Genomic DNA, 56,299 nt, shown 5'->3' with positions numbered 1-56,299 from the left:
GCCGCAGGAATGGCTGGCAAAACTGCCCTTCACGCGTGCAGCTTTTGAGGAGGCGATGCGGCTTTATCCGCCAGCACCGTCAATCAATCGCGAGGCCGCGACGGATGATACCTATGGTGATCTGAAAATTGCCAAGGGAACGGCTGTTCTGGTCATGCCTTGGGTGATTCACCGTCACAGGCTTTATTGGGATCAGCCGGATGCCTTCATGCCTGAGCGCTTCTGGCCCGAAAATCGCGACAAGCTCGACCGCTTTCAATATCTGCCATTTGGTGCCGGTCCGCGTGTCTGCATCGGTGCGAGCTTCGCGCTTCAGGAAGCGGTGATTGCACTTGCAACCTTGCTTGATGGCCGTCGCTTCGACGTGTTGGAAACCACAAAGCCATGGCCTGTGCAGAAGCTCACCACCCAGCCGCAGGGCGGTTTGCCGATGAAGGTGGTGAGGCGCTAATTAGTTGGTGCACCAATGGCGATCCGGGCAAGATGCGGATATTCGGGGTCGGCCAGATTGCTGATGCTTTCAAGGTCTTCGGGGCTGTACCATGCAAGCTCAGAATGTTCATCGCAGACATTGCGCGGCTCGCCGCCGCTCCATGAAGTGACCTGAAAAATATGGCAGATGGAATCGCCATAGAAATCCGGCTTTTTCTCATCGATTGCGCCGATCTCACGAAACTTGATCGGGCGAATGCCGAGTTCTTCACCCATTTCCCGCACCAACGCATCTTCAAGTGTTTCACCACGCTCGACATGCCCACCGGGCGTGTCCCAATGATTGGGCCACGCCTTTTTCCATGGTGAGCGCAGTCCCATCAGAACTTTTTTGTCACCGCTCACCAGCAAAGCGCCGACGGTGACAACTTTCTTTTTCTTGGCCATGGCGTTCCTGTTATAGCGCTATCTATGAACTCAGATTACTGGCTAAATCACAAACGCACATCACCATTTTTTAGTGGGTAAGGCTTCTACTTAGCAAGACGTTCTGAATGCCATTTGAGATGGTCATCCATGAAGGTCGAGATGAAGAAATAGGAATGGTCATAGCCTTCACGCATATTGAGCGTGAGCGGGATTCCAGCTTTGTGGCAGGCCTCATCCAGCAACCAAGGACATAATCCTTCATCAAGGAAAACATCGGCTTCTCCCTGATCGACCAGAAATTCTGGAAAGCGGTAGCCGTCTTCAATCAGCAGCGTCGCATCATAGGCACGCCATGCGCGTTCTTCTGCGCCAAGATATTTTTCCAGTGCAGGCTTCGACCAGTCGGCTGTTGAAGGCTGCACAATCGGTGCGAAAGCCGATGCCGATTTGAAGCGGTCGGGATTTTTGAGCGCAATCGTAAGTGCGCCATGTCCGCCCATCGAATGGCCGGTGATGCCCTGACGTGACATATCAAGCGGAAACTCAGCCGCCACCAGATCAGTCAGTTCCTTTGTGATGTAGCTATACATCTGGTAGTTCTTGGCAAATGGTTCCTGTGTAGCATCGACATAGAAGCCCGCACCCTTGCCGAATTTCCAGTTATCCGGTTCATCCGGCACGTCATCACCGCGCGGGCTTGTATCCGGGCAAATAACGGCAATCCCTAGTTCTGCTGCCATTTGCCGATATTCGCCTTTATCCATCACATTCTGATGAGTGCAGGTGAGGCCGGAAAGATACCAGAGTACCGGCACAGGACCATCTTTTGCCTGTGGTGGCAGGAAAACGGCAAAGGTCATATCGCACTGGTTGGTCTCGCTCTTATGGCGATAGACGCCCTGCGTTCCACCAAAGCATTTTGCAGTTGAGATGGTTTCCATAGTGTGTCTTCAGTCTGTTTTGAGTTGAATCTCGATGGAAATAAGTTGGTATCTCCACCAGTAAATTGCCTGTCTAAAAAGGCCCAAAGCGTTCTCTCCTGTTTTATATACAAGATTGACCTCATCAGATCCTTTAATAAGCTCTGCACCAACATCAAATGTCTTTAATATGTTATTTCTTTCTTCACATATAAATTCAAAGAATATCTTCTTATCGAGCTCATTAGTCTTCCACTTGGAGTAATAATTTTTAATTATATCGTCATGTAAGTTGGATTTTTTTGAATCCACTTTATCTAAAACATGCCCTACCGTTCTCAGTAATGAGAGGCCTGCAATCCATGGATGCCGCCAGTCTCCGTATTCTAGTTCCTCGTCCCCATAGTACTGAAGGCTGAAAAGTATTTGTCGGCAATCATCGAACGGTTCCCATGCCTTAAGGGTTTTGGGCTTTATTTCCTTGGTGAAGATTGTTCCGTCAATTTCAAACATCTGCTGATTTTTATCCGCTTCCGAGTGCGACCACGACATTCACTGTCGCTGCAACAAGGACCGTATTGAAAAAGAATGACACGACGCTGTGCAGAAGCGTCACTTTTCGCATCGCGGTGGTCGTGACATTGGTATCGGACGTCTGCGCCGTCATGCCGATGATGAAGGCGTAATAGGCGAAATCCCAGCCGGAGGGCTGTGGCGTTTCAGGAAAATTGAAGCCGCCTCTATACCTGCTGGCATGGGCTGAATCGTCGCCTGCGGGTTCGCGTGGCTGCCAATACATGTGTGCGTAATGGATCGCCGTCATCATGTGGATCGTAAACCAGCCGAGAGGCACAGCCGCAAGCGTCATGACGAGCGAAAACAGGTCGGCTTTGGGTTGCTGGTTTATCAGGATGAACAGCGACACCACAGCCACAACAACGGTGGCAAATGTCACCAGAAAGATGATCCAGATCGGCTCATCTGCCGTTGCCGCATGTTTTCTGAGATAGGGCGCGGTGAGTTTGGGTAAAGCCGCAAGCGCCAGAACGAGATACAGCACAAAAAAGCAGTTTGCCCCGATGACCGGGGCAAGCGGGCTCTTAAGAAGCCATGCGATAATGAAGGTTGCAGCGCCACCAATGGCTGCAAGATAAAAGGACATATGGCGGCGCAGCAGAAACATCAGGCCGCACTTTCCTGTGGTGCCAGCCGCATGTCGACATGCGGAATACCATCTTCAAGATATTCTTCCGAAATCGCGACGAAGCCGAACGAGCCATAGAATTTCTGCAAATGGCTCTGTCCGCCAAGCTCAATCGCGATGCCCGGAAAACGTGTCTGAGCAAAGGCGACAGCCTCTTTCATGAGACGCTGACCAAGCTTGTAACCACGATAATCGGCTGCCACGACAACGCGGCCGATCTTCACCGGCTTACCATCCTGTTCCGGCGGCAGAACCCGCAGACTTGCTGCAAGTTCTTCACCATCAAGAATGCGTAGGTGAAATGCGTCATAATCCTTGCCGTCGATTTCGGGGTAAGGGCAATTCTGCTCCACCACGAAAACATCCACGCGCAGCTTCAGCATCGCATAAAGCGCGCGCGGGGTCAGGTTATCGATTTCATCCCAATGGGAGGTAAAAAGCTTCTCACTCATCAGTAGACAATCACCGAGCGGATCGACTTGCCTTCATGCATCAGATCGAAAGCCGTGTTGATTTCATCAAGCGGCATGGTGTGGGTGATGAGGCTGTCGATGTCGATCTTGCCTTCCATATACCAGTCTACGATTTTTGGCACATCGGTACGACCGCGCGCGCCGCCAAATGCAGTGCCCTTCCAGACGCGTCCGGTGACGAGCTGGAATGGACGTGTGGCAATTTCCTTGCCGGCTTCCGCCACGCCAATGATGATCGATTCACCCCAGCCGCGATGGCAGCATTCCAGCGCCTGACGCATGACATCGGTGTTGCCGGTTGCATCGAACGAATAATCCGCACCGCCATCAGTCAGATCCTGAATGGCCTGCACAACCTTGTCATTGCCGATTTCGCGCGGATTGATGAAGTCGGTCATGCCGAATTTCTTCGCCATTTCCACCTTGGATGGATTGATATCCACGCCGATGATCTTATCCGCGCCAACCATGCGCGCACCCTGAATGACATTGAGACCAATGCCGCCAAGACCAAACACAACAACATTAGAACCCGGACGAACCTTAGCCGTGTAAATAACTGCGCCAATACCGGTGGTTACGCCGCAGCCGATATAGCAGATCTTGTCGAAAGGCGCGTCTTCGCGCACCTTGGCGACTGCGATTTCTGGCAGAACGGTGAAGTTCGAGAAGGTCGAGCAGCCCATATAATGGAACACTTCACCGCCATCGCACGAAAAGCGCGAGGTTTTGTCAGGCATCAGGCCTTGACCCTGCGTTGAGCGGATCGAGGTGCAGAGGTTTGAACGCTGCGACAGGCAGGTTTTGCACTGGCGGCATTCCGGCGTGTAAAGCGGGATCACATGATCTCCCGGCTTGACCGACGTAACACCTGCGCCCACTTCGCGCACAATGCCTGCACCTTCATGGCCGAGAATGGCGGGGAATTTGCCTTCTGAATCAAGGCCGGAAAGCGTGTAGGCATCGGTGTGGCAAACGCCGGTCGCCATGATTTCGACCAGCACTTCGCCAGCCCGTGGACCGCCGATTTCAACGGTTTCGATGGTGAGCGGCTTTTTTGCCTCCCAGGCAACGGCTGCGCGTGACTTCATGACGATATTCCCTTCAATTTCAGTGTTCGTTTATGCGCCTATTTCAGATAGGTGCGCAAAATCCGCATGATTTCATCGATCTCTGCATCGGGATCTGCCACAGCATCGCGCGCTATCGTCTCACGAGCCTGGCCGAATGTCTCGCGAAAATGGCTTTCCAGCACTTCCGCCATCAATCCATTGGCAGCCCCGCGCAACGCCGCAATCTGCTGCAACAAGGCAGCACATTCCGTGCCTGCTTCCACCGCGCGCTCCAAGCCTTCGGCCTGGCCTTTGATGCGGCGCAGGCGCGTCAAAGCGCGCTTTTTGTCTTCCGGTGAATGCGGCATGGAATCTCCCGATTTTCACGAAGCCTATATACTATAGGGGAGTATGTCAATTACTCTGAAAACACCTCTTGAGAGAATGATTTTCCGCACAATTTGTCTAATGCAGTTTTTAAGCCTCAAGCTTGAGATGCAGCAGCGGGTAAGGGCGTCCCTGATCATCCGTTTCCGAGCGACCTGTCTCGACAAAGCCCACATGGCGATAAAAGCCCACGCCTTGCGTGTTCTGCTCATTCACATCGACGGTCAGAGTGCCCCGCTTTTTCGCGTGCGCAATCATATGCTTGCCAATACCCTTGCCGCGCTGATCGGGCGAAATGAACAGGCTATCGATATTGTTATCGGTCATGCCCATGAAGCCGACCGGCTTGCCGTCATCCTCAATGACATCGACTTCCACATTTGGCAGATATTGCTCACCGAGCAGCTTTTCGATTTCAGCGAAATCTTCTCGGCTTAGAAAGTCATGTGTTGCCAGCACGCTCGCGCGCCAGATAGCGGTAAGGGCGGGGGCATCCGCCGGATTAGATTTTCGGATATGGATCATCGTCGTTCCTTGTGGGATAAGCACCAAAGCAACGCCTTTATAATACGGAATTTCATTTGACGAGTCTGCCCGATCTTCCCGTTACCCGCATTCTGCCGCAGCTTGACGCCGCATTTGTCACCCATGCAAGTGCGGTTCTGGTTGCTCCTCCCGGCGCGGGTAAGACGACGCTGGTGCCGCTGCATTTTTTAAATGCAAGCTGGCGCGGCGACGGCATGATTGTGCTGCTCGAACCGCGTCGTCTCGCCGCCCGCGCTGCCGCCCGCCGCATGGCGCAGTTGCTCGGCGAAGAGCCGGGCGAAACAGTCGGCTATCGTATGCGTCTTGAAAGCAAGGTCTCGGCGAAGACCAAAATCCTTGTCGTCACCGAGGGCGTTTTTGCACGCATGATCCTCGACGATCCCGATCTCAAGGGTATCGCCGCCGTCCTGTTCGATGAGTTTCACGAGCGCAGCCTTGATGCCGATTTCGGTCTGGCACTGGCGCTCGATGTGCAGGCCGCTTTGCGAGACGATCTCAAAATTCTCGTCATGTCGGCAACACTTGATGGTGCGCGTGTGGCCTCACTTCTGGGCGATGCGCCCATCATTGAGAGCGAAGGCCGGGCTTTCCCCGTCGATATTCGCCACCGCGACCGCAAGCCTGACGAACGTATTGAAGATGCGATGGTGAAAGCCATTCGCGAGGCGCTGGCCGATGAAACGGGCAGCATCCTTGCCTTTCTTCCCGGTCAGGGCGAAATCGAACGTACCGCAGGAATTTTGGAAAAGTTTCTGCCTGCCAATATCATTCTGGCCCCGCTATATGGTGCGATGGAAGGCCGTGATCAGGATGCGGCAATCAAGCCAGCGCCCGCAGGCCATCGCAAGGTAGTGCTTGCCACTTCAATTGCCGAAACTTCCATCACCATCGATGGTGTTCGGGTGGTGATCGATTCTGGCCTTGCTCGCCTGCCAAAATATGAACCCGCCACTGGCCTGACCCGTCTTGAAACCGTGCGTACCTCGCGCGCGAGTGCTGATCAGCGCGCTGGTCGTGCTGGTCGTACCGAACCGGGCATCGCCATCCGCCTCTGGCATCAGGGACAAACGGCTTCGCTCCCTGCGTTCTCTCCGCCCGAAGTTCTGGAGGCCGATCTTTCCGGCCTCGTGCTCGATGCGGCTGCATGGGGCGTGACCGATCCAGCAACGCTTTCGCTGCTCGACAAGCCGCCGCTACCGGCTCTTAAAGAAGCCAAGGCATTGCTTAGCCGGCTTGGTGCGCTTGATGAGGCTGGACGCTTGACAATTGACGGCGAGGCGATGCGCTCACTCGCCTTGCCTGCACGCCTTGCACATATGGTGGCGGAAGCGGGAAAACGCGGTGAAGCTTTGCGCGCTGCAGAGCTTGCCGTTCTTCTGACCGAGCGTGGTCTTGGCGGCAATGAAACCGACCTCGACACACGCATGTCGCGGTTCCGCAATGACCGTTCTGATCGCGCCCAGCGCGCCAAAGGACTGGCGAAACATCTGGCTGCAAATGTGCCCAACAAAGGCGAAACTGCCGATTCCAGTGTTGGCCGCATACTAATCGACGCCTATCCGGACCGTATCGCCAAGGCGCGTGGGGCAACAGGGCAATTCCTGCTGGCTAATGGTCGTGGCGGCGAAGTCGATCCCGCTATCAGCCTCAGCCGCGCGCAATGGCTGGTGGTGGCCGATATGTCGGGCAAGGCAGGTCGCGCACGCGTGCTTTCTGCGGCTGAAGTCTCAGAAACCGAAATCCGCACTGCTCTTGGCAACAAGATCGAAAGCGGCCGCCAAGTCGTCTACGACGCAGAAAAGAACGCTTTGCGTGCCCGTGAAGCCGTTCGCATTGGCGCTATTGCCTTGTCGGAAAAGCCGCTTGCCGCACCTTCCGGCGTGAGCGCCGATGAAGGCGTGATCGCTGCCGTGCGTGAGCATGGACTTGATATTCTGCCTTGGAGCAAAGAGGCTGAAATCCTGCGTCGTCGTCTGGGCTGGCTCTATCGCGGTCTCGGCGATCCATGGCCGTCTATGGATGACGACAATCTCATTGAACGTCTCGACGACTGGCTTTTGCCCTTCCTCACTGGCGAAGCGCAACTCGACCGCATCCCGGCGCATGTGTTGAAAAACGGGCTTATGAGCCTTGTGCCGTTTGATCTGCAACGCCTTGTCGATCAACTGGCACCCACACATTTTGAAGTTCCGACCGGCTCAAATATTCCAATTCGCTATGACACGGAGGAGCCGGTTCTCGCCGTGCGCGTGCAGGAGCTGTTCGGCCTTGGCATTCATCCGGCCATTGCCAATGGCAAAGTACCGCTTTTGCTTGAATTGCTTTCCCCCGCCCACCGCCCGATCCAGATCACGCGTGATCTGCCGGGCTTCTGGCAGGGTTCATGGGCCGATGTGCGTTCCGATATGCGTGGCCGCTATCCGCGCCATGTCTGGCCGGAAGACCCAGCCAATGCAGAAGCCACCCGCAGGGCCAAGCCACGCGGCACCTGATGCCGATCAGGAATGCAGAACGACGTGGACCTCATCCTGATCGCGGATGTTGAGATTTTCACGGATGCGCTTGTCCGAGATCAGCTCAATGCAGTCGTGCATATGCGATCCGATACGCCGGAAAATCCATACATTCATGGAACGGGAATGCGCATAAAGCGTCGCCCGCCATGCCTGGCCAATGCCGCGGCGTGGCTTGAAGAATTTGCGGCGCAGACTGTTGTTCAAAATTTCGTGCTGCGGGATAGTGATGCTCGGTGGAACGAGGCCGCGATCCAGCGCCTTTAGCTGCTTGCGACGACTTTTCAGAATGGATGGGTATTCCATGATCTGCACATTCAGCGAGCCGGATGCAAAGTGATCCGGCCAGTCCTTTGGTGAATTATCCAGATGTTGTTTTCCAGGAATGACGAGCTCGGAATGTTTTCCAAGCCCGGACGATATCTTCCCCCTGAAGACAATCACGCGGCGCCCTCCATCGCTTTGCAGACAGTCCTGTTATAATTCCTTCACAAAATTGACACAATTGCTGATTGGCAGGTTTTGCCCATGAGGGGAAACTTGAAAATTCCCCACATAATAGGGCGTTGCGTGTCATGCACGCCAAAGCCTGCGACTGGATGACACAGTTCTGCTTGCGTGAATATGCGCCTTGCCGCATAAGGGGCGGATAGGGGTGATCATGCACGCAGAATTCGACAATCGGGCTTCAAATCTTTCGCGAAAGCCGCGCCTGACCACGTTGGTGCGTCTGCGCTGGCTGGCAATTGCTGGGCAAACCGCGACAGTCATGTTCGTGGCGCTCTATCTGCAATTCAATTTTGCAGTCGGTATCTGCTTCGCGCTGATTGCATGTTCCGCATGGCTCAATCTCTATCTGGCATTTCGCTTTCCCACCAATCACCGTTTAAGCCCGACGGCGGCAAGTATCGTGCTGGCGTTCGATATTCTGCAACTGGCAGGATTGCTTTATCTGACGGGCGGCGTTCAGAATCCCTTCGTTATCCTGATGATTGCTCCAGTCATCATTTCAGCAACGTCGCTTTCCGTGCGTCATACGCTGGCACTCGCATTGCTGGTTGTGCTCAGCACCTCTGTGTTGATGCTCTATTACAGGCCTCTGCCTTGGTATCCGGGCGAACATCTCGATTTGCCGATTTTGTTTGTCTCAGGCATCTGGTGCGCGATCATTGCTGCACTGGGCTTTACCGGTGTCTATGCCTATCGCATTGCGGAAGAAACACGCCAGCTGGGCGATGCTCTTGCTGCCACCGAACTCATCCTGCAACGCGAGCAGCACCTGACGGCACTTGATGGGCTGGCCGCCGCGGCCGCGCACGAACTCGGTACGCCCCTTGCCACCATCACTTTGGTCGTCAAGGAAATGCAGCGTACCTATGCCAAAAAACCGGACAGCGATCCGGGCCTTGCTGAAGACATTGCCCTGCTGCAATCGCAGGCTGCGCGCTGCCGTGAAATCCTCCAGCGGCTCACCAGCCTCTCTTCCGAAAACGAAGAGCATATGTCGAGGCTGCCGTTCTCATCGCTGATTGAGGAAGTGATCGAGCCGCATCGTGATTTCGGCATTTTGCTTGAAGTGGAAAAGCAGGAAGGTCCGAAGCCTGAGCCAGTGGTGCGTCGCAATCCGGGTCTTCTTTATGGTCTCGGCAACCTGGTGGAGAATGCTGTCGACTTTGCGCGCGATAAGGTCAGCGTCACCTGGGGCTGGACTGAAAACACCGTCAGCGTGACCATTCAGGATGATGGTGAAGGATTCAAACCAGAAATTCTGGACCGAATCGGTGAGCCCTATATGACCAGTCGTGACAGTGCACATAACGGTGGCGGTGGTCTTGGATTGGGACTTTTTATCGCAAAAACACTGCTGGAACGCTCTGGAGCGCAGATTAGCTTTAAAAATCGCAAGAATCCGGGGCAGGGTGCAGAAGTAAAAGTCACATGGCCTCGATCCGCTTTCATTGTAAGCTAATGAATATATTGCACAATTAATCTTGGGTTGAAGTGCTGTCGCTTTACGCACGGCGCTTCAATTTCATCAAATTTTCGTGCGCGCGATTAGAAATTGCATTTAATCACAATGCTTTACGCTCTGTTGCAATTTAAATTTTGCTGAGATTGCTTCAATAATTCAATGGCTATTTGACTTTTTGCCGCAGGGATATCAATAAGGAAACAAAAATACAGGCAGGAAGAATCCCGATGGACGACTTGAAGCAGGAAGACACCGAAGCCATAGGCAACGATCCGACCCTCCTTCTGGTTGATGACGATAAGCCGTTCTTGCAGCGCCTTGCACGCGCAATGGAAGGAAGGGGCTTTCAAGTGACCACGGCTGAATCAGTCGAGGAAGGCATCGCTGCCGCAAAAGCTTCCGCACCCGCTTATGCCGTTGTCGATATGCGCCTTGGCGATGGAAATGGCCTCGACGTCATTGAAGCCATCCGCACCCGCCGCACCGATACGCGTGCGATTGTACTGACCGGCTATGGCAACATCGCTACTGCGGTGAATGCTGTGAAGCTTGGCGCGATTGATTATCTTTCCAAGCCAGCTGATGCTGATGAGGTTTTTGCAGCTCTGACCCGTCGTCCGGGCGAAAAGGTTGCACCGCCGGAAAATCCGATGTCCGCTGATCGTGTTCGCTGGGAGCATATTCAGCGCGTTTACGAGATGTGCGAGCGCAATGTTTCCGAAACGGCGCGTCGTCTCAACATGCATCGCCGTACTTTGCAGCGCATTCTGGCCAAGCGCGCACCGCGCTAAAACCAAGCTTCACAAGCATTTCAGGCTTTAATCTATATCGGTCTCGGGTACATCGAGACCTGCAAGCTCTGCAATCGTCAGACGAGCAGCACCTGCTCTTGCAAAACGCAGCATCAGCGCTTTGCGTGTAGCGCCTGAGAGCTTGTGTTCTGGTGCATCGCGCAGAATTTCCGCGCCATAACCATCCGATAAAATGAAGCCGCAATCTTCCGGAAAGATTTCGCGCGGCACGGATGGATGTGTTGCAAAAAACAGCCGATCACAAAACGCGCGATAGTCTGGCCATTTCCGATCAGCCTTCCAGTCTTCGATAGAAGATTTGATCTCCACGATCCAGATTTCGCTCTTGCGGCTGACGGCGATCAGATCGGCGCGCCGGCCGGATGCCAGTGGCAGCTCCGGCAAAGTCGCCAGCCCCATTTCCAGGAATAGACGCTGCACACCACGACGCACGAGCATCGCGTTTTCGGATTGTCGTCCGTCAGAAAGTGGGTGTGTTTTGTTGGGAATCACGATCGGCATTCACGCATTTTGCTCCCTCAAATCGCTTTGAGCAATCAAAGAACGCTGATTTCCGACGGCATTCGAGTGGCGAAAATTTGGAAAAGATGGCAAGAAAATGGCTAAAACAGGATTTTTCAATTTACGGTTAACGGCTGGTTAACAATACTGACGCAACTTTGCACATGAATGAGCGATTCGCTCCTGATGATGGAAAATCTCAATCTGGGGGAAATTCATGAAGTCTCGTGTTTTGAAGCTGACCGCAGCACTTCTTCTTGGTGGTGCACTTGCGGGCTGCTCCACGGTGGGTGGCACTTTTTATACTGCGTCCTATTCGTCGATCAGTGATGCTGGCTATACTATTCCAGCTATCCCGAATGAAAAGATTCCACAGCAATATCGCCGCCAGATCGTGAAGTATCAGACCGATGAAGCGCCGGGCACGATCATTGTCGAGACGCGCGAGAAGTTCCTTTATCTGGTGCAGCCAGACGGCAAGGCCATGCGTTATGGCATTGGTGTGGGCCGTGAAGGCTTCGGTTGGTCAGGAACGGCGCGTGTTGCCATGAAACGCGAATGGCCAACCTGGACCCCTCCATCGGCTATGATCAAGCGCCAGCCTGAACTGGCAAAATACCGCAATGGTATGGAACCGGGCCTTAGAAACCCGCTTGGTGCGCGCGCGCTTTATCTCTTCAACAAGGGCGGAGATACCGGCTACCGCATCCATGGCACGCCAGAATGGTGGTCCATCGGTAAAGCCATGTCTTCAGGCTGCGTTCGCATGATGAATCAGGACATCATCGATCTTTATGAACGCGCAGAGCAGGGCGCAAAGGTTATCGTGAGGCAGTAATACCAAGGCGCGAAGATGCTGACGCATCACGCCTTGAAAAAGTTCAATCGCCACTCGGGCTTAACCAAAACTCCACAAACAAAAAGGCCGCTGAAAAGCGGCCTTTTTGTTAGGAATTATAACAGCTTAGATTTGCTCGACCTGCTGAACTTCCGGCACGAAGTGGCGCAGAAGATTCTGGATGCCGTGCTTGAGTGTCGCTGTCGACGAAGGGCAGCCCGAGCAGGCGCCTTTCATGTGCAGGAACACGGTGCCGTTTTCAAAACCGCGGAAGGTGATGTCGCCGCCGTCCTGAGCAACTGCAGGTCGCACGCGGGTTTCGATCAGTTCCTTGATGGTTTCAACGATCTCGACATCGGCTTCATCGAAGAATTCTTCTTCGCCATGATCGTCACCGGCATTGGCGGCCGCGTTGCCAGTCATTGCTGGCGCACCGGACATGAAATGTTCCATGATCGTGCCGAGGATTGCCGGCTTCAAGTGCTGCCACTCGCCATCTTCCTTGGTCACGGTAATGAAATCATAGCCGAAGAAAACGCCGGTCACGCCAGGAACTGCAAAGAGCTTGGCAGCAAGCTGCGATGTATTGCCAGCACTTGCCGCATCGCGGAAATCCGCTGTGCCTTCAGGCATCACGACCTTGCCGGGCAGAAACTTCAGGGTCGCCGGGTTTGGCGTGGTCTCGGTCTGGATGAACATATCAGTTCTCCGCTTTCAATATCAGAAGCTTTTCGTAAGCATGGATGCGCATTAAGGCAAGCCTCATCTCAAAGGGCGCATGCGCGTTACGATCAATATAGGGTGATTATGTCACCGCATCAATGTCTTCATCCGAAAGACCGGCTGGAATGACGGTGACGGGAATCTGGAATTGTGCGCGATTGGCCAGAGACTGCACGAGAGGGCCGGGGCCTTCATTACCTGATCCCGCTGCCAGCACCAGAATTGCAATGTCCTGATCTTCTTCGATGAGGTTCGGCAGCTCGTCGGAGATGCGACCTTCACGGATGATCAGCTCAGGCTCGATACCCTGTTCTTCGCGCACTTTTGCAGCGAATTTTTCCAGCGTCGAACGCGCGCGCTCTTCAGCTTCGGCGCGCATGATTTCACCCACGCCCAGGATTTGCTGAAAATCTGAATTGTCGATGACGAAAAGCATGACAAGCGCGCCGTTTGAGTTTTTCGCGCGGCGTGCAGCATAGGCAACGGCACGCCCGCATTCGGGCGTCTCGTCAATCACGGCAAGAAACTTGCGGCGGTGGCCGGCTTCCCGGCTAAGTCGTTTTGATACCATGGCGATAATGTGGCATTGCAAAGCGCCGCCCGCAAGCAGGCAGCGCCAGAATATTACAAGCGGTTATTATCAGTTCTGCAGCCAGCCGATGATGTCTCGGACATTGCGCATGTTTGCTTCAGCAATCACGCTTGCACGTTCTCCGCCATCTTTCAGAACGCTGTCGATATAGGCAGGATCAGCCACCAGACGACGCATTTCATGGGTGATTGGCGATAGTTTCGCAACAGCCAGATCGGCAAGTGCTGCCTTGAATTCGGAGAACTGACGCCCACCAAATTCACCCAGAATATCCTGCTTCGATTTCGATGAAAGCGCTGCATAGATGCCGACGAGGTTATCTGCTTCAGGGCGACCGCTCAGACCATCCAGTTCCGAAGGCAGACCGTCGGAATCGGTCTTGGCCTTACGGATCTTCTTGTTGATGGTTTCTTCGTCATCAATCAGGTTGATGCGCGACAGATCCGACGGGTCGGATTTTGACATTTTCTTCGTGCCGTCACGCAGCGACATGATGCGCATGGCCGGACCCGAAATCATCGGTTCGGTCAGCGGGAAGAAGCCTGAAACCTGTTCGTCACCAACTTGCATGTCCACACCGATGCCAAGCGAAGCAATGCGGTCGGAATAGTCGTTGTTGAACTTCTGTGCGATGTCGCGGGTAAGTTCCAGATGCTGCTTCTGGTCTTCGCCAACAGGCACATGGGTTGCGCGATAAAGCAGAATGTCGGCAGCCATCAGGCTTGGATAAGCGAAGAGACCAAGCGACGCATTTTCACGGTCCTTGCCAGCCTTGTCCTTGAACTGCGTCATGCGGCTCATCCAGCCGATGCGCGCCACACAGTTGAACACCCATGCCAGTTCGGCGTGCTGCATCACGCGGCTCTGGTTGAAGACGATGCTTCGCTTGGGGTCGATACCGGAGGCGAGGAAGGCGGCCGTCACTTCGCGGGTTGACTGGATCAACTCGGCTGGATCGGGCGAGACGGTCAAGGCATGCATGTCTACCACACAGTAGATGCATTCCTGCGTCTCCTGAACCTCTACCCACCGCTTGATGGCACCCAGATAATTACCAAGGTGAAGGTTTCCGGTCGGTTGAACGCCGGAGAAGACAAGCGGTTTGAACGTGCTCATGATGTAATCCTGATGTTGGCCTTCGCCGGTGGAGAGCGAAGGTGTTTTTAATGGACGTCTTTTCGCAGAGGCATAGCGGCCTTTCAAGAGTGAATTATACTTCGCTCTCAGGCTCTTTCTTCACAGCGCCACGCTTGATGTTGCGGCGGATCATGCCGGTGTTTGCACCACCAAGCCCAAAGGCCAGCCCGAAATAGACGACCATTGCTGCCACAACCATGGCCGTGACGGTTCCAGCACGCACGCCAAAAGACGATGCCGATGAAAGCTCGTGAGCAAAATAGCCGATAGCAAAATGAATGCCGATGGCCATGACACCGGCTGCAATCAGCAGACGCGGAATACGGGTGAGCAAAGGAATATCGTTGCCCCAATGACCGCGCTTCACCAGCGTGGCAAAAAGCAACGCCGCATTGACCCAGCCAGCGGTGATTTCTGCAATCGCAATACCGCTTGGTCCCATGCGCTGAAACAGTGTTATGGCCAGTGAGACATTCACAACCACGGAAATTGCAGCGAAAATCATCGGTGTGCGTGTGTCTTCGCGCGCGAAGAAACCCGGAATGAAGGCTTTGATCAGCACGAAAGCTGGCAGGCCGATGCCGTAGATCGCCAGAATGTTTGAAACCACAAGTGTTGACTCGGCACTGAACTGACCGCGTTCAAACAGAAGCCGCACAATCGGTTCCGACATCACCAGAAGGGCCGCGGCTGCAGGAAGCGTGAGGAACAGCGTGAACTCGACCGAGCGGTTTTGCAGGTTTGAGGCTTCCTTCATATGCCCACCGCGCAGTGCGCGCGACAATTCCGGCAGAAGCACGGTTGCAACCGCAATACCCACGACGCCAAGTGGCAGCTGATAGATGCGGTCGGCATAAACGAGCGAGGAAACCGCGCCCTCCATACCCGATGCGATGTTGGTGTTGATCAGCAGGTTGATCTGCGTGATGCCGCCGGTGATTGCCGCAGGCAGCGCCAGTATCAGCAAGCGTTTGACATTGGTGGTAAGACGCGGACGGCGAAAGCCGATTTTGATGCCTGCATTGCGCACGGCGATCCAGACGATTGCCAGTTGCACAAGACCCGCCGCCATCACGCCCCAGGATAGCCCATAACCAACAGCCAGCGCGTCATAACCCTTCCACCAAGCAAAGGCCAGAACGCCGATCAGGATGATGTTGAGAAAGATCGGTGCGATGGCTGCCGCAAAATAGCGATGCAGCGAATTCAGCATCCCGCCCATCATGGCCGCAAGCGACATACAGGCCAGATAGGGGAACATGATGATCGCGAGCCGCACCGTATTGTCGAACTTCACCGGATCGTCGGTGAAGCCCGGCGCAATGACCGTGCGCACGATAAACGGCATGGAGAGTTCCATCGCGATGGTGATGAAAAGCAGCACAGTGAAAAGAACGCCAAACACTTCTTCAGAAAAGCGACGGGCGCCTTCCATACCATTCTTTTCAATTTCCTTGGCGAAAAGTGGTACAAAAGCTGCGTTGAACGCGCCTTCGGCAAACAATCTGCGGAACGTGTTCGGGAAACGAAAAGCGGCATTGAACGCATCGGCAACCGGGCCGGTGCCAAGTGCCGCTGCCATGAACATTTCGCGCGTGAAGCCGAAAATGCGGCTCATCAGCGTGCCAGACGCAACGGTTGCGAACTTTTTGACCAAACTCATTTACTGAAAAACCTATGCTGCTGCGCGACCGTTGGTTTTGGCGCCGTTTTCACCGCCCAGCACGGCAAGAAGCTTACGCCTGATATTGCCCTGTCGGGTTGCATTTGAAATCTTGTGTCCTACCAGATCGGTAACATAAAAACTGTCGATCACCTTCTCGCCGAAGGTGGTGATATGCGCCGAAGCAATATCCAGCGAAAGGTCAGAAATAAGGCCGGTCAGTTCAGACAAAAGGCCAGGCCGGTCAAGACCTTCCACTTCGATCACCGTAAACTTGTCGGAAAGAGCGTTGTTGATCTCGACACGCGGCTCGACTTTGAAAGCCTTTGCACCGCGCTTGGGCTTTGTCCGCTTGGCAAGTACATCCGGCAGATGCGCTTTGCCCGACAGCACGTCTTCGATCACCTTGCCCACGCGTTCTGCACGGCGGCGTTCGTCTTCATCTGTGTCGAATTCGCGGCTGATCAGGATCGTATCGAGCGCACGCCCGTCGCCGGTGGTGAAAATCTGCGCATCGACAATATTGCCGCCAGCCGCAGCACAAGCGCCTGTGATGATCGACAAAAGGCGCGGATGATCGGGTGCAAGCACGGTGATTTCCGTCACTGCCTCGAATGTATGCGGCTTTGCAAGCGTCGCCAGCGCACGGCCATTCTGGTCGGCATCGCGGATGAAATGCGCATGACGCACCTGATCGTCAAGGCTGACGGTGAGGAAGTAATTGGTGTAATGCAGGCTGAGATAAGCTTCGCGCTCTGCTTCCGGCCAATCGGCAAGCTTTTCGGCAAGGGCTGCGCGTGCCTGCCGGTCGCGATCGGCGCGTGGCAATTTGGAGAAGCCGCCGGTCAGAACCAGCTCGGTTTCATAGAAAAGCGTGCGCAGCAGCTGGCCTTTCCAGCCGTTCCACACGCCGGGACCGACGCCTTTGATATCACAGACCGTCAGGATCAGCAGAAGCTTCAGCCGCTCCATCGTCTGCACCGTATCGGCGAAATCGACGATTGTTTTGCGGTCGTTGAGATCGCGTGACTGTGCAACCATGCTCATGGTCAGGTGTTCGCGTACCAGCCATTCGACGGTTTCGGTTTCCGACGGCGAAAGGCCGAAACGCGGGCAAAGTTTTTTGGCAATGCGTGCGCCTGCAACCGAATGATCTTCGGGCCGCCCCTTGGCGATATCGTGCAAAAGCATCGCCACATAAAGCAGATTGCGATCACGTTTGATGGTGGTGATCAAATGGTTTGAAAGCGGGTGCTCGTTTTCCAGCTCACCATGCTCAATCTCGGAAAGCACGGCAATGCAACGCAGCAGATGCTCATCCACCGTATAGTGATGATACATGTTGAACTGCATCATCGCGACGATCTTGCCGAAATCCGGAATGAATTTACCGAGCACGCCGGATTCATTCATGCGGCGTAAAATGAGCTCAGGATTGCGGGGCGAGGTCAGCACTTCCAGAAACAGCCTGTTGGCTTCCGGGTTCTCGCGCAGTTCCGAATTGATGAGTTTCAGCGAGCGGGTGAGCTGCTGCATGGCATCGGGATGAAATTCCAGCCCGAGCTTGTCGGCAAGATGGAAGATACGGATGATATTGACCGGATCGCGTTTGAACACATCTGCATCGGCAATGTTGATGCGATGGTTTTCGGAAACGAAATCATTGCTTCCGGCAAGCTTGCGCTTGCGGCGCGAGAAGGTGAGGAAGATGCGGTTGAAGCCCGGCACATGCTTTGCCTGTTCTTCTTCCAGCGCCGCACAGAGAATGCGCGTCAGATCGCCGACGTCCTTGGCGACGAGGAAGTAGTGCTTCATGAAGCGTTCGACATAGTTCTGGCCGGGATGCGCCGTATAACCCAGACGCTGAGCAATTTCCGGCTGAATGTCGAAGGAAAGGCGCTCTTCTGCCTTCAGCGTTGCAAAATGCATATGGCAGCGCACGGCCCAGAGAAAATCTTCGGCCTTGTTGAACAGGCGCAATTCGGCTCGTGACAGCACGCCGAGCTTGATCAGCTCTTCCTTGCTTTTGACACGATAGAAATATTTGGCAATCCAGAACAGCGTATGCAGATCGCGCTGGCCGCCTTTGCCTTCCTTGACGTTTGGCTCAACCAGATAGCGGGTTTCGCCCGCCTTCTTGTGGCGATTGTCACGCTCGGCAAGTTTGGCCTGGATAAATTCAGGCCCCGTATCCTTGACCACTTCTTCGTCAAAACGAGTGACGAGAGAGCTGAACAGATCGCGATTGCCGATGATAAAACGCGCATCCAGAATGGCGGTGCGGATTGTCATATCTTCGCGCGAAAGACGAATGCATTCGTCGATATTGCGGGTGGAGTGGCCGACTTTCAGCCCCATATCCCAGAGCATGTAAAGCATATATTCGGCGACCTGCTCACCCCACGGCGTCTGCTTATAGGGAAGCAGAAACAGCAGATCGATGTCCGAACCGGGCGCAAGCCCACCACGACCATAGCCACCAACAGCCACAACCGCCATGTTCTCGGCTTTCGACGGATTAAGCATCGGATAGGCTTTGGTGCTGGCAAATTCGAACAATACGCTGATCAGCGTATCCATCAGATAAGACAGGCGCCGCGCGCAAAGCGTGCCGCCGCCATCCTTCATCAGCAGATTTTCGGCATTGGCGCGACCGCGCACCAGAGCATCCTTGAGCGCCTGCAGCACAACCTTGCGAACGGGCATACTTGTGTAGTTTTCGTCGGCCGAATCCGCGAGCTCATTGATCTTGCGGCGGAGTGTTTCGGGATTGACGATTTCATCGAGCTTCAGGTCGTGTGCGCTCATGCGGCTTGTATGTCCGGCTTGCCATAGCGCCGTGCGTCCGTTTGGACGCACAAAGGACGCTATGCATTGTTGAACCTACCTCTCGTGCTTTGCAAAGCACGAGAGGTAGAAGAGAACTGACGGAACTATCCTATAGCCGGTTTTAAATATGGTGAACATTGAAAAGAAAAGGCCGGGCATTGCCCGGCCTTTATTACATTGTCATGCGTCTTTTCAGTTGCCAGCGTTATAAGCTGCAATAGCCGCCATATTGACGATATCGGTATCTTTCGCGCCAATGCTGACAATCTGTGCTGGCTTGTCGAGGCCAACCAGCAGCGGACCGATGATCGTTGCGCCGCCCAGCTCCTGAAGCATATTGGCTGCGATCGATGCCGAGTGATTGTCGGGCGTAACGATGACATTGGCCGGGCCCGACAGACGGATGAACGGATAACGCTCCATCAGCTTCGGGTTCAGCGCTACGTCAGCACTCATTTCGCCGTCAAACTCGAAATCGACGTGACGCGTGTTGAGAATGCGCACGGCTTCCTGAATACGCGTTGCGCTTTCGCCGCCCATATGGCCGAAGGTCGAAAATGCGGTGAGTGCAACACGCGGCACATAGCCCATGCGGCGTGCCATGCCAGCGGCTTCAACAGCGATATCGGCAAGTTCTTCGGCGGTTGGCTTTTCATGGACTGCGGTGTCGGCGATGAACACGGTGCGGCCACGGCAGAGCGCAATGGAAACACCGACGAGACGATGGCCCGGCTTCGAATCGATCACGCGGCGCACATCTTCGAGGCCAGTCGCATAGTTGCGGGTGATCCCCGTTACCATGCCGTCAGCATCGCCAAGGGCAACCAAACAGGCCGCAAAATGATTACGATCATTGTTGATCAGGCGATGGCAATCGCGCGTCAGATAGCCTTTGCGCTGAAGCTTCTCATAGAGATAGTCGGCATAGGCCGAGTTGCGGCTCGACAGTCGCGCATTGATAACTTCAATGCCCGGACGGTTAAGATCGAGACCGGCTTCCTTGGCGGTTTCTGCAACACGCTCTTCGCGGCCAACCAGAATAGCGGTGCCAAGACCCTGATTGACGTAAGAGACAGCGGCGCGCATGACCTGTTCTTCTTCGCCTTCGGCAAAGACGATGCGCTTTGGCTGACGACGCACGCGCTCATAGATGCCGCGTAGTGTGGAGGCAATCGGATCGCGACGGGCGAGCAGTTCCTGCTTGTAGCCCTCAATGTCTTCAATCACACGTCCGGCAACACCGGTTTCAATTGCAGCTTTTGCGACAGCTGCCGAAACGGTTGCCAGCAGGCGCGGATCGAACGGCACCGGAATGATATATTGCGGACCAAAACGCGGGCGGCTGCCCTGATAGGCGGCAACCACATCATCCGGCACGTCTTCGCGTGCCAGTTCCGCGATTGCATAGACGGCTGCAATCTTCATCTCGTCATTGATCGTGGTGGCCCGAACATCGAGTGCGCCACGGAAAATATACGGGAAGCCGAGAACGTTGTTGACCTGGTTCGGATAGTCCGAACGGCCGGTTGCAACGATCGCATCGCTGCGCACTTCGGCGACATCTTCCGGCGTGACTTCCGGGTCCGGATTGGCCATTGCAAAGATGATCGGATTTGGCGCCATCGAACGCACCATTTCCTTGGTCAGCGCGCCCTTTGCCGAAACGCCGAAGAAGATGTCGGCATCTTTCATAGCGTCTTCGAGCGTGCGCTTGGAAGTCTTGATGGCATGAGCCGACTTCCACTGGTTCATGCCTTCTTCGCGGCCCTGATAGACAACGCCCTTGGTGTCGCAGAGCGTGACGTTTTCAGATGGGAAGCCGATAGCCTTGATCAGTTCGATACAGGCAATGCCTGCCGAGCCTGCGCCATTACAGACGAGCTTGGTATTCTTGATGTCGCGGCCAGTCAGTTGCAGCGCGTTGATCATGCCGGCTGCGGCGATAATTGCCGTGCCATGCTGATCATCGTGGAAAACCGGAATATCCATCACTTCGCGCAAGCGCTGTTCGATGATGAAGCAATCCGGTGCCTTGATGTCTTCGAGATTGATGCCGCCGAAGGATGGGCCGAGATAGCGCACAGCGTTGATGAATTCATCAATGTTTGTGGTATCGACTTCCAAATCGATGGAATCCACGTCCGCAAAGCGCTTGAAGAGGACGGCCTTGCCTTCCATGACGGGCTTGGAGGCCAGCGCGCCGAGATTGCCGAGACCCAGAATGGCGGTGCCGTTGGAAATGACCGCAACCAGATTGCCCTTGGCCGTATAATCATAGGCGGTGGCAGGGTTTTCTGCGATTGCCTTAACCGGCACGGCGACGCCTGGCGAATAGGCCAGCGACAGGTCGCGCTGTGTGGTCATTGGCTTGGTGGGATTGATTTCCAGCTTGCCTGGGCGGCCCTGAGCGTGAAAGTCGAGCGCTTCCTTCTCACTGGCTGTGGGTGTGCGTTCTGGCGTGTTGCCCTTCGGCGTCGAGACTGGCATGTTCCCTCCGGTTTCTTCTGCGGGACGAATTCGATAGCGTCAGTCTGTGGGAGTGTAAACAGCGCATTTTGGAATAGATATTCATCCAAAAAAGCATGATATCGATATTATTATGTCTTTAAATGGATTTAAATCGCAATAAATGAAGGTTTAGCATGGAAGCGAAGGTCGAAGAGAAACAGTTGGAAGCGGGGGAAAATACCACGCAGGAAACCGCTGTTCGCCTCACGCCCATGATGGAACAGTATATTGAGATCAAAGCCGCGAATGTTGATTCGCTGCTTTTCTATCGTATGGGCGACTTTTACGAGCTGTTCTTCGACGATGCGGTTGAAGCTTCCAGAGCGTTGGGCATCACGCTCACCAAGCGTGGCAAGCACCTGGGCGAAGATATTCCGATGTGCGGTGTGCCGGTTCATGCCTCCGATGATTATCTGCAGAGGCTGATCGCTAAAGGTTATCGCGTTGCGGTTTGCGAGCAGATCGAAGACCCGGCAGAAGCTAAAAAGCGCGGCTCCAAATCGGTAGTCCGCCGTGATGTGATCCGGCTTGTAACCCCCGGCACAATCACCGAAGAAAAGCTGCTCGATCCGTCGGAAGCCAATTATCTGATGGCGCTTGGCCGCACCAAAGGCGACGGCGCGCTGGCGCTTGCATGGATTGATATTTCGACCGGCACGTTCCGCGTGTCAGAAACAACTGAAGACCGGCTCTTTGCCGATGTTGCACGCATTGATCCGCGCGAATTGGTCGTCGCTGACACGGCGTTTCACGATGCCGATCTGCGTCCGACTTTTGATCTGATCGGCAAGTCTGTCATTCCGCAGCCAGCAACCCTGTTTGACAGTGCGGCGGCTGAGAATCGTATCCAGCGCTATTTCAATGTGGCGACACTGGATGGTTTCGGACAGTTCAGCCGTTCCGAGCTTTCCGCCATTTCCGGTGCGATTGCCTATATCGAAAAGACGCAGATTGCCGAGCGCCCTCCGTTGATGCGGCCTGAACGGGAGCAGGAAGGCGGCACGATTTTCATCGATCCGGCCACCCGCGCAAGCCTCGAACTCGCCCGCACTATGTCGGGCAATCGTGAGGGCAGTCTGCTCAAGGCCATCGACCGCACGGTAACCGGTGGCGGTGCACGGCTTCTGGCAGAACGTTTGACGGCACCCTTGACCGATCCCAAAGCGATTGCGCTGCGCCTTGATGCCGTTTCGTGGTTTCTGAGCGAGCAAGCGCTTTGCGAAGGGCTGCGACTGGAGCTTAAAGGCGTGCCGGATATGCCGCGTGCCTTGTCGCGTCTGGCGGTGGGCCGTGGTGGTCCGCGTGATCTTGGCGCCTTGCAGCGGGGCTTTGAAGCCGCCAACGGCATTGGCTCGCTTCTCGAAGGCGCACTTCTGCCTGATGAACTGGCTCAGGCACGCGAAGCGATTGAGACATTGCCCGTTAGCTTTGCTGCCCATATCGACCGTGCACTTGCCGAGGAAATGCCGCTTTTAAAGCGCGACGGCGGCTTCGTGCGTCAGGGCTATAATACCGAGCTTGATGAAATGCGCGCGCTGCGTGATCAGTCGCGCCGTGTCATTGCCGGGCTTCAGGCCGATTACATCGAGGAAACCGGCATTAAAACGCTGAAAATCAAGCATAACAATGTGCTTGGTTACTTCATCGAAGTCACAGCTAATAATTCAGGCACCATGACCGATACGGTTGAAGCCAAGGGCCGCTTCATCCATCGTCAGACCATGGCCAATGCCATGCGTTTCACCACCACGGAACTGGCAGAGCTGGAAAGCAAGATCGCCAATGCAGCCGACCGTGCGCTCTCAATTGAGCTGGCAATCTTTGAAGAATTGACTGCGGAAGCGGTCAGCCATGCCGATAGTATTCGTGCGGCGGCTGTAGCCCTTTCGGTGTTCGACGTTTCAGCTTCGCTGGCAGTTCTTGCGGAAGAGCAGGGCTATTGCCGTCCGCTGGTCGATGACAGCTTGTCTTTCAACATCGTCGCTGGCCGTCATCCGGTGGTTGAGCAGGCATTGCGTCGGCAAGCGGCTAATCCGTTTGTGGCCAATGATTGTGATCTTTCACCGCAAAAGGACGGTGGAAATGGTGCGATCTGGTTGCTGACTGGCCCGAATATGGGCGGTAAATCGACCTTCCTCCGCCAAAATGCGCTGATCGCGATCATGGCGCAGATGGGTTCGTTTGTGCCTGCAGGTTCCGCACAAATCGGTGTTGTGGACAGGCTGTTCAGCCGTGTTGGCGCGTCGGATGATCTGGCACGGGGCCGTTCGACCTTCATGGTGGAAATGGTTGAAACTGCCGCCATTCTCAATCAGGCGGGCGAGCGTTCGCTGGTCATTCTCGATGAAATTGGTCGAGGAACGGCAACCTTTGACGGGCTTTCGATTGCCTGGGCGGCAGTGGAATATCTGCATGAGAAGAACCGCTGTCGCGCACTGTTTGCGACCCACTTCCATGAAATGACGGCACTCTCTGAAAAGCTCGATCGGCTGTTCAACGTCACCATGCGGGTCAAGGAATGGGACAATGATGTTGTCTTCCTGCATGAAGTGGCGAAGGGTGCGGCTGACCGCTCATATGGCGTGCAGGTTGCGCGCCTTGCTGGTCTGCCGGAAGCTGTCGTCAATCGCGCACGCGATGTGCTGCATCAGCTGGAAGCCGGTGAAACCTCTGGTAAGGCCGACAAGCTGATTGATGATCTGCCGTTGTTTTCCGTTGTGTTGCAACAGGAAAAGCCCAAACCGCAGGCTGCCGCAAAGGACAGCGAATTGGCAAAGGCTGTGGCAGCGATCAGCCCCGATGAGCTGACGCCGCGTGAAGCGCTTGAACTGGTTTATAAGCTGAAGGAATTGGCTGGCAGGGCGTGAAATTAGAAAAGGCGAAGCTGAGCTTCGCCTTTTATTTTATACAAACCTGTTAGCGTCCGCGCCATAATACGTAATGTAACGGCTGGAAATGCGCTCAATCGGCAGGATGATGAAAACATCCGTCGTGCCGAAAGCTTCATCGATCACTGCGCCATCACCAATCATGGCACCAAGGCGCAAATAACCCTTCACCAGTGGCGGCATTGAGAACAGTGCAACCTTGGTGTTGATCGCTTCCTTCGGCATCAAATCCATAGGCTGATAGCGATGTGGCAGCGCGCGCACATCCCAGTCAGGCGTTGCACGGCAGTTCTGATGCAGGAACGACAGTCCCAGCGCATGTGCGGCTGGCACGGCACCATGGAACGATGCACAGCCAAACATCACATCAATCGAATGACGACGGCAATAGGCCCATGCACCCTGCCACAGCAGCTCGACCGTGCGCTTGGAGCGATATTCAGCCTTCACACAGGAACGGCCAAGCTCAAGAAGTTTGAGGTTCGGGCGTGAAAGTGCGAGACGCTGCACATCATATTCGTCTGCTGAATAGAAACCGAGTGCCTTTTCGGCCTGATCACTACGCATCAAGCGATAGGTGCCGACGATCTGCTGATGTTCAGGCACGGGCAATGCGGTATCATAAACAAGAAGATGGTCGCAGATGGCGTCGAAACGGTCGGCGTCTCTCAATTCAACTTCTTCGATGGTTTCCTTGCGGGCGCCCATTTCTTCGAAGAAGACGCGAAAGCGCAATTCCTGCGCCGCTTCGATTGCGTCGCGGGAGTTTGCTAGTCTTACTTCCAGCGATCCGATGCGTCCCAGAATGATAGGGTCGCTTCCAGATGCGAAAAGCGATGGTTGTGCTTCTATGCCCGACATGATCGTATCATCAATGATTTGCTGGTCCATTCCAAGCAGTACTGACATGATGATTCGCTCCTGATCCTGTTGTTCACGCAATCCTGAACGGTGTGCTTGCTGGTATTTCAGCAAATGCTAACCGTTTCCGCTTTTTCCACGGCCTGGTTGCGTGGACATGACGTCCATTCTAACCGAAGCAGTACAGATTCAGTGCTACGCGACGATGACAGAACCGTGTCACCAATGTGTCAATTCAGGCTGTCGAACCTTATCCCCTTAAAATCGCTTTTAAATTCTCGGCTACAAATTATGCGAAAGGCCGAAACTGTTCAAGCCGCCTATCGGCGAGCAGGAAATAGGGACGGCTTCGACGCGCATCCCAATAACGATTGGCGATTTAGCGCGCCGCCTTCTTCTCGCGCCGCCAGCCAAGAAACTCTTCCAGAATGATTAGCGCCGCTCCGATGGTGATGAACGTGTCGGCGAGATTGAAGACCGCAAACGACCATGTCGGCAGGTGGAAAAGGATATAATCGACCACATAGCCATGCATCACGCGATCAATCAGATTGCCGATAGCACCACCCACGACAAGTGCAAAACCATAGCGGGCGAAGACGCGATTGGCTGGATTGGTCCACCAGAGGTAAAGCACAAAAAGAATGACGGCAGCGGTGATTGCGACCAGTCCCCAATCGTGCAGCCATGCCAGCATCGAGAAAGCGATGCCTTCATTATGCGTGCGGAAGAGTGCCAGGAAGGGCAACAGATCAATCTGCTGCCCGTAGCCCATGCGGGTTTCGACCAGATATTTAACGCCCTGATCGATCAGGACTGCGATAATGACAACGAGAAACGACGACAAAACCGCATGACGCTTCATCCGCTGGACCTTTCATCGAGAGTGAGTGCCTCGCGGCGGATTTCATAAAGCATGACACCGGTGGCAATCGCCAGATTAAGCGAATCTGCGCGGCCTGCCTGCGGGATGCGTGCGAGCTTGTCGCAGCTTTGAGCAAGCGTTTCCGGCAGACCTTGCTGCTCATTGCCCATCATCAGAATAACCGGCTTTTTGGCGTAAGGGATCGTGCGATAATCGACAGCGCCCTTGAGGTGCGTGCCAACGAGAAGACCCGAAAAGCCTTTGCGCCAGTTCAGAAACTCGGTTTCCGTTGTCTTATAGAGCGGCATCGAGAATACCGAGCCCATGGTGGCGCGCACAGTTTCCAGCGAATAAGGATCGGTAGTGTCGCCGATCAGGATGATGCCCTTGGCGCCAACTGCATCGGCGGTGCGGATAACAGTGCCGAGATTGCCGGGATCACGCACACGATCAAGCGCTATGTAAACATCGTTGCCTTTTGGCTTGAGGTTTGCAAGCTGCTGATACTGCTGCTCGAAAACGCCGACCACCATCTGCGGATTATCGCGGCGGGTGATCGCAGCCATGATCTTTTCGGTCACTTCCAGCACCAGTCCGCCCTTGGCGAAAGTGCGTGCTGCAACCTGCTCGACCATCTTGTTGCCTTTACCGGATTTGGCAAAGACCAGCGTCTTGATGCGCCAATCCTGTTCAAAGGCATCGATGACAAGCTTCAGGCCTTCTGCCAGAAACACGCCCTGCTGATCGCGGAACTTCTTCAGCGCCAGCGAGCGCAGATCTTTAACAATCGGATTGGTGAGGCTGGTGACTTCTTTCACCTGGCCCACGCGTGATCCGGTCTGATGATTGCCGCTTCTGGAGAAATCGTCGTTTCGGCTCATTTTGCTACCCAGCGGCTGAACATGGATGTGGAAAGTGCGCGTTGGCTCGCACGTTCGCGAAGAATAAGTTCGCCCGATTCGACTGTTCCGCCAAGACCGGTGAAACGGTCGCGCACCAGCTCGTGAATGGCGAAGAAGGAAGCGCGGATCGAATAGGCGGTCAGAATGACGGCCAGCGCGTTTGGCGTGAGAATGGAACGACAGGTATCGACCATTGCAGGCAGATGTTCGAACAACTGCCAGACTTCGCCGTTCGGACCACGACCATAGGCTGGCGGATCAAGCAGGATGATGTCGTAGAAGCTGCCGCGGCGTTCTTCGCGCTGCACAAACTTCATAGCATCTTCGCAAATCCAGCGGATCGGCTTGTCGGAAAGATCGGCCATCTCCTGATTTTCGCGTGCCCAGACGATCGCCTTTTTGGAAGCGTCAACATGGGTGACTTCGGCACCTGCGCGTGCTGCAACGAGCGATGCAACGCCGGTATAACCAAACAGATTGAGCACTTTCACCGTGCGGCCCGACTTGGCGGCATCGCGGATCAGATTGTCCATGTAGGACCAGTGCGCGGCCTGTTCCGGGAATACGCCAACATGGCGGAATGACGTGAAGCGGCCATGAAACGATATGCCGTCATGCCGCATAGGCCATGTTTCACCCAGAGTTTCACCAAGCGGCAGTTTCGGGAATGCCCAGCGTCCCATGCCTTCTTCATCGGTGTTGCCGGTAAAGACGGCATCGGCCTTGTCCCATTCGCTTTTCGGCAGGCTTGGGAGCCAGATCGCCTGACCTTCCGGGCGCACAATGCGATAAGGACCATACTGCTCAAGCTTGAGGCCATCACCGCTGTCGAGCAATGCATAATCGTTGGACGGTTCTGTTTCGAGGATGACGGGTGCGCGTTCACCCGGGCGCTCGCCCTGATAAGCTTTGATCTCGCGCTGAGGCGCTGCGATGTGCTTTTCTTCAGCAGGCTTTGGTGTGGCTTTTGCAAATTGCGGACGCGGCTTCTTGAAGAACGAAGCCTTGTTGTCCGGCTTGCTCTCATGTTTGGCAGCCGAGCGCGGTTCGTCGTGCTTTGCGCGACCAAAACCGCGCTGCTCTTTACCGCCTGTTGGCTTTTTGCCTTTTCCTTTTGGCGCCTTCACCCGAAACTCCGTGATTTATTTTGGGTTTAGGTAGGGCAAATGACGCCAGAACGAAAGTGAAAAAGAAAAACGGTCGCTATCAGACGTTGGAAACCGTGTTGGCCACATGGCGCTTTTCGGCAGATTCCGCACGTTCGAGAAGCTGTGAGGCTTCTTTTTTGTAGCGGCGCTCGCGACGGCGATGTTTGCCCTGCGTAAGCCAGGTGACGGCAGCGCCGATCAAAGCACCAAGGATAAGCGCACCAAACAGCCAGATAAACAGCGGAGCCTGATAGGTCAGTGCTGGATTTCCGGGGTTAAACGGATCAATTGTCAGGCCAATCGTTTCGCGATTGGCCACCGAAAGGGCGATCAGAATGACCGCCAACGGCACCAGAATAACAATCGTTATGACGCGCTTTGCCACCATGATGGATCAGATGGCGCCGTTGAGGCGGTCACGCAGTTCCTTGCCAGTCTTGAAGAATGGCACCCACTTTTCTTCAACATCCACCGTATCGCCGGTACGTGGATTGCGGCCGCTGCGGGCCGGGCGATTTTTTACCGAGAAAGCGCCAAAGCCGCGCAATTCGACGCGGTTGCCATCAGCAAGGGCATTGGTGATCTCTTCAAAAACGGCGCCGACGATGTTTTCGACATCGCGCTGGAAAAGATGCGGATTACGGCTGGCGATAACCTGAACGAGTTCCGATTTGATCACGGCTTTAAACCCCTGTGTTTCTCTTGTCCGGTGAAAGGACTCATTTATTTGCCGGAGTGACACCCGGCGTTCCGTCAACGTGCCAAACCGAAAGAAGTCCGTCAAGGAAGATACGGTCTTTGGCAATTTCCTTTAACATACCATTGGCTTCCTGTGGCACGCCTAGTAGGCGCGCACCGGCATGAATTATCAGATCACGCAGCGAAAAACCGGTGTCATTGCTGACTGCTTTCCATTCAAGCTTGGGCAAATCCTTGGATACGCCCTTGCTGATGAGCCACGCAACAGCCTCTTCCTCGCCGCCAAGTCCGTCAATCAGCTTCTTGTCCAGTGCCTGACGGCCGGTAAAGACCGCGCCATTGGCCAGAGCCAGCGCTTCCTCATGCGTGAAAGAGCGGCGTTCCTGAACAATTCCGACAAACCAGTCATAAGAATCCATGATCATATTGCGGATCATGTTTTTGGCTTCATCGCTTGCAGGGCTGAAATAATTCGGTTCTGCCTTGAGTGGCGAAGATTTGATCGTCTCGACCTTCACGCCAATTGTATCGAGAAGCTTGGAAAGGTCGGGATATTGGAACAGCACGCCGATTGACCCGACGATGGAGGTCTGGCGCGCAATAATGTGGTCGGACGCGCTGGCAATCATGTAGCCAGCCGATGCTGCAAGCGTACCAACCTGCGTTACAACAGGCTTCTTCTTGGCGATTTTGCGTACGGCTTCATAGATTGATTCGCCGCCAACGGTGGTGCCGCCCGGTGAATCGAGAATAAGGATCACGCCTTTGACCGCATCGTCATCGGCAATCTTGTTGAGGCGCTTGATAAGCTCTTCATTCTCAAAAATCGTGCCTTCGATGCGGACCTTTGCAACGTGAGGGGTCGCAAAATTCGGGCCGCGCATGGAGTAGGACGCAATGGCTGCAATGAGTACTGCCAGCAGAAGCAGAAAGGCGATACGCCATACGGTCAGCTTTCTACGCAGCTTGCGTCTTTCGATCAGTGCCTCGGCGTCCTGAGCCATACTCATCCATCCATAATTCAAGCGAAGTGCTGTCGATGTTTTTACTATCTATGTCCCGCAATAGGCAAAGCGACAAGGTCTATCAATAAATTAGTCGCAAGGAGTTTGCTCGCCGGAGAGCGCTGCTGTAATATAAGCTTATTATATGTTAACAATGAAGTGATCGGCTTTTTACCATTGTTAAGAGGCCTGTAAACGCCAGTTTTTCTGCAGTTCCGCAATGTTCGTGTCATTTTTGCATGGCAGGTGCGGTGTTTTGTGCCGTGTATTAGTCTTGAGTGACAGGCTAATGCACCCCAAATAAACCGTATTGATCTAAGATAGCGTCGGGTGAAAAATTCATTCTCGATGTTTCTGTAAACAGTTGAGCAATAAAGCGGCACTAAAAGCTACGTTAACAGATTGAGTAATCGAAAAAGACCATGAGCGCCGACACACCACATATTCATGTTTCGCAGGGAGCTGCCACAACAGCACCGAGTGGCGGTGGCATGCATTTTGGAGCGTCTGAAAAGGCAGCTTCGCTGTTTAAGGCTGCCCAGCGTCATTCGATCCGCGTACGCGTGCTCAAAACCGCTCTGCCGGTTGCGGCCATTGCCCTTGCAGCTGTTTTCTCCTGGTACACATTTCTCGCAACGCCCGCTGCACCTGTGAAGGTGGAAGTGAACAATGGCGGGGAGAGCGGCAAGCTCGTCATGAGCAATCCACAGCTCAACGGTTATACCAAGGATAATCGTCCTTATTCCATGATTGCGGCCAAGGCCATTCAGGATGCCAAGAATAGCGGCGCAATCGCGCTGGAAGGCATTTCTGCGGAGTTGCCGGTGGGCGATAATGGCAACGCAAAAGTCGAAGCTGCTTCTGGCGTTTACGATAATGCGAACGGTCGTTTGCAACTTGATAAGGATTTTACTGTTACGACAAATGAAGGCCTGCATGCTGTCATGCGATCCGCTGATGTTAATCTCAAAAGCGGTCAGGTGACGACAGACAAGCCGGTTGAAATTCGTAATGGTAGTACGCAGATCAGTGCCGACACCATGCAGATCAAAGAGAGCGGCAAAGTCGTGATCTTTGAAAACAAGGTGCGTGTTGTCATTGACGGCGGTGCAGTTTCGGGCAACAACACGCCTTAAAGTATGTCGCGGAAAAGTGGGAACCGGTTTTCCGACAACGACATACTGGAGGCAAAGACCGATGGCATGTCGCGGAAAAGTGGGAACTGGTTTTCCGTCAGGGCGTGTTGAAGGCAAAAATTTAGAGAGTCTGCGCTTAGCAGATATCGTTTAACGCAGGTTTCTGCGGGTTCTGGTTTCTTTTCTGCGCAGTCAGATATTTCTATCTGGCTGCGTTAAGTTTAAGATCAGGGCTGATTAATTATAGCTTGAGGTGCTGGCCTGAAAGGTTGATACGCTTTTAGGACAGGTTTATGCGTCGAGCAGGGATTTGATACGCTCGGCCTGATTCCAGGGAATGGGATTTGTAGGGGAGCTCGAGAATGATGGAACGCGAGACCGGCAACATGAACAAGAGCATGAAGACCCGCACATTGCGGATGGGATTTGCAGCTTTGGCGCTGGGCCTCGTTGTTGCGCCGGTTTCTGCTCTGGCTCAGGAAGGCCAGCAGGTGCCGTTTGGCAGCCTCCAGCTTTCCGGCGGCAAGAGCCCGATCAAGATCGATGCTGACAAGCTCGAAATGCTCGACAAGGAAGGCAAAGCCATTTTTACCGGCAATGTTTCGGTGGTTCAGGGCGATGCACTTCTGAAGTCCGGCAAAATGATCGTCTTCTATAACAAAGACTCGCAGGGCCAAGGTGGTCAGCCAGCTGGCGGCACCGCTGGTCTGAGCGGCTCGGGCATTGATCGTCTTGAAATCAGCGGCAAGGTTTACCTCAAGTCGGGCACGCAGGTCGCCACTGGCGACACTGGCACTTATGACGGCAAGAGCCAGGTCATGGTGCTTCAGGGCCAGAAAGTCGTGCTGACCGATGGCGACAATGTTGCGACCGGCTGCAAGCTGACGGCCAATATGGGTACGGGCAAGGCTTTCCTTGAAAGCTGCAAGGGCCAGAGCAAGGGTCGTGTATCGATCATCATGGCTCCTAAGGATCAACAGCAGGGCGGTGGCGCGCCCAAGTCCAACTAACCGGAGCGCGCGTGGGATTGTTCTGGAACAAGAAAGCCGACGAGCAGCAGGCCATTTCTGAAAATGCAGCCGCTACTGAGGGTGCGGATGGTGTGATGCCATCTCAGCCTGGCAAGACGACGCGTCTCAAAGGGACGCTGGTCGCTCGTGGACTTTGCAAGAGCTATCGCGGGCGACAGGTCGTCAACGGTGTGTCTTTTGGCGTACGCGCAGGTGAAGCAGTTGGCATTCTCGGCCCTAACGGTGCCGGTAAGACCACATGCTTCTATATGGTGACAGGTCTTGTGCCGGCTGATGCTGGTGCCATTGAAATCGACGGTTACGATGTGACGTCGATGCCGATGTATCGCCGTTCGCGTCTTGGGATTGGCTATCTGCCGCAGGAAGCCTCGATTTTCCGCGGCCTGTCGGTCGAAAACAATATCAAGGCCGTGCTGGAAGTGGTCGAGAAGGACCGCAAGAAGCGCGCGACGGAGCTCGACGCTCTGCTCGAAGAGTTTCATATTTCGCATCTGCGCAAGGCGCCTGCCATTTCCCTGTCGGGTGGTGAACGTCGTCGTCTGGAAATTGCGCGCGCCCTTGCTTCACGTCCGAATTTCATGCTGCTCGACGAACCTTTCGCTGGTGTTGACCCGATTGCGGTGTCGGACATCCAGCAGCTCGTGCGTCACCTGACCAGCCGTGGCATCGGCGTGCTCATCACGGACCACAATGTCCGTGAAACGCTTGGTCTTATTGATCGCGCCTATATTATCCATGCCGGTCAGGTGCTGACGCATGGCCGTCCTGCTGAAATCGTCGCCAACCCCGACGTGCGCAGGCTCTATCTCGGTGATCAGTTCACGCTGTAAATTACAGTTCCGGTATTGTTTGCCGGAACATATTCTCATTTTCGAGTGAAGCTCGCTGCGCTGCTTTTGCAAAGCGCGGCATTCTTGCGACTATTTTCCCCTTTTGTCCGAAAAACGCACATTCTGAATTGACAAGCAAGGTTCATACCAGTTTTGATAATTGGAACGCCTTGGTCGAAAACAATTCATATAAAGGCGACTTTGCTAGCGGCTACAGCATAATTCCTCAAACTTGAATCAGTTTGAGGTAAATTGTGCTGTAAATATAAAGTGCTAGAACGAGCTTTGCGCGCCCAAAAGGGCGAGCGGCGCTCTAACAGGCTGGCACGGGCAAAAACGGGGAAATAAAACAACGAATGGCACTCTCGCCGAAGCTAGATTTTCGTCAATCGCAATCGCTGGTGATGACTCCGCAGTTGATGCAGTCCATCAAGTTGTTGCAGATGACGCATATCGAGCTGGAGCAGTTCATCGATCTGGAGATCGAGAAAAATCCGCTGCTGGACAGAATTGAGGCAGCGAATGATGATTTTGCAGACGCCGAACCTCCTCGTGACAGCGATGATGGAACTTCAGCGGAAGCCTCATCCGATGAAGACTGGTTCAAGACCGATACGGTTGATGACGCGCAAAATCTCTCGTCGACCTTTGACAGTTCGCTCGAAAACATCTTCCCCGATGACCCCGGTCGCAGTGACGATGCGAGCAGTACACTCGACCCGCAATGGAAAACGACCGGTGGCGAAAGCTTCGGCGCTGGCGGCAGCTACGACATTGATCAGGTCACAGCGAGCCGCCCTTCGTTAAGCACCCATGTAGCCGAACAGATCACCTTGTCTTTCGCCACTGCTGCTGATCGTTTCATCGCAACCGCACTTGCCGATGCTTTGGATGAAAGCGGCTATCTGCGTGCCGACACTTCACTGCTCGCGCAAAATCTCGGCGTTGAAACGGCCCATGTCGAGCGCGTGCTTCACGAGATGCAAAGCTTTGATCCTGCGGGGATTTTCGCGCGTGATCTGCGTGAATGCCTGGCGATCCAGCTGCGCCTCAAGGACCGGTTTGATCCGGCCATGGAGGCGCTCATCAATAATCTTGAACTGCTTGCGCGGCGAGATTTTGCAACGTTGAAAAAACTCTGCGGCGTCGATCAGGCTGATCTCCTGGATATGCTTGGCGAGATCCGGGCGCTTGATCCCAAGCCCGGCACACAGTTTGAAGTGTCGGTCGCAGATGTCATCGTTCCTGATGTACTGGTATCACGATCAAGCGACGATGGCTGGGCGATTGAACTCAACCCCGAAGCAATGCCGCGTCTGATCGTCAACAATGAATATTATGCGGAAGTCAGCACCTCGGTAAAAGCTGAGGAGAAGACCTTCCTGTCCGATTGCATGCAGTCGGCCAGCTGGTTGGTACGCAGCCTCGATCAGCGCGCTCGCACGATCCTGAAAGTGACACAGGAAATAATTCGCCAGCAGGACGGCTTTCTGCGCCACGGCGTGACCCATCTCAAGCCCTTGAACCTGCGTATCGTCGCAGATGCTGTGGGGATGCATGAATCCACCATCAGCCGTGTCACCGCAAACAAATTCATGGCGACACCGCGTGGCGTGTTTGAATTGCGTTATTTCTTTACCGCTTCCATCGCTTCGTCGGAAGGTGGTGACGCGCATTCATCTGAAAGTGTGCGCCATCGCATCCGTCAGATGATTGATGCGGAGAAGCCCGATGACGTGTTGTCTGATGATGCCATCGTTGATGCCTTGAAAAAGGACGGTGTGGATATCGCGCGAAGAACAGTCGCGAAATATCGTGAATCGATGAATATTGCTTCATCGGTTCAGCGCAGACGCGAAAAGAAAGCTAGATCGTCTGCAGGTTGAAAAAGACTATCCGTAAGATTGCCGCCACGCATTACAAGAATGCCAATCTGAATTAACGTGATGAAACTGTTCTGAATTTTAGTGAATTCTAATTCGCGAAGACAGGATAATTCATTTTCGACTGGAGGGGGATGAGCAACGCGCGAGGATCTGGCTGGTAAAAGCTGCGATTGACAATTTACGTTTCAGTCAATAGAAGCCCCGCTCGCATTGCGATATGCACCCGTAAAGACCGTTAACCGGTGTCCGATTGTTTAAACGAAAGGCAAGGTAATATTTCGGGAAACGCTTCGGCGTTTTCAGCGTTACATAAGAGAACGATGTGCAGCGATCCTTCCGGCATGTGGTTGAAAACATATGACGGAAAATTATTCGACTGGCCGCGTGGATGGCAATGATCGGGAATGGGGCTTTGGCGCTTTTTCAGACTGCAGGAAACGGGGCTAAAATAAGCACAGGACGAAAAGCAGATTTGATGCTGGTTCGCTTTGCGCTTCGCTCGCCTTATGGTTAGACTACGTCCTGTTGTGTAACGCAAATGAGGTGTACCAAATGACTCTGCGTGTATCTGGAAAGCATATGGACGTCGGTGAAGCTTTCACGACCCGGATTATTGATCGGGTTAACGAAGCGGTCGGCAAATATTTTGATCATGGCTTTTCCGGGCAGGTAACGGTCACCAAGTCCGGGTCGCGATTCAGCGCGGATTGTACCTTGCATCTTGATAGCGGTGCCACTTTGCAGAGCACCGGAGATGCGCAGGATCCGCAACTGGCTTTCGATGCGGCTGCAGACAAGATTGAAACACGCTTGCGTCGTTACAAGCGCCGTTTGAAATCGCGTCCTGCGACCGCACCAAATGCGATCTATGATGATGTGGCATATCGTGTTATGGCACCGCTGCCGGAAGAAGAGGAGGACCTTCCGGTTGATTACGCACCGACTATCGTTGCGGAATCGTCTGTTGCCCTTCGCACCCTCTCGGTAGCGTCGGCGGTTGTGGAACTTGACCTGATCGAAAACCCGGTCCTGGTATTCCGCAATGCAGGCAATGATGAAGTGAATATCGTGTACCGTCGTGCGGACGGCAATATCGGCTGGGTGGACCCATCGACGGTTACCCGCCAGGCCGCTCCCCGCGCTTGACGGCAAACCTGAAGCGCACGCAGTTTTCCGCTGTCGTGCGCTTCCCTAAACCGGGCCTTCGATGGCCTGATTGAAGAAGGAACGGAGAGAATGGATCTTAGTGATCTGATTCAGCCAGGGGCGATTATCCCTGCGCTGAAAGCCAGCTCCAAAAAGCAGCTTTTGCAGATTTTGTCTGAAAAGGCCGCGGAACTGACCGGTCTCCCTGAGCGTGAAGTTTTCGAAACAATTCTCCAGCGTGAGCGCCTCGGTTCGACCGGGGTTGGCAATGGCGTGGCCATTCCTCACGGCAAGCTGGCAAGCATTGACAAGATTGCAGGAATTTTTGCGCGCCTTGAAACGCCAGTGGATTTTGAAGCACTGGACGATCAGCCCGTCGATCTCGTCTTCTTGCTTCTTGCACCGGAAAATGCTGGCGCCGATCACCTGAAAGCATTGTCGCGTATTGCGCGCATGTTGCGCGATGCAGATACCGTTGCCAAGCTGCGCGGCACCCATGATGCCCAGGCACTTTATTCATTCCTGACAGCACAGCCTGCGACCAACGCTGCCTGATACTGTCCCGTTTAAGCAAGCAAGGCCGCCATTCTTTAGAGAACGGCGGCCTTTGTGTGTTCTGGTATCCAGCGAACTAGAAGTTTATCCCTCAAACTTTCGATTTTCACGCTCAAGCAAAGCGTTTAATCAAAGTCAGCAACCCTGACAGGTTGTCGATATTATTGTCTCAACTGATAAAGGCGCGTGGTACTGGTAAAGCTCTTTGTGGCAAAGTCTGCTGGTTTCCAGTGTTCTTAGATGTCTCAGAAGCTTATTCAATTTGAATGCTGGAACCTGCGTATGAAGTTTCGTATTGGTCACCCTTCTGATGCCCCTATCTTGGCAGCTATCTCAATAGAGGTTTGGTTAGGGACTTATATCAGGCGAGGGGTAAACACTTTTTTTGCTGATTATGTGTTGAACGAATTTACGTCTGACAAGTTTTCAAAGCTGTTCGATGACCCCAATGAACATATCGTCGTGTCAGAGAACGCAGATGGCATTGATGGTTTTATCCGGATGAGCAGTGGGAAAGCAGGCCCTGTTACCTGTTGTTCCGCTATGGAGATTTCCACGCTGTACGTTCAGCCACGTCACCACGGCAAAGGGATAGGAAAATTATTATTAGAGCAAGGACTGAAATACGCGCGAGATGCTGGTAGTCCATCGGTCTGGCTGACGACAAATTCTGAGAATAGCCCCGCGATAGCATTTTATATTAAGCATGGCTTTGAAAAAGTGGGAACAACGAACTTTCGCATTCAGGAGCAAACCTACCTGAACGATGTACTGAGGCGTATGACTGCTAGCTAAAAATGCATCAAAGGCAGGCAGAAATATTGCACCCTGGTGCTGTCGACCCATGTGAATGAGCCGACAACATGAGAGATGCAGTTACTAATGCAGCATCACGGTGCGCAATTCGTGTTCATGCGCGCCCTGCAACGCGGTGGCGCGTACATCGGAAAGAACGATGGGTTCGCCGGTGGCTCCAAACAGCGCCCAAAGTTCAAGACCTGGAGCGATTGGGGGAAGGGCAGGGAAGCTGCGGGTAAGATCGTCGGAACGAATCTTGCGCACGTAAGCCAATTCACCTTCACCCAGATGAGCGAATTCATGTTCAGTGAGAATGTGTCTGTCCATGGTCTTAGCCTCCAATTTCGCAGCACATCATTTGCGATCATACTGCTTAAGAGCTTAACAATTCCATTATAGCGATTTCAGCATGAACCCAGTCTGAACCGGGATCATTCCTTCACTGCTATATTTATACGTTTGATAAGGCGTTCTGGTTCAGGTCTGTCGAGATCAATGGCAAGCAGGCCATTTTTCAGATCACAACCGACGACCCGCATCCCATCTGCCAGAACAAAGACGCGCTGAAACTGACGGGCAGCAATGCCACGGTGCAGAAACTCGCGTTCGGTATCGTCGCTCTGGCGTCCACGGATCACGAGCTGATTGTCTTCAGTCATTACCTCAAGATCGTCACTGGCGAAACCTGCTACCGCAAGCGTAATGCGCAACCGTTCAGATCCCGTCTCGCCACGCAGACGTTCAATGTTATAGGGCGGGTAGCCGTCGCCGGATTTGGCAATCCGTTCCAGCGTCTTTTCCATTGTGTCGAAGCCCAGCAATAGAGGGCTCGAAAACGGAGTCATTCTTGTCATTGCATCAGTCCTTGGTAAGAAGCGACCGTTATGGAAAGCACCCTTTCGGCGTATCTTTCACTTAACTGATATGGCTTGTGAAAAGCCGGACTTCAAGGGCCGAAAGTGGATTCCCCTCAAAGCATCCTAAAACTGATGCCTTGGAAGCAAAAGCCGTCAACATATGTGGAAAACTGTGTGCCGATGTCAGCGTCGCGCTTCGCTTAACGCATTGCCGAAAGCGGTGGCGAAGCTCTCACGATCATCGGGATTGAGAAAACCACCGACGAGAACACTGTTCTGACGACTTTCAACATGCATCGTCGTGATGCCGATATCCGGTTTTCTGGCGACATTAAATCGTGTCCAGAACGGATGAAACAGATGGCTGGTCATTTTGCCGGAGGCTTCGTATTTTCGGATGGAGAGTTCTGACCGTGAAACGGATATTTCCTCGCGTGCCTTGGCCGCGTGGTAGTTCCAGCGAAAAGCCAGATAGATTGCCAGCACATCAAGGCCAAAAAAGCCGATGATCGGCCATGCGCCTATTGACCAGAACAATATGCAGACAAACAGCCAGCAGCAGATCATGGCGCCCATCAACACACGAAAACCCGTTCGCCCCAATGAGCGATAAGGCGTCAGCAGAGCTTCAAAAATTGGGGTATCAAATCTGTCTGGATTTGCGCCGTCTGGATGCTGCATGCACATTTGCTCCGGGCTGCGTCAAGCTGTGAACTGTTTTCCGCGGATGGAGCCAAGTATAGAGACAAAATGGAAAACGCCAAAATCAAATCGCCCGTGAATGACGCAGCGACAACTCAGGTTCGTCGCCCGCGTCGGGTTGCAGGCACGCTCTACACGGCTGATGAAATCCACGAGATTTTCCGCCGCTTTTCCATTTTGCGCCCCGAACCAAAGGGTGAACTCGAGCATGTGAATGCCTTCACGCTGCTCGTCGCCGTCGTCTTGTCGGCACAGGCAACAGACGTGGGAGTGAACAAGGCTACCCGTGCGCTTTTTGCGATTGCCGACACGCCGCAAAAAATGCTGGCGCTGGGCGAAGACACGGTTGGCAAGTATATCCGCACCATCGGTCTTTGGCGCAACAAGGCGAAAAACGTCATTCTATTGTCCGAAGCGCTTATCCGCGATTATGGTGGTGAAGTCCCGGATGATCGCGACGAGTTGGTGAAGTTGCCGGGCGTTGGCCGAAAGACCGCCAACGTCGTATTGAGCATGGCTTTTGGCCACTCAACCATGGCTGTGGACACGCATATCCTGCGCATCGGCAATCGGATTGGTCTTGCACCAGCCAAGACGCCGGATGCGATAGAAGCTATTCTGATGCGGGTTATTCCGACAGAATATCTGTTTCACGCGCATCACTGGCTCATCCTGCACGGGCGTTACACCTGTAAGGCGCGCAAGCCTGAATGCGAGCATTGCGTGATCGCTGATATCTGCAAATATCCCGGAAAGACCTGTGACGTACCCGCAGCGCTCATTCCGTTACCGCCGCAGTTTTAAAATTTCTCGCTGCGAAATTGCCTTGTGCAGATGAATCATCATCGTAGCCGCAAACAGTGGCGTTAGCAGATTGACGATTGGGATCGCGAGAAATCCCGCAATGACCAACCCCGCGAGGAAAACTGTCACCCCATATTGCGAGCGTAGTGCCTTGGCCTCGCTCTCGGACCGATAACGCATCGCTGCAAATTCAAAGAATTCCCGCCCCAGCAAATAGGCGTTGATCACAAAAAAGGCGATCAGATTGATGCCGGGTACGAAGAGCAGAAAAAGTGCTGCGATATTGCCGAGAACGACCACGCCCAGAAACTTAAGTGACACCACAACGGAACGGCCCAGCGGCAGGGGCGTGCCTGCGGGCTCACCGGGATAGTCCTCACGTTCAACGAAGTCCGCGACATCATCAAGGAAGATACCGGCTACAAGTGCGGTGACGGGTGCAATCATTAAAGCGAGCACGAGCGCCAGCCCCAGACCTGCAACAATGGCTGCAGCAATACCGAGCCAGCCAGCCCATTCGGGCATTCCGGGCAGCAATTGCGCCATCCACGGCCAGGCTAAAGTAAAAAATAATTGACGAATTCCGACCCAAAGCCCGATCAGCAACAAGAGCGTCAAACCCAGTGTTTTCCACAAAACCGAACGAAACTCCGGCGTTGGAAGGCGTTTAAGGGCTTTTATTGCCGCTTCAATGATCATTCAGGCCCACTTTCGGTGATCTTATGCGATCAAAATAGGAAGGCCGATGGATCGGTACAATATGCGCTACCCACAGGAGGCAGGCTTAACAGGGTGGTCAAAGCACTTGCAAAAGGCTAAACCGGCCCCACATGACTGCCGCCGTACCGTTGCCTGAATGCCTTGTACAGAGGCGGGCAACAGACAAAAAGGGGAGCCCCAGATCAGCTCATGGCTACATTCGACGTTCTTTGCATTGGCAACGCCATTGTCGATATTATCTCGCGCACGGAAGATGCATTCCTTGAAACAAATGGCATCATCAAAGGCGCCATGAACCTGATTGATGGCGACCGGGCAGAACTGCTCTATGGCCGTATCAAAGGTCAGGTCACGGAAATGTCGGGTGGTAGTGCTGGTAATACCGCTGCAGGCGTCGCGAGCCTCGGTGGGCGTTCCGCCTTTTTTGGTAAGGTTGCAACAGACCATCTTGGCCGGGTTTTTTCCCATGATATTCGCGCACAGGGCGTAGCATTCGATACGCGCGCACTGGAAAAAGGCTCACCGACCGCCCGTTCCATGATTTTCGTAACTGCGGATGGCGAGCGTTCGATGAACACCTATCTGGGTGCCTGCGTTGAGCTTGGGCCGGAAGATGTCGAAACCTCCAAAGTTGCCGATGCCCGCGTCACTTATTTTGAAGGGTATTTGTGGGACCCGCCACGCGCCAAGGAAGCCATTGTTCTGGCTTCCAAGATTGCGCATGAGCACGGCCGTCAGGTTGCTATGACCCTGTCAGATCCATTCTGCGTTGATCGCTATCGTGATGAGTTTCTTGATCTTATGCGCAGCCGCACGGTCGATATCGTTTTCGCCAATGAAGACGAAGCCAAGTCGCTCTATCAGACCAAGTCGCTTGATGAAGCTGTTGAAGCCATCCGCAAGGATTGCCCGCTGGCAGTCGTCACACGCTCGGAAAAGGGCGCGATTGTCATCACTGCCGATCAGACGCTGCATGTGCCAGCAATTGAGATCGAAGAGCTGATCGATACCACAGGTGCGGGTGATCTTTATGCCGCCGGTTTCCTTTATGGCTACACCAAGGACCGTTCGCTTGAGGATTGCGCGCGCTTAGGCTCGCTTGCAGCCGGTATGATTATTCAGCAGATGGGACCACGTCCGCTGGTCGATCTAAAGGCTGTAGCGACGCAGGCCAAGCTTATTTGATTAGAGCATTTCCAGTAAAAGTGCGAAGCTATTTTTCTGGGATAGTGCTATAAAAACAAATAGATAGAGCGGTTTCAATGTTCAGCGTGACCTGGAACCGCTCTACTGATCAATCCGGACAATCCGGTCGCGCTTGAGTTCTTCCTCTGTGCGGCCGGGACGGCTTTTATAGACCGGTAAATTCCAGCCGAAATAAAGCGCACCGCCGCGCACGATAAAGGCTGTGAGTGCGGCAGCAAGCGCTGCAAAAATCGGATCAATCCCCAAGCGTTCCAGCACCACATAAAGACATGCACCGGCAAGAGCTGCGCTGACGTAGATTTCGCGCCGCATAAGCACGGATGGCTCGCCTGCCACCATGTCGCGCAAAATGCCGCCCAGCGTTGCCGTAAAAATGCCGGTGACGATGGCAACGGATGGCCCAAAGCCGAGTGCCAAGCCTTTGGCCGCACCCACAACCGTATAGGCTGACAAGCCGATGGCATCGAACCACAGCAAAAGCCGGTAGCGTGATTCGACCAGATGTGCCGTGAAATAGACGATGATGGCGGCAGACGTTCCTGCCAGCAGATAAAACGGCTCAACTACCCAGAAAACCGGTGAGCCCAGTACCAGATCCCGCATCGTACCTCCGCCGATGCCAGTCACGTTGGCGAGAAAGATAAAGCCGATAATATCGAGCTGACGGCGTGATGCGGCGAGAGCGCCGGTGGCAGCGAAGACGAAAACCCCTGCAAAGTTTGCAAAATCAAAGATCGTCACGCACGGCCTCCCAGCTGATAGTGTGTCGATAGTCCAATGGATAGCGGCAAAAAGAAAGAGCGGCGATGAACACGCCGCTCTTTCTCTTTGTTTTTATCGCATTATCCCACGCAAAACCGCTTCGCGCTTTTGCTGGACATGCTAATCAAGCATTGCCTTCAGGTGCCGTCTCGGGGGCAGCCTTTGGACCGCCCTTGGAAACGCCAACCATCGCCGGGCGCAGCACGCGGTCACCGATGGCGTATCCGGCCTGCATGACCTGCACGACCGTATTGGCTGGCAGATCAGGGTTAGGCACTTCAAAAATAGCCTGATGGAAGTTCGGGTCGAACTTTTCGCCTTCAGGGTTAAGCTTGGTCACGCCGTGACGCTCCAAAGCCTGAAGCATGGCGCGTTCGGTCATTTCCACACCTTCGGCAAGCGACTTGAGGTTGGCGTCGCTTTCCAGCGCGTCGGCAGGAATGGCTTCGTGTGCGCGGCTCAGATTGTCGGAAACCGAGAGCATGTCGCGGGCAAAATTGGTTACAGCATAGGTGCGTGCGTCCTGCACGTCGCGCTGTGTGCGCTTGCGCAGGTTTTCCATCTCTGCAACGAGACGCAGCATCTGATCTTTCAGTTCTGCATTGTCGGCTTCAAGTGCTGCAATGGTGTTTGCAGCCAGGCTCTCGGTGTCAACAGCTTCTTCTTCGACCTCGGCGCGTGCCTCAGCCTTGCGGCTTTTCAGAAAATCGTCGGCAGCACGCTTCAGCGCATCACGATCACGAGGATTGTTGATATCGCGCTGCTCAAGATCGGGGTTTTCGGGTGTATTCTTTTCATCAGCCATAATGCTTCTTCCGTCTTGAATAGTGTTTGGGCCGGATATCGAGTTTCGCGGCGTTAAAATCAAGGTCTAATTTCTTAGCCTTGGCAAGTCTGACACTTCATATCAGAAATTAGCGTAGCAATCGGGAGACAATCTGCGCGGTGTAATCGACCATTGGCACGATGCGGGCATAGTTGAGCCGGGTTGGTCCAATGACGCCAAGCGCACCCACAACACGCTGTTCGCTGTCACGATAAGGGGCGACCACCAGCGATGAACCGGAGAGCGAGAACAGCTTGTTCTCCGAGCCGATGAAAATCCGCACGCCGGAACCCGATTCAGCCAGATCGAGGAGCTGGATCATGCCGTCCTTGGTTTCGAGGTCGTCAAACAGGTGGCGCAGGCGTTCAATATCTTCCTGTGCATGAATGTTCTCAAGCAGGTTGGCACGACCGCGCACGATGAGGCGTGCAGGCTGGTCAGAACCCGCACCGCTCCACACTGCCAGTCCCTGTGCAACAAGTTCCTGCGAGAGCTGATCAAGTTCCTGTCTGGTTTCTTCCGACAGCTTTTCCAGCTCCGATTTCGCTTCCGACAGTGTGTGGCCATGAATATGCGCGTTGAGAAAGTTGGAAGCCTCCACCAGCTGCGAAGCGGAGATTCCAGCAGGCAGGTTCACAACGCGATTCTCGACATCGCCATTCTGCATCACCAGCACGGCAAGCGCGCGGGTCGGTTCAAGACGCACGAATTCGATATGTTTGAGGGCACCTTCGGCCTTGGTTGCAAGCACAAGGCCAGCCCCACGCGAAAGGCCCGAAAGAACCTGACTGGCTTCTGTCAGCACGCTCTCTACCGAATTGTTCATGCCTGCCGAACGCACCTGTGCCTCAATGGAGGAGCGTTCATCAGGCGGCAGGTCGCCCACTTCCATGAAAGCATCGACAAAGAAGCGCAGACCGATCTGGGTTGGCAGACGCCCGGCGGAAATATGCGGTGCATAGATGAGGCCAAGATGCTCAAGGTCGCTCATCACATTGCGAATGGTGGCTGGCGAAAGACTATGCGGCAGCAGGCGCGACAGGTTGCGCGACCCGACCGGATCGCCATCATTGAGGTAACTGTCGACGATCAGCCGGAAAATATCGCGCGACCGCTGGTCGAGTGCATTAAGCAGCTGATGTTCCGGTGACTTGATCATGGTCTCAATGCGAACCCTTTGAATTGCAGACTATAAATATAAGCGAGCAACCCGATGCGTCAAAGGGTTTGGGTTTACAGTTTCACCTCTCTCAACACCTCTGTTGTAAGATACTGCGAAATTCCTTTTCATTCGAGCGCGACAAGCCTAAAAAGCCGCAACGAAAAACGAATTGAGGAAATACGATGCGTCCATCCAAGCGCGCTGCTGATGAAATGCGTGCCGTCTCTTTTGAGCGCGGCGTCTCCAAACATGCGGAAGGCTCGTGCCTCGTCAAGTTCGGCGACACCCACGTTCTGTGCACGGCAAGCCTTGAAGAAAAGGTGCCGGGCTGGATGCGCAATTCAGGCAAGGGCTGGGTCACTGCAGAATATGGCATGTTGCCACGTTCGACCGGCGACCGTATGCGCCGTGAAGCAGCCGCTGGAAAGCAGGGTGGTCGTACGCAGGAAATCCAGCGCCTTATCGGTCGTTCGCTGCGCGCAGTGGTTGATCTTCAGGCACTTGGCGAATTCCAGATCACGGTTGACTGCGATGTCATTCAGGCGGATGGCGGCACCCGTACAGCTGCGATCACCGGCGGTTGGGTTGCCCTTTATGATTGCCTGCGCTGGATGGAAGCGCGGCAGATGATCCGCTTTGAGAAGGTGCTTAAAGATCATATTGCGGCCATTTCCTGCGGCATCCACGAAGGTCAGCCTGTGCTTGATCTCGATTATGTCGAGGATTCGGCGGCAGAAACCGACAGCAATTTCGTGATGACCGGCAAGGGCGGCATTGTCGAAATTCAGGGTACAGCTGAAGGCGCACCATTCTCGGAAGAAGAGTTTGCAGCGCTTATGAAGCTTGCACGCGGCGGCATTAATCAGCTCGTCGAGTTGCAGAAGGCAGCACTTGCCTGATAGTTAAGGCCATCTCCATGAAAGAGGTGGCCGAAAATGCAGGCATCCCGCATTCTTGAAACCGCGCTCTATGTCCGTGATGTTGCTGAGGCGATTTCGTTTTATCGCGACATCATCGGGCTTGAGCCGGTGGGCAAGGTCAGTGAACGCAATGCATTCTTCCGCTGTGGCGACGGTATTTTACTGTTGTTTAAGGCGGAAGAAACTTTGAAGCCCCCCGCGCCCGGATCGCTGCCGGTGCCACCTCATGGGACGATTGGTGCAGGGCATGTCTGTTTTGCAGCCACACGTCATGAGATTGACGACTGGTGCAGCTATCTCGAAAAGCACGGGATTGCTATCGAGTCTGATTTCGAATGGCCCAATGGTGCACGTTCGATTTATTTTCGCGATCCCTCCGGCAATTCGCTGGAATTCGCCGAACCGAAACTTTGGAATTAAGCATGATCCCAAAAAGTGGAATCCGGTTTTTTGGATAAGATCATGCGTAAAAAGGTAGAACTGAAATGCGAGTGCTTGAAAAAGGCAAACTGATCGTTGCATCGCACAATGCAGGCAAATTGCGCGAGTTTGATGGACTGATCGCCCCGTTTGGCTTTGAAGTCAGCTCTGTTGCAGCTCTCGGTCTGCCGGAGCCGGAAGAAACCGGAACGACGTTTGAGCAGAATGCCTATATCAAGGCACTTGCCGCAGCCGAAGCCACCGGCCTGCCGTCATTGTCGGATGATTCCGGCATGATGGTTGACGCGCTTGATGGCAATCCCGGCGTTTACACTGCTGACTGGGCGGAGACCGAAGACGGCACGCGCGATTTCAATATGGCGATGCAGAAGGTCGAAGATCTTCTGCAGGAAAAGGGTGCTCTCAGCCCTGCCGAGCGTAAGGCGCGCTTTGTTTCGGTTATCTGCCTTGCATGGCCGGATGGTGAAGCACAATATTATCGCGGTGAAGTGGAAGGCACATTGATCTGGCCTCCGCGCGGCGATATTGGCTTCGGTTATGATCCGGTATTCAAGCCGGAAGGCTATGAAAAGACCTTCGGCGAAATGACTGCTGACGAGAAGCACGGCTGGACGCCGGGCGACGCGTCCGCGCTTTCGCATCGTGCGCGTGCCTTCAAGCTGTTTGCGGAAAAGGCGCTCGGTGTTGTTTCGGATATGCCCGAATGAACCATCATTTTTCTCCACCTGACGCTTCAGCGAATATTCTACCAATTGCGCGCGCAGATGGAGAAACGGCGTTTGGCGTTTATTTGCACTGGCCGTTCTGTCTGGCAAAATGTCCGTATTGCGACTTTAACAGCCATGTACGCCATCAGCCGGTTGACCAGCCACGCTTCGCGGAAGCTTTCAACCGTGAGATGGACACATTGCGCGCCCGCACAGGCCCGCGCACCGTCACCAGCATCTTTCTGGGCGGCGGTACGCCGTCGCTGATGCAGCCCTCGACGGTTGGCAGCCTGCTTGATGGTATTGCGTCGCGCTGGACTGTCGCGCCCGATATTGAAGTGACACTGGAAGCCAATCCGACAAGCGTGGAAGCTGATCGTTTCCGCGGCTATCGTGCAGCGGGCGTCAATCGCGTTTCGCTTGGCATCCAGGCGCTTAACGATCCTGATCTGCGCCGTCTTGGGCGAATGCATTCGGTTGAAGAAGCCAAGGCCGCAATCCGGCTTGCGCGTGAAATTTTCCCGCGTCTGTCTTTCGATCTCATCTATGCACGTCCCAATCAGACGATTGAAGCCTGGCGCGAAGAGCTGAAAGAAGCCATCGGTCTTGCTGCCGATCATCTCTCGCTCTACCAGCTGACAATCGAAGAAGGCACACAGTTCTATAATCTCTGGAAGGCGGGCAAGCTCACCACGCCGGATCCGGATCATGCTGCCGCTCTTTATGAAGAAACGCAAAAGATCACCGCGGAACATGGTCTTCCAGCCTATGAGATTTCAAACCATGCGGTGCCGGGACGTGAATCCCAGCACAATCTGGTTTACTGGCGTTATGGGCAATATGTCGGCATCGGCCCCGGCGCGCATGGACGTTTTGTTGAAAACGGTTTGCGCACCGTCACAATGACCGAAAAGCATCCGGAAACATGGCTGGAAAAAGTGGCAAGCCACGGTCACGGTATTATCGAGGAAGAACATCTTGATGGTGAACCGCAGGGCGATGAATTTCTGATGATGGGATTGCGGTTGCGCGAAGGCATTGATCTTGCGCGTTATCAGCGTCTAACCGGCCACGATATTGACCGCAAGCGTCTTGAAAGGCTGGTCGCATCGGGCATGATCGAAAAAATGGATGGAAGCTTCATCCGTGCAACGCCGGATGGCGCGCTCGTGCTTGATGCGCTGGTGGCTGATCTGGCGGCTTAGCGCATGTCGCGGGAAAGTGGGAACCGGTTTCCCGATAACGGCATGCGGCAATAAGGATATGGAATGACGGAATTTTTGGACGAACAGAAACGCGAATTTGTTGTCGGTGGCACCGCCCAGCGTGCACGTCCGATCGAACCTGCGCTCTATATCGTCTCGACCCCGATTGGTAATCTCGGCGACATGACGCTGCGCGGGCTGGAAGTGCTTGCGAGTGCCGACATTGTGGCCTGTGAAGATACTCGCGTGACCCGCGTATTGCTCGATCGCTATGGCATTTCGCGCCGCCCGATAAGCTATCACGAACATAATGCTGCTGAGGCAGGCGCAAAGCTGATCGCAGCCCTTGAAAGCGGCAAGAGTGTTGCGCTCGTTTCAGATGCAGGCACGCCGCTTGTGTCCGATCCGGGCTTCCGCCTTGTTGGCGAGGCCCGTGAGGCAGGCATTCGTGTGGTGCCGGTGCCTGGTGCTTCCGCTCTCCTTGCGGCACTTGCTGCTTCCGGACTTCCGACTGATGCATTCATGTTTTGCGGCTTTTTGCCGGTCAAACACGGCCAGAAGACATCCAAGCTCGAAAGCCTCAAGAATATCGAAGCAACGCTTGTGTTCTATGAATCGCCTAACCGCACGGCGACAACGCTCGCCGATATGGCGGAGGTTTTTGGCGATGGTCGTGAAGCAGCCCTTTGCCGTGAGCTGACCAAAGCCTATGAAACCATCGTGACTGCACCTCTGGGTGAGTTGAAGCAGCAATTTGATGGTGAAGATCGTATTCGCGGAGAAGTCGTGTTGCTTGTTGGTCCGCCAACAGGGGAAGCCGGTCTGCAGAGCGAAGAGGATATCGACAAACTGTTGCTGTCATTGTCGCAAGAATTGCCGCCATCAAAAGCTGCAGGCGAGGCAGCAAAGATGACTGGCGGGCAGAAATCAGTGCTGTATCAGCGCCTGATGCAGTTGAAGGCGCAGGACTGATGAGTGAACTCCGCGAGAAAAAGCGTGTTGCTTTCTTTCGCGGACACAGCGCCGAGCGGCTGGCCGCGTTTGCGCTTATGCTCAAAGGTTTTCGCATCGTGGCACGGCGCTACCGCACGCGGCTTGGCGAAATCGATCTGATCGCCCGGCGCGGCAATCTTGTTCTCATTGTCGAAGTCAAAGCACGAACAAGCGTTGAAGCAGCGCAACTTGCCGTCACGCCGCAGTCCATGCGCCGTATCGAGGCGGCGGCGGATATGTGGTTGCAACGGCAAAAGGATTACGCACAGTTATCGCTGCGCTTTGACCTCGTAGCTGTTCTGCCACGTCGCTGGCCAAAACATGTTCCAGCATTTTTTACGTCGGGCAATTATAGCTAGTCACGCATCGGCCCAAAAATCGAAATCGATTTTTGGAAAGCTCGATGCGCATTTTTAGTGTTTGAGCGTCCTTTGTGTGTTCAATAGGACGCACGGCGCTCAAATGCTAATCCTACAAAAATTATGGGATATAATTTGAGGCAAACAGGAATTAAAATCCTCATAATGCCTTTTCAGAGAAAAAGTGATGCTCCGCGCGATTTGCGCACGCAAGCCCGTTTCTTATAAAATTTCGCCAGCCCGGGGATAATGCCAGCAGTCTTAAAAAGGATACTGCTGTGGCTCTCGCGTCCCAACGACTTCTTGCTGATTTTCCTGCCTTCTTCCGTGTTTCGGAAGAGGTGGTGGTTATTGTTGGCGGCGGCGAAGAAGCGCTCAACAAAGCGCGGCTCGTGGCACAGACGTCCGCTCGTTTGCGCATCATTGCACAAGAGCTTGAACCAGTCTTGGCGAGCTTCATCGAAAGCCACAGTTCGGAACATGTTTCTCAAGCTTTTAGCGCCGATCTTCTTGAAGGTGCGAAGCTGGTTTTTGTCGCCACGGGTGATGAAGATCAGGATCGCGCCATTGCAGCATCGGCCAAAGCGCTGAAAATTCCAGTCAACGTTGTCGACCGTCCTGCGCTCTGCGATTTCCTGACCCCTGCCATCGTGAACCGCGCGCCGATTGCAATTGCGATTGGCACCGAAGGCTCGGCCCCTGTGCTGGCACAGATGGTGCGTGCGCGCATTGATGCGGCCTTCTCGCCACGCCTTGGTGAGCTTGCGCATTATGCCGAAAGTTGGCGTCCGCTGGTCGAAAAGCTTTTGCCAAAAGGTCTGGCGCGCCGCAGTTTCTGGCGTGGGTTCTTCTCCGGCTCCGTAGCGCGTGCTGTTGAAAACGGTGATCGCGAAGAAGCATACAAAGCTGCAAATGAATTAATCGAGCAAAGAGAACATGCTGCCGGTTATGTCTGGCTCGTTGGTGCTGGTCCGGGTGCAGAAGATCTGCTGACTCTGCGCGCACATCGCGTTCTGATGGAAGCAGACGTGATTGTGCATGACGCACTGGTGCCGGAAGGCGTGATTGCCATGGGGCGTCGCGATGCGGAGCGTCTTTCGGTCGGCAAGCGCAAGGGATGCCATTCCAAGAGCCAGAACGAGATCAATGATCTGCTCGTTAGCCTTGGTCGAGAAGGCAAGCGCGTGGTGCGTCTGAAAGCGGGCGATCCGCTGGTCTTTGGCCGTGCGGGCGAAGAAATGGCAGCATTGCGTTCAGCTGGTATCGGCTTTGAAATCGTGCCGGGCATCACGTCTGCTTTCGCTGCTGCTGCCGATATGGAACTGCCGCTCACCTTGCGTGGTGTGGCCTCCTCGCTGGTATTCACGACGGGCCACGACATGGCAGGCGATGTGCTGCCGGGCTGGGCCAAGCTTGCCGTCTCCGGTGCAACGATTGCCGTCTATATGGGCTCAAGCGTTGCAGCCTCGGTTGCCAGCCGTTTGATCTCTGCCGGTCTGCATGAAGATACGGCTGTCGCGGTTGTTGAGAATGCCAGCCGCAAGGATAAGCGGCTGTTTCATGGAACATTGAAAGATCTGCCGTCTCTGGAAGAGCGCAAAGAACTCTCCGGTCCGGTCATGGTCATCATCGGCGATGCTGTTGCAGGCGCCGCTATCGACAAAGCGCAGGCGCTGGCGGTTAGACCCGTTGCAGTCGCGGCTTAAATCAGGAGTCGGAAAAATGGTTGTAAAAGTTCTCACTGCAAACCGGCTCATCGATGGACAGGCTGTGTGGCTTGGCGCTGACGGATCATGGCAGGAAACCATCGATGGTGCGTTGGTTGCCCGTCACGCAGAAGCCGTCAGCGCACTTGAAGAAGCTGGCAAGGTGGCAGCAAAAGCCAATCTGGTTGTCGACGTGAATGTCATCGATGTCGAAGAGCGCGACGAAGGGCTTTATCCCATTCGCCTGCGCGAACGTATCCGACTCTCCGGTCCCACCATCATTACGCTTGGTCAACCAGCGTTAAAGCAAGCCTCCTGATCTGAATATCGGAAGTAAATATGTATCGTTATGATGAATTTGACCGCGACTTTGTTGCGGCCCGCGTTGCACAGTTCAAGGATCAGGTTGGGCGTCGCCTTTCTGGCGAATTGACGGAAGACCAGTTCAAGCCTTTGCGGCTGATGAACGGTCTTTATCTGCAATTACATGCCTATATGCTGCGTGTTGCGATCCCCTATGGCACATTGTCGAGCCGCCAGCTGCGCAGGCTTGGCTCCATTGCGCGGGATTATGACCGTGGCTTCGCGCATTTCACGACGCGTCAGAACATCCAGTACAACTGGCCAGCACTGAAAGACGTGCCGCAAATTCTCGAAGAGCTTGCGGGAGTCGAAATGCATGCAATCCAGACTTCAGGCAATTGCATTCGCAATGTGACGGCTGATCATTTTGCTGGCGCTGCGCATGATGAAGTAGCCGATCCGCGCCCGCTGGCAGAAATTCTGCGCCAGTGGTCGTCGCTGCATCCGGAGTTTTCCTATCTCCCACGCAAGTTCAAGATTGCGATTGTCGGTTCTGAGCATGATCGTGCGGCCATTCAGGTGCACGACATTGGCCTGCAGCTGAAGAAGAACGAAGCAGGCGAACTCGGTCTCGCCGTCTACATCGGTGGTGGGCAGGGGCGCACGCCGATGATTGCCAAGAAAATCCGCGATTTTCTGCCGCTTGAGGACATGCTGACCTATGTGACGGCTATCGTCCGCGTCTATAATCTCTATGGACGCCGCGATAACAAATATAAGGCACGCATCAAAATCCTCGTTCATGAAACCGGTGTTGAGCCGCTGGTACAAGAGATTGATGCTGAGTGGGAACAGATCCGTTACGGTGATCTGAAACTGCCGCAGCGCGATATTGATGCGATTGAAAGCTATTTCCGGATGCCGGATCTGCCGCAGCGTCCCGAAGGCTGGGAAATTCTGGCGGTCACGCAGAAATCCGACGCAGATTTTGCGGCATGGACCAAGCGCAATGTTACGCCACACAAGAACCCGGATTATGCCGTTGTCACGATTTCGCTGAAACCCATCGGCGGGATCCCGGGCGATGCCAGTGCGGAGCAGATGGAACTGGTGGCGGATATTGCCGAGACCTATTCTTTCGATGAAATCCGCGTCAGCCATGAGCAGAATCTGGTTCTGCCGCATGTGGCCAAGGCCGACCTCCCGGCGGTCTATGATCTGCTTCAATCAGATGGTCTGGTTACGGCCAATGCCGGTCTGATTACCGACATCATCGCATGTCCCGGCCTTGACTATTGCGCGCTTGCCAATGCGCGTTCGATCCCGGTTGCGCAGCGCATTTCTGAGCGTTTCGGCGATCAGCAGCGCCAGCTTGAAATCGGCGATCTCAAGATCAAGATTTCCGGCTGCATCAATGCCTGCGGTCATCACCATGTCGGCCATATCGGTATTCTTGGCGTCGAGAAAAAGGGCGAGGAGCTTTACCAGATCACGCTTGGTGGTTCGGGTGACGAGCATTCGTCGATTGGCGACATCACCGGACGTGGATTTTCTTCTGAAGAAGTGGTCGATGCGATTGAAACCGTGGTCGATACCTATCTCGGTTTGCGCGCAAACAATGAAGAGACTTTCCTTGCTGCCTATCGTCGGGTTGGCATGGAGCCGTTCAAACGTGCGCTTTATGGAGAAGTGAGCCGTGCGGCCTGACATTGATCCCAATTCAGATCTGAGTGCAGATCAGAGGGCGGAAGCGCAAGCCCGTCTTTTGGAGGGAAGCCATGGGGCTTCCTCTCCGCAAGAGGTGATTGCGCTCAGCACGCGCGAACTCTTTGATGGGGGAATTGCAGTCGTTTCATCATTCGGTGCTGAATCGGCTGTGCTGTTGCACATGATTTCCGAGATCGATCCGGCAACGCCGGTTCTGTTTCTCGACACGGGCAAGCATTTCCGCGCAACGCTCGATTATCGGCATGATCTCGTGGATCGGTTGGGTCTTCTCGATGTGCAGGATATCTTGCCGCTTGAGGAAAACGTGAAAGCCGATGATCCGTTCGGCGCTTTGTCGATGACCGACAAGGACCGCTGTTGCTTCATTCGCAAGGTGGAACCGATGGCGCGCGCTGTCTCCCCCTATCGTGCGTGGATGACCGGCCGGAAGCAGTTTCAGGCTTCGACCCGTAATGCTTTGCCGGTTTTTGAATCGGTCGGCCCGCGTATTCGCATCAATCCGCTAGCGCATATGAGTGCGGAAGATTTGCGTGCCTATGCGCGTGTGCACGATCTCCCCGTCCACCCGCTGACAGAGCAGGGATATCGGTCAATCGGCTGTATGCCCTGCACACGACCTGTAAGCGATGACGAAGATCAGCGTGCCGGACGTTGGGCCGGATCGGAAAAGACCGAATGCGGCATCCATCTGACGGGCCTTGCCGATAGCCTAAAGCGCATCCCGAAAAGTGTGTAGCGGTTTTCGGGTAAGATGCGTGGGAAAAAAAGCAATATAGGGGTTTGGGCCAGAAATGAGTGAGACAACAGCTGAAACGAAGCTCTGGTCTGAGCAAGGCTTTCGTGAAGACGACTATATTTTTGCCGACGATCTGGAAATCGCGGGGGATGCGCCCGCAATTATCATTCCTTTGGCCGTCTGGCTGGGACTTGATGAGGAGAAACGCCGCTCTTCCAATCGCCGTATCGGTGTGTCGGTAACATCGGGTGAGAAGATCGAGCCACTGCTTGATCATCTGGCAGGCTTGCCGGTCATTGCCTTAGAGTTTCCGGCGTTCAACGATGGCCGCTCTTATTCAAAAGCCGAAGTTCTGCGTCGTGCAGGTTTTGAAGGCGAATTGCGTGCAACAGGCGACGTGCTGATCGATCAGGCAGCGCTTATGCTGCGCACTGGTTTTGACAGCCTTCAGGTGACAAACAAGGTCGCCCAAACCCGCCTTGGCGAGCAGCGTCTTGTGGATACACCCGGATATTATCAGCCCGGCCGTGGTTCGGTGCAGCAGGAGGGCGGGTTCGCCTGGCGTCGGGTAAAGGCAGGCTAATTCTTAGCAATCACCTTTTTGTGGTTTTGCTTGTTCGCTTGATGGGGTAGATACGCGTCAAAGCATTTCCAGCAAAAGTGCGAAGCGGTTTTGCGTCGGATAATGCGTCACAAAAAAAGATAGAGCGGTCAAAGGTTTCATAGTGACCCGAACCGCTCTGGATTTGGAGACGAGACGTGATCCGCCACATTGTTTTCTTCAGCGTCAAGCCAGATCAGGACATCGATGTCGTCCGCAAGGGCTTGGAGCAGTTGGGCACCATTCCTTATTCTGACGTGTTTGAAGTTCTGCCGAATTCCAAGGTCGATCCGATGGGCAACGCGATTGATCTTGTTGTCTATGCGGAGTTCAAGGATGAAGAAGCGCTTTTCGCTTACAAAAATCATCCGACCTATGACGCGTCCACGCAATATGTGCGTCCTATGCGTGAGCTGCGCTTCTCCGCTGATGTCGTGACCGACAAGGGCTGATTATTCAGCCTCTGGTCGTGCCTGCAAAGGCAGGCCGCCGAACAAATCCGGCTCTAGCGATGTTCTCGCGCGTTCGATGTTGAGCAGGCGTAGCTTGGTCGCCGTGCCACCCGCAGCCGAAAAACCGCCAACCTTGCCATTGGAGCCCAAAACCCGATGGCAGGGGACAATGATCGGAAACGGATTTTTGCCAAGCGCGTAGCCCACTGCCTGAGAAAGACTGACATCGCCAAGCCTGCGCGCGATTGCGCCGTATGTGATGGTCTCGCCCGCTTTCAACTCGAGAAGGATTTCATAGACCTGTCTGTTGAGGTCTGGCACCGAATCAAGCGCCAGCGGGGTTTGCGAGAAATCCGGATCGCCGCCATCAAGCAGCACGCGAACCTTGTCTATCGCTTCGCTGACATAGGTGGGTGGGTTCAATGCTTCCGTGTCCGAAAAGCGTGACTGAAGCCGATAGCGCGTTTCGTTTTCGTCGGCATCACCGATCTCCACGCCGATAATTTTACCGGCATGCCAGGCGATCCCGCAGGGGCCAATAGCTGTGTCGAAAGTGCTGATGCCAGTCGAATCCATGAGCGGTAATATAGCACCATCTTCGCGGCTTTGCGGCAACGACTCTGTGATCAGTCGCAACAATTGCAGCGAAATGGTTGAAGAACGGCGAAAATAGTGATTGTGTGAGAACAACCCGCCATGGAACATGACAGCTGGTCATGTCTTCAAATGGCCAAATGATTGAGAGATATCTTCCGTCGCGTATTTGATGTGATCGGAACGAGGAAATTTAGATGGACGATTACGAACGCTATGCCACAGGGCTGATGATCGTTTTTGGTGCGCTGATTGTCGGTGCGCTGATGGCGGCCAATCTTTACCACGGCGACAAGCCCGGTTTCCTTTTCGCGCTGGGTGCGGCGGTGGTGGGCTGGTTCTCTGCTTTTGCCGTGCTTTTCGACAAGCCTCGCGTTTATGGCGTGATGATCGCTGTAGCCATCGGCCTGGTCGCAGCTTCGATCGGCGCTTTCGTAACCTGATTTTCGCGACATATCGTTATGAAAAAGCCCCGGATTTCCGGGGCTTTATTATTTTATTGCATGTCTTCATTCCAAAGCCGGTATCACCGTTTGGAAGACGTGCTTTAAATATAAGGCGAATAGCACTGGCGACGTGGGCCGTAATTGGGCTGGAACGTATTGTCGTAAGCCCGATATGACCGATAACGGTTATAGCACCAGCGTACATGCGCATTGCCACCGCCGCGATATATCGGGGCAGGGCGATAACGCGGTGGGTGATGACGATAGCGTGGTGGTGGCCCCCAATTCCGGTAGTGCGGCCTGTAGTGCCTATAGCCATCGCGATATCGTGGATGATGGTGACGCCAGCCACGTCTATCTCCACGATAGTCGTAATATTGAACATTTTCGACCGGTGCCTGTGCACCATGGCTGACGGCGGGGGCTATCAGTGCTGTCGGTTGCGCTGCATTGGCGCTAGCGGTTATGGCAGGTACGCCTATGCCAAGTGACAGACACGCTGCGAAGAAGGAAGATGCAAATCTCTTCATTGGTTTCTCCCTAATAAAGTGGCTTTGTTATCAACGTCCCTAAGGCGATTTTGATCCCGCATTGTGGCGGGTAGGTGGCTGGGAAAACTCACTTTTTCTTCGCGCTGGCAACAGTTGGGTGAAGGCGCGAACAGCGATCGAAATTACTCTATCAGAATTGACATAAAGATATGTTTATGTCATTAAGCGGATCTTGTGCGCTACGCGTTCGCTAAGAGCGATCAAACGTGCGCTCAATAAGGCAATCTGCGCATCGCAT

The 56,299-nt window shown here is 54.2% G+C and carries 60 protein-coding genes (1 of these 60 only partly in view); 28 read left to right on the top strand and 32 right to left on the bottom strand.

All coding sequences use genetic code 11. The features are described from left to right. A protein-coding gene (locus RT142_RS03900; RefSeq protein WP_409558562.1) for a cytochrome P450 crosses the window boundary here: on the top strand, positions 1-451 show its end. The gene continues 926 nt to the left of window position 1, outside the view; the window shows 451 of its 1,377 coding nt (coding positions 927-1,377); its start codon lies off the left edge, out of view; it ends in the stop codon at positions 449-451. Here RT142_RS03900 and RT142_RS03895 read toward each other — a convergent pair. From RT142_RS03895 to RT142_RS03860, 8 genes are all read right to left on the bottom strand, one after another. Beyond that, entirely contained in the window at positions 448-879 is a 432-nt protein-coding gene (locus RT142_RS03895; RefSeq protein WP_313027487.1) for an NUDIX hydrolase, read from the bottom strand. The genes RT142_RS03900 and RT142_RS03895 overlap by 4 nt on opposite strands. Before the next feature lie 86 nt (positions 880-965). Further along, entirely contained in the window at positions 966-1,802 is an 837-nt protein-coding gene (gene fghA, locus RT142_RS03890) for an S-formylglutathione hydrolase (protein ID WP_313027484.1), read from the bottom strand. A 9-nt stretch (positions 1,803-1,811) separates the two neighbouring features. Then, a complete protein-coding gene (locus tag RT142_RS03885) occupies positions 1,812-2,294 on the bottom strand; it encodes a hypothetical protein (RefSeq protein WP_231193689.1) in 483 nt (160 codons plus the stop codon). A gap of 10 nt (positions 2,295-2,304) precedes the next feature. Then, complete coding sequence (locus RT142_RS03880) at positions 2,305-2,964, bottom strand: DUF1345 domain-containing protein (RefSeq protein WP_007873200.1); 660 nt, start codon at positions 2,962-2,964, stop codon at positions 2,305-2,307. Further along, positions 2,964-3,437 carry a GNAT family N-acetyltransferase gene (locus tag RT142_RS03875; protein ID WP_007873202.1) on the bottom strand — a complete coding sequence of 158 codons (474 nt, stop codon included), beginning with the start codon at positions 3,435-3,437 and terminating at the stop codon, positions 2,964-2,966. Before RT142_RS03875 ends, RT142_RS03880 begins: the two co-directional genes overlap by 1 nt. Further along, positions 3,437-4,549, bottom strand: coding sequence for an S-(hydroxymethyl)glutathione dehydrogenase/class III alcohol dehydrogenase (locus tag RT142_RS03870; protein WP_113158841.1), 1,113 nt, complete (start codon positions 4,547-4,549; stop codon positions 3,437-3,439). Before RT142_RS03870 ends, RT142_RS03875 begins: the two co-directional genes overlap by 1 nt. Before the next feature lie 38 nt (positions 4,550-4,587). Continuing rightward, positions 4,588-4,878, bottom strand: a complete 291-nt coding sequence (locus tag RT142_RS03865; protein ID WP_007873209.1) for a metal/formaldehyde-sensitive transcriptional repressor — start codon at positions 4,876-4,878, stop codon at positions 4,588-4,590. Positions 4,879-4,987: 109 nt separating this feature from the next. Next, a complete protein-coding gene (locus tag RT142_RS03860) occupies positions 4,988-5,422 on the bottom strand; it encodes an acetyltransferase (protein ID WP_313027474.1) in 435 nt (144 codons plus the stop codon). Positions 5,423-5,478: 56 nt separating this feature from the next. Here RT142_RS03860 and hrpB point away from each other — a divergent pair, with 56 nt between their 5' ends. Next, complete coding sequence (gene hrpB / locus RT142_RS03855; RefSeq protein ID WP_313027472.1) at positions 5,479-7,935, top strand: ATP-dependent helicase HrpB; 2,457 nt, start codon at positions 5,479-5,481, stop codon at positions 7,933-7,935. Between the two features lie 6 nt (positions 7,936-7,941). Here the strand turns inward: hrpB and RT142_RS03850 are convergent, their stop codons facing one another. After that, positions 7,942-8,400: a DUF120 domain-containing protein gene (locus RT142_RS03850; RefSeq protein ID WP_105518074.1), complete on the bottom strand. Its 459-nt coding sequence runs from the start codon at positions 8,398-8,400 to the stop codon at positions 7,942-7,944. 217 nt (positions 8,401-8,617) lie between these two features. On the opposite strand from RT142_RS03850, the gene RT142_RS03845 reads away from it, so the two are divergent. Continuing rightward, a complete protein-coding gene (locus tag RT142_RS03845) occupies positions 8,618-9,925 on the top strand; it encodes an ActS/PrrB/RegB family redox-sensitive histidine kinase (RefSeq protein ID WP_007873216.1) in 1,308 nt (435 codons plus the stop codon). A 230-nt stretch (positions 9,926-10,155) separates the two neighbouring features. Next, the gene (gene regA / locus RT142_RS03840) at positions 10,156-10,719 is read left to right on the top strand and encodes a global response regulator transcription factor RegA (protein WP_007873219.1); all 564 of its coding nucleotides are present in this window, start codon (positions 10,156-10,158) and stop codon (positions 10,717-10,719) included. 27 nt (positions 10,720-10,746) lie between these two features. On the opposite strand, the gene RT142_RS03835 is transcribed toward regA, so the two are convergent. Beyond that, a complete protein-coding gene (locus RT142_RS03835; RefSeq protein WP_007873222.1) occupies positions 10,747-11,241 on the bottom strand; it encodes an MmcB family DNA repair protein in 495 nt (164 codons plus the stop codon). A 217-nt stretch (positions 11,242-11,458) separates the two neighbouring features. Between RT142_RS03835 and RT142_RS03830 the strand changes: the two genes are divergently transcribed. Next, the gene (locus RT142_RS03830) at positions 11,459-12,079 is read left to right on the top strand and encodes a L,D-transpeptidase (RefSeq protein ID WP_064320064.1); all 621 of its coding nucleotides are present in this window, start codon (positions 11,459-11,461) and stop codon (positions 12,077-12,079) included. Positions 12,080-12,205: 126 nt separating this feature from the next. On the opposite strand, the gene RT142_RS03825 is transcribed toward RT142_RS03830, so the two are convergent. The 6 genes from RT142_RS03825 to RT142_RS03800 form a co-directional block, all read right to left on the bottom strand. Continuing rightward, complete coding sequence (locus RT142_RS03825) at positions 12,206-12,778, bottom strand: NifU family protein (RefSeq protein ID WP_007873227.1); 573 nt, start codon at positions 12,776-12,778, stop codon at positions 12,206-12,208. A gap of 106 nt (positions 12,779-12,884) precedes the next feature. Further along, positions 12,885-13,373: a universal stress protein gene (locus RT142_RS03820; RefSeq protein WP_007873229.1), complete on the bottom strand. Its 489-nt coding sequence runs from the start codon at positions 13,371-13,373 to the stop codon at positions 12,885-12,887. Between the two features lie 69 nt (positions 13,374-13,442). Then, positions 13,443-14,510, bottom strand: coding sequence for a tryptophan--tRNA ligase (gene trpS / locus RT142_RS03815; protein ID WP_200635551.1), 1,068 nt, complete (start codon positions 14,508-14,510; stop codon positions 13,443-13,445). 94 nt (positions 14,511-14,604) lie between these two features. Beyond that, a complete protein-coding gene (gene murJ, locus RT142_RS03810) occupies positions 14,605-16,194 on the bottom strand; it encodes a murein biosynthesis integral membrane protein MurJ (protein WP_007873233.1) in 1,590 nt (529 codons plus the stop codon). Positions 16,195-16,206: 12 nt separating this feature from the next. Next, a complete protein-coding gene (locus tag RT142_RS03805) occupies positions 16,207-19,002 on the bottom strand; it encodes a [protein-PII] uridylyltransferase (protein WP_113496054.1) in 2,796 nt (931 codons plus the stop codon). 213 nt (positions 19,003-19,215) lie between these two features. Then, a complete protein-coding gene (locus RT142_RS03800; RefSeq protein ID WP_313027463.1) occupies positions 19,216-21,510 on the bottom strand; it encodes an NADP-dependent malic enzyme in 2,295 nt (764 codons plus the stop codon). 155 nt (positions 21,511-21,665) lie between these two features. Here RT142_RS03800 and mutS point away from each other — a divergent pair, with 155 nt between their 5' ends. After that, positions 21,666-24,398, top strand: coding sequence for a DNA mismatch repair protein MutS (mutS, locus tag RT142_RS03795; RefSeq protein ID WP_112804615.1), 2,733 nt, complete (start codon positions 21,666-21,668; stop codon positions 24,396-24,398). Positions 24,399-24,434: 36 nt separating this feature from the next. On the opposite strand, the gene RT142_RS03790 is transcribed toward mutS, so the two are convergent. From RT142_RS03790 to sppA, 7 genes are all read right to left on the bottom strand, one after another. After that, a complete protein-coding gene (locus RT142_RS03790; protein ID WP_167377088.1) occupies positions 24,435-25,328 on the bottom strand; it encodes a GNAT family N-acetyltransferase in 894 nt (297 codons plus the stop codon). Positions 25,329-25,659: 331 nt separating this feature from the next. Beyond that, positions 25,660-26,145 (bottom strand): signal peptidase II, encoded by a 486-nt coding sequence (gene lspA, locus RT142_RS03785; RefSeq protein WP_007873245.1) that lies wholly within the window; start codon positions 26,143-26,145, stop codon positions 25,660-25,662. Then, the gene (locus tag RT142_RS03780) at positions 26,142-27,026 is read right to left on the bottom strand and encodes an RNA methyltransferase (protein ID WP_313027458.1); all 885 of its coding nucleotides are present in this window, start codon (positions 27,024-27,026) and stop codon (positions 26,142-26,144) included. Before RT142_RS03780 ends, lspA begins: the two co-directional genes overlap by 4 nt. Continuing rightward, positions 27,023-28,174, bottom strand: a complete 1,152-nt coding sequence (locus tag RT142_RS03775) for a class I SAM-dependent methyltransferase (protein WP_079211413.1) — start codon at positions 28,172-28,174, stop codon at positions 27,023-27,025. Before RT142_RS03775 ends, RT142_RS03780 begins: the two co-directional genes overlap by 4 nt. Positions 28,175-28,253: 79 nt before the next feature. Then, positions 28,254-28,583, bottom strand: coding sequence for a lipopolysaccharide assembly protein LapA domain-containing protein (locus RT142_RS03770; RefSeq protein ID WP_007873251.1), 330 nt, complete (start codon positions 28,581-28,583; stop codon positions 28,254-28,256). A 6-nt stretch (positions 28,584-28,589) separates the two neighbouring features. Then, positions 28,590-28,874, bottom strand: coding sequence for an integration host factor subunit beta (locus RT142_RS03765; RefSeq protein ID WP_007873253.1), 285 nt, complete (start codon positions 28,872-28,874; stop codon positions 28,590-28,592). Between the two features lie 40 nt (positions 28,875-28,914). Then, positions 28,915-29,898 (bottom strand): signal peptide peptidase SppA, encoded by a 984-nt coding sequence (gene sppA / locus RT142_RS03760; RefSeq protein ID WP_313027451.1) that lies wholly within the window; start codon positions 29,896-29,898, stop codon positions 28,915-28,917. 422 nt (positions 29,899-30,320) lie between these two features. On the opposite strand from sppA, the gene lptC reads away from it, so the two are divergent. The 7 genes from lptC (at position 30,321) to RT142_RS03725 (ending at position 37,277) form a co-directional block, all read left to right on the top strand. Continuing rightward, positions 30,321-31,034: an LPS export ABC transporter periplasmic protein LptC gene (gene lptC, locus RT142_RS03755; RefSeq protein WP_039859444.1), complete on the top strand. Its 714-nt coding sequence runs from the start codon at positions 30,321-30,323 to the stop codon at positions 31,032-31,034. 365 nt (positions 31,035-31,399) lie between these two features. Beyond that, entirely contained in the window at positions 31,400-32,044 is a 645-nt protein-coding gene (locus RT142_RS03750) for an LptA/OstA family protein (protein WP_039859483.1), read from the top strand. Between the two features lie 11 nt (positions 32,045-32,055). Then, positions 32,056-32,895 carry an LPS export ABC transporter ATP-binding protein gene (gene lptB, locus RT142_RS03745; RefSeq protein ID WP_007873267.1) on the top strand — a complete coding sequence of 280 codons (840 nt, stop codon included), beginning with the start codon at positions 32,056-32,058 and terminating at the stop codon, positions 32,893-32,895. Positions 32,896-33,251: 356 nt separating this feature from the next. After that, positions 33,252-34,781, top strand: a complete 1,530-nt coding sequence (rpoN, locus tag RT142_RS03740) for an RNA polymerase factor sigma-54 (protein ID WP_007873277.1) — start codon at positions 33,252-33,254, stop codon at positions 34,779-34,781. A 552-nt stretch (positions 34,782-35,333) separates the two neighbouring features. Continuing rightward, positions 35,334-35,927, top strand: a complete 594-nt coding sequence (gene hpf / locus RT142_RS03735) for a ribosome hibernation-promoting factor, HPF/YfiA family (RefSeq protein ID WP_007873278.1) — start codon at positions 35,334-35,336, stop codon at positions 35,925-35,927. 90 nt (positions 35,928-36,017) lie between these two features. Continuing rightward, on the top strand, positions 36,018-36,482 hold the full coding sequence (ptsN, locus tag RT142_RS03730) for a PTS IIA-like nitrogen regulatory protein PtsN (protein WP_007873280.1): 465 nt from the start codon (positions 36,018-36,020) through the stop codon (positions 36,480-36,482). Between the two features lie 282 nt (positions 36,483-36,764). After that, positions 36,765-37,277 (top strand): GNAT family N-acetyltransferase, encoded by a 513-nt coding sequence (locus RT142_RS03725; RefSeq protein WP_313027440.1) that lies wholly within the window; start codon positions 36,765-36,767, stop codon positions 37,275-37,277. An 84-nt stretch (positions 37,278-37,361) separates the two neighbouring features. Here RT142_RS03725 and RT142_RS03720 read toward each other — a convergent pair whose 3' ends face one another. The 3 genes from RT142_RS03720 to RT142_RS03710 all read right to left on the bottom strand — a co-directional run bounded on the left by RT142_RS03720 (position 37,362) and on the right by RT142_RS03710 (position 38,818). Next, positions 37,362-37,607, bottom strand: a complete 246-nt coding sequence (locus tag RT142_RS03720; protein ID WP_007873282.1) for a DUF1150 family protein — start codon at positions 37,605-37,607, stop codon at positions 37,362-37,364. A 104-nt stretch (positions 37,608-37,711) separates the two neighbouring features. After that, positions 37,712-38,134, bottom strand: coding sequence for an Hsp20 family protein (locus RT142_RS03715; RefSeq protein ID WP_007873293.1), 423 nt, complete (start codon positions 38,132-38,134; stop codon positions 37,712-37,714). A gap of 186 nt (positions 38,135-38,320) precedes the next feature. Continuing rightward, positions 38,321-38,818, bottom strand: coding sequence for a DUF2244 domain-containing protein (locus tag RT142_RS03710; RefSeq protein ID WP_064320071.1), 498 nt, complete (start codon positions 38,816-38,818; stop codon positions 38,321-38,323). A gap of 69 nt (positions 38,819-38,887) precedes the next feature. Between RT142_RS03710 and nth the strand changes: the two genes are divergently transcribed. Beyond that, positions 38,888-39,643 carry an endonuclease III gene (gene nth / locus RT142_RS03705; RefSeq protein ID WP_313027435.1) on the top strand — a complete coding sequence of 252 codons (756 nt, stop codon included), beginning with the start codon at positions 38,888-38,890 and terminating at the stop codon, positions 39,641-39,643. Here nth and RT142_RS03700 read toward each other — a convergent pair. Continuing rightward, positions 39,626-40,342 (bottom strand): sulfate transporter family protein, encoded by a 717-nt coding sequence (locus RT142_RS03700; RefSeq protein ID WP_313027432.1) that lies wholly within the window; start codon positions 40,340-40,342, stop codon positions 39,626-39,628. The two genes, nth and RT142_RS03700, sit on opposite strands and share 18 nt — an antisense overlap. Positions 40,343-40,552: 210 nt before the next feature. Here RT142_RS03700 and RT142_RS03695 point away from each other — a divergent pair, with 210 nt between their 5' ends. Next, complete coding sequence (locus RT142_RS03695) at positions 40,553-41,548, top strand: adenosine kinase (protein ID WP_007873304.1); 996 nt, start codon at positions 40,553-40,555, stop codon at positions 41,546-41,548. A gap of 102 nt (positions 41,549-41,650) precedes the next feature. Here the strand turns inward: RT142_RS03695 and RT142_RS03690 are convergent, their stop codons facing one another. The 3 genes from RT142_RS03690 to hrcA form a co-directional block, all read right to left on the bottom strand. Further along, positions 41,651-42,310 (bottom strand): trimeric intracellular cation channel family protein, encoded by a 660-nt coding sequence (locus RT142_RS03690; RefSeq protein WP_105518082.1) that lies wholly within the window; start codon positions 42,308-42,310, stop codon positions 41,651-41,653. Between the two features lie 145 nt (positions 42,311-42,455). Beyond that, a complete protein-coding gene (gene grpE, locus RT142_RS03685; protein ID WP_313027428.1) occupies positions 42,456-43,136 on the bottom strand; it encodes a nucleotide exchange factor GrpE in 681 nt (226 codons plus the stop codon). A 109-nt stretch (positions 43,137-43,245) separates the two neighbouring features. Beyond that, positions 43,246-44,316 carry a heat-inducible transcriptional repressor HrcA gene (gene hrcA, locus RT142_RS03680; RefSeq protein WP_007873309.1) on the bottom strand — a complete coding sequence of 357 codons (1,071 nt, stop codon included), beginning with the start codon at positions 44,314-44,316 and terminating at the stop codon, positions 43,246-43,248. Between the two features lie 185 nt (positions 44,317-44,501). Here hrcA and rph point away from each other — a divergent pair, with 185 nt between their 5' ends. The 12 genes from rph (at position 44,502) to RT142_RS03620 (ending at position 54,470) form a co-directional block, all read left to right on the top strand. Then, complete coding sequence (rph, locus tag RT142_RS03675; RefSeq protein ID WP_007873310.1) at positions 44,502-45,218, top strand: ribonuclease PH; 717 nt, start codon at positions 44,502-44,504, stop codon at positions 45,216-45,218. 36 nt (positions 45,219-45,254) lie between these two features. After that, the gene (locus tag RT142_RS03670) at positions 45,255-45,659 is read left to right on the top strand and encodes a VOC family protein (protein ID WP_112804620.1); all 405 of its coding nucleotides are present in this window, start codon (positions 45,255-45,257) and stop codon (positions 45,657-45,659) included. Between the two features lie 65 nt (positions 45,660-45,724). Then, positions 45,725-46,387, top strand: a complete 663-nt coding sequence (rdgB, locus tag RT142_RS03665) for an RdgB/HAM1 family non-canonical purine NTP pyrophosphatase (RefSeq protein ID WP_112804621.1) — start codon at positions 45,725-45,727, stop codon at positions 46,385-46,387. Next, positions 46,384-47,592 (top strand): radical SAM family heme chaperone HemW, encoded by a 1,209-nt coding sequence (hemW, locus tag RT142_RS03660; RefSeq protein ID WP_079211420.1) that lies wholly within the window; start codon positions 46,384-46,386, stop codon positions 47,590-47,592. The genes rdgB and hemW overlap by 4 nt, the downstream gene beginning before the upstream one ends. 63 nt (positions 47,593-47,655) lie before the next feature. Then, positions 47,656-48,564 carry a 16S rRNA (cytidine(1402)-2'-O)-methyltransferase gene (gene rsmI, locus RT142_RS03655; protein WP_112804622.1) on the top strand — a complete coding sequence of 303 codons (909 nt, stop codon included), beginning with the start codon at positions 47,656-47,658 and terminating at the stop codon, positions 48,562-48,564. Beyond that, positions 48,564-48,944: a YraN family protein gene (locus RT142_RS03650; RefSeq protein WP_007873319.1), complete on the top strand. Its 381-nt coding sequence runs from the start codon at positions 48,564-48,566 to the stop codon at positions 48,942-48,944. The genes rsmI and RT142_RS03650 overlap by 1 nt, the downstream gene beginning before the upstream one ends. 278 nt (positions 48,945-49,222) lie before the next feature. Further along, positions 49,223-50,650: a siroheme synthase CysG gene (cysG, locus tag RT142_RS03645; protein ID WP_079211423.1), complete on the top strand. Its 1,428-nt coding sequence runs from the start codon at positions 49,223-49,225 to the stop codon at positions 50,648-50,650. Positions 50,651-50,666: 16 nt separating this feature from the next. Beyond that, positions 50,667-50,969: a DUF2849 domain-containing protein gene (locus RT142_RS03640; RefSeq protein ID WP_095445930.1), complete on the top strand. Its 303-nt coding sequence runs from the start codon at positions 50,667-50,669 to the stop codon at positions 50,967-50,969. 20 nt (positions 50,970-50,989) lie between these two features. Further along, the gene (locus RT142_RS03635) at positions 50,990-52,660 is read left to right on the top strand and encodes a nitrite/sulfite reductase (protein ID WP_007873324.1); all 1,671 of its coding nucleotides are present in this window, start codon (positions 50,990-50,992) and stop codon (positions 52,658-52,660) included. A 1-nt stretch (position 52,661) separates the two neighbouring features. Then, positions 52,662-53,417: a phosphoadenylyl-sulfate reductase gene (locus RT142_RS03630; protein ID WP_113158950.1), complete on the top strand. Its 756-nt coding sequence runs from the start codon at positions 52,662-52,664 to the stop codon at positions 53,415-53,417. A 55-nt stretch (positions 53,418-53,472) separates the two neighbouring features. After that, on the top strand, positions 53,473-54,000 hold the full coding sequence (locus tag RT142_RS03625; protein WP_113158850.1) for a DUF934 domain-containing protein: 528 nt from the start codon (positions 53,473-53,475) through the stop codon (positions 53,998-54,000). A 176-nt stretch (positions 54,001-54,176) separates the two neighbouring features. Then, complete coding sequence (locus tag RT142_RS03620) at positions 54,177-54,470, top strand: Dabb family protein (protein ID WP_007873331.1); 294 nt, start codon at positions 54,177-54,179, stop codon at positions 54,468-54,470. On the opposite strand, the gene RT142_RS03615 is transcribed toward RT142_RS03620, so the two are convergent. Then, a complete protein-coding gene (locus RT142_RS03615) occupies positions 54,471-55,046 on the bottom strand; it encodes a methylated-DNA--[protein]-cysteine S-methyltransferase (protein WP_007873332.1) in 576 nt (191 codons plus the stop codon). A gap of 215 nt (positions 55,047-55,261) precedes the next feature. Here RT142_RS03615 and RT142_RS03610 point away from each other — a divergent pair, with 215 nt between their 5' ends. Then, on the top strand, positions 55,262-55,507 hold the full coding sequence (locus tag RT142_RS03610; protein ID WP_007873334.1) for a hypothetical protein: 246 nt from the start codon (positions 55,262-55,264) through the stop codon (positions 55,505-55,507). A 104-nt stretch (positions 55,508-55,611) separates the two neighbouring features. On the opposite strand, the gene RT142_RS03605 is transcribed toward RT142_RS03610, so the two are convergent. Continuing rightward, on the bottom strand, positions 55,612-56,040 hold the full coding sequence (locus RT142_RS03605) for a BA14K family protein (RefSeq protein ID WP_007873336.1): 429 nt from the start codon (positions 56,038-56,040) through the stop codon (positions 55,612-55,614). Between the last annotated feature and the right edge of the window lie 259 nt (positions 56,041-56,299).

The organism is Brucella sp., from assembly GCF_032066345.1.
GTDB lineage: Bacteria > Pseudomonadota > Alphaproteobacteria > Rhizobiales > Rhizobiaceae > Brucella > Brucella pseudogrignonensis.
This window is presented reverse-complemented; position numbering and strand designations above follow the sequence as displayed.

What these genes read in the sequence shown, in the direction of transcription:
- murJ (WP_007873233.1), bottom strand. Translation starts at nt 16,194, where the DNA reads ATGAGTTTGGTCAAAAAGTTCGCAACCGTTGCGTCTGGCACGCTGATG.
- nth (WP_313027435.1), top strand. Translation starts at nt 38,888, where the DNA reads ATGGAAAACGCCAAAATCAAATCGCCCGTGAATGACGCAGCGACAACT.
- RT142_RS03720 (WP_007873282.1), bottom strand. Translation starts at nt 37,607, where the DNA reads ATGGACAGACACATTCTCACTGAACATGAATTCGCTCATCTGGGTGAA.
- rdgB (WP_112804621.1), top strand. Translation starts at nt 45,725, where the DNA reads ATGCGAGTGCTTGAAAAAGGCAAACTGATCGTTGCATCGCACAATGCA.
- RT142_RS03805 (WP_113496054.1), bottom strand. Translation starts at nt 19,002, where the DNA reads ATGAGCGCACACGACCTGAAGCTCGATGAAATCGTCAATCCCGAAACA.
- RT142_RS03865 (WP_007873209.1), bottom strand. Translation starts at nt 4,878, where the DNA reads ATGCCGCATTCACCGGAAGACAAAAAGCGCGCTTTGACGCGCCTGCGC.
- RT142_RS03860 (WP_313027474.1), bottom strand. Translation starts at nt 5,422, where the DNA reads ATGATCCATATCCGAAAATCTAATCCGGCGGATGCCCCCGCCCTTACC.
- RT142_RS03615 (WP_007873332.1), bottom strand. Translation starts at nt 55,046, where the DNA reads ATGGATTCGACTGGCATCAGCACTTTCGACACAGCTATTGGCCCCTGC.
- RT142_RS03830 (WP_064320064.1), top strand. Translation starts at nt 11,459, where the DNA reads ATGAAGTCTCGTGTTTTGAAGCTGACCGCAGCACTTCTTCTTGGTGGT.
- RT142_RS03895 (WP_313027487.1), bottom strand. Translation starts at nt 879, where the DNA reads ATGGCCAAGAAAAAGAAAGTTGTCACCGTCGGCGCTTTGCTGGTGAGC.
- RT142_RS03790 (WP_167377088.1), bottom strand. Translation starts at nt 25,328, where the DNA reads ATGTCAGTACTGCTTGGAATGGACCAGCAAATCATTGATGATACGATC.
- RT142_RS03610 (WP_007873334.1), top strand. Translation starts at nt 55,262, where the DNA reads ATGGACGATTACGAACGCTATGCCACAGGGCTGATGATCGTTTTTGGT.
- RT142_RS03880 (WP_007873200.1), bottom strand. Translation starts at nt 2,964, where the DNA reads ATGTTTCTGCTGCGCCGCCATATGTCCTTTTATCTTGCAGCCATTGGT.
- mutS (WP_112804615.1), top strand. Translation starts at nt 21,666, where the DNA reads ATGGAAGCGAAGGTCGAAGAGAAACAGTTGGAAGCGGGGGAAAATACC.
- hrcA (WP_007873309.1), bottom strand. Translation starts at nt 44,316, where the DNA reads ATGATCAAGTCACCGGAACATCAGCTGCTTAATGCACTCGACCAGCGG.
- RT142_RS03625 (WP_113158850.1), top strand. Translation starts at nt 53,473, where the DNA reads ATGAGTGAGACAACAGCTGAAACGAAGCTCTGGTCTGAGCAAGGCTTT.
- grpE (WP_313027428.1), bottom strand. Translation starts at nt 43,136, where the DNA reads ATGGCTGATGAAAAGAATACACCCGAAAACCCCGATCTTGAGCAGCGC.
- RT142_RS03710 (WP_064320071.1), bottom strand. Translation starts at nt 38,818, where the DNA reads ATGCAGCATCCAGACGGCGCAAATCCAGACAGATTTGATACCCCAATT.
- hpf (WP_007873278.1), top strand. Translation starts at nt 35,334, where the DNA reads ATGACTCTGCGTGTATCTGGAAAGCATATGGACGTCGGTGAAGCTTTC.
- rpoN (WP_007873277.1), top strand. Translation starts at nt 33,252, where the DNA reads ATGGCACTCTCGCCGAAGCTAGATTTTCGTCAATCGCAATCGCTGGTG.
- hemW (WP_079211420.1), top strand. Translation starts at nt 46,384, where the DNA reads ATGAACCATCATTTTTCTCCACCTGACGCTTCAGCGAATATTCTACCA.
- RT142_RS03695 (WP_007873304.1), top strand. Translation starts at nt 40,553, where the DNA reads ATGGCTACATTCGACGTTCTTTGCATTGGCAACGCCATTGTCGATATT.
- rsmI (WP_112804622.1), top strand. Translation starts at nt 47,656, where the DNA reads ATGACGGAATTTTTGGACGAACAGAAACGCGAATTTGTTGTCGGTGGC.
- RT142_RS03640 (WP_095445930.1), top strand. Translation starts at nt 50,667, where the DNA reads ATGGTTGTAAAAGTTCTCACTGCAAACCGGCTCATCGATGGACAGGCT.
- RT142_RS03825 (WP_007873227.1), bottom strand. Translation starts at nt 12,778, where the DNA reads ATGTTCATCCAGACCGAGACCACGCCAAACCCGGCGACCCTGAAGTTT.
- RT142_RS03725 (WP_313027440.1), top strand. Translation starts at nt 36,765, where the DNA reads ATGAAGTTTCGTATTGGTCACCCTTCTGATGCCCCTATCTTGGCAGCT.
- RT142_RS03750 (WP_039859483.1), top strand. Translation starts at nt 31,400, where the DNA reads ATGGAACGCGAGACCGGCAACATGAACAAGAGCATGAAGACCCGCACA.
- RT142_RS03870 (WP_113158841.1), bottom strand. Translation starts at nt 4,549, where the DNA reads ATGAAGTCACGCGCAGCCGTTGCCTGGGAGGCAAAAAAGCCGCTCACC.
- RT142_RS03875 (WP_007873202.1), bottom strand. Translation starts at nt 3,437, where the DNA reads ATGAGTGAGAAGCTTTTTACCTCCCATTGGGATGAAATCGATAACCTG.
- ptsN (WP_007873280.1), top strand. Translation starts at nt 36,018, where the DNA reads ATGGATCTTAGTGATCTGATTCAGCCAGGGGCGATTATCCCTGCGCTG.
- RT142_RS03780 (WP_313027458.1), bottom strand. Translation starts at nt 27,026, where the DNA reads ATGAGCCGAAACGACGATTTCTCCAGAAGCGGCAATCATCAGACCGGA.
- RT142_RS03770 (WP_007873251.1), bottom strand. Translation starts at nt 28,583, where the DNA reads ATGGTGGCAAAGCGCGTCATAACGATTGTTATTCTGGTGCCGTTGGCG.
- trpS (WP_200635551.1), bottom strand. Translation starts at nt 14,510, where the DNA reads ATGAGCACGTTCAAACCGCTTGTCTTCTCCGGCGTTCAACCGACCGGA.
- lspA (WP_007873245.1), bottom strand. Translation starts at nt 26,145, where the DNA reads ATGAAGCGTCATGCGGTTTTGTCGTCGTTTCTCGTTGTCATTATCGCA.
- rph (WP_007873310.1), top strand. Translation starts at nt 44,502, where the DNA reads ATGCGTCCATCCAAGCGCGCTGCTGATGAAATGCGTGCCGTCTCTTTT.
- RT142_RS03670 (WP_112804620.1), top strand. Translation starts at nt 45,255, where the DNA reads ATGCAGGCATCCCGCATTCTTGAAACCGCGCTCTATGTCCGTGATGTT.
- RT142_RS03885 (WP_231193689.1), bottom strand. Translation starts at nt 2,294, where the DNA reads ATGTTTGAAATTGACGGAACAATCTTCACCAAGGAAATAAAGCCCAAA.
- RT142_RS03605 (WP_007873336.1), bottom strand. Translation starts at nt 56,040, where the DNA reads ATGAAGAGATTTGCATCTTCCTTCTTCGCAGCGTGTCTGTCACTTGGC.
- RT142_RS03835 (WP_007873222.1), bottom strand. Translation starts at nt 11,241, where the DNA reads ATGCCGATCGTGATTCCCAACAAAACACACCCACTTTCTGACGGACGA.
- lptC (WP_039859444.1), top strand. Translation starts at nt 30,321, where the DNA reads ATGAGCGCCGACACACCACATATTCATGTTTCGCAGGGAGCTGCCACA.
- fghA (WP_313027484.1), bottom strand. Translation starts at nt 1,802, where the DNA reads ATGGAAACCATCTCAACTGCAAAATGCTTTGGTGGAACGCAGGGCGTC.
- RT142_RS03700 (WP_313027432.1), bottom strand. Translation starts at nt 40,342, where the DNA reads ATGATCATTGAAGCGGCAATAAAAGCCCTTAAACGCCTTCCAACGCCG.
- regA (WP_007873219.1), top strand. Translation starts at nt 10,156, where the DNA reads ATGGACGACTTGAAGCAGGAAGACACCGAAGCCATAGGCAACGATCCG.
- RT142_RS03820 (WP_007873229.1), bottom strand. Translation starts at nt 13,373, where the DNA reads ATGGTATCAAAACGACTTAGCCGGGAAGCCGGCCACCGCCGCAAGTTT.
- RT142_RS03845 (WP_007873216.1), top strand. Translation starts at nt 8,618, where the DNA reads ATGCACGCAGAATTCGACAATCGGGCTTCAAATCTTTCGCGAAAGCCG.
- RT142_RS03635 (WP_007873324.1), top strand. Translation starts at nt 50,990, where the DNA reads ATGTATCGTTATGATGAATTTGACCGCGACTTTGTTGCGGCCCGCGTT.
- sppA (WP_313027451.1), bottom strand. Translation starts at nt 29,898, where the DNA reads ATGGCTCAGGACGCCGAGGCACTGATCGAAAGACGCAAGCTGCGTAGA.
- RT142_RS03715 (WP_007873293.1), bottom strand. Translation starts at nt 38,134, where the DNA reads ATGACAAGAATGACTCCGTTTTCGAGCCCTCTATTGCTGGGCTTCGAC.
- RT142_RS03800 (WP_313027463.1), bottom strand. Translation starts at nt 21,510, where the DNA reads ATGCCAGTCTCGACGCCGAAGGGCAACACGCCAGAACGCACACCCACA.
- RT142_RS03650 (WP_007873319.1), top strand. Translation starts at nt 48,564, where the DNA reads ATGAGTGAACTCCGCGAGAAAAAGCGTGTTGCTTTCTTTCGCGGACAC.